This window comes from Aquibacillus saliphilus (assembly GCF_020404745.1).
GTDB lineage: Bacteria > Bacillota > Bacilli > Bacillales > Amphibacillaceae > Aquibacillus > Aquibacillus saliphilus.
In genome coordinates, this window is record NZ_JAIZAP010000012.1 from 57672 (window position 1) to 115342 (window position 57671).

The 57671-nt window shown below is 36.1% G+C and carries 58 protein-coding genes, 1 pseudogene and 3 riboswitches (2 of these 62 cut by a window edge); of the genes and pseudogenes, 49 read left to right on the forward strand and 10 right to left on the reverse strand.

Annotated elements, in window-relative coordinates; all coding sequences use genetic code 11:
• A protein-coding gene (locus LD272_RS13260; protein ID WP_226037088.1) for a carbohydrate ABC transporter permease crosses the window boundary here: on the forward strand, positions 1–431 show its end. 451 nt of this gene lie to the left of the window's left edge; the window shows 431 of its 882 coding nt (coding positions 452–882); its start codon lies beyond the left edge, outside the window; its stop codon occupies positions 429–431.
• Between the two features lie 353 nt (positions 432–784).
• Positions 785–1054: pseudogene (locus LD272_RS13265) on the forward strand (transposase); the annotation flags it as partial.
• On the opposite strand, the gene LD272_RS13270 reads toward LD272_RS13265, so the two are convergent.
• Positions 1044–1682 (reverse strand): YesL family protein, encoded by a 639-nt coding sequence (locus tag LD272_RS13270; protein WP_226037089.1) that lies wholly within the window; start codon positions 1680–1682, stop codon positions 1044–1046. The pseudogene LD272_RS13265 and the gene LD272_RS13270 overlap by 11 nt on opposite strands.
• Before the next feature lie 196 nt (positions 1683–1878).
• Here LD272_RS13270 and LD272_RS13275 point away from each other — a divergent pair, with 196 nt between their 5' ends.
• The 9 genes from LD272_RS13275 to LD272_RS13315 all read left to right on the forward strand — a co-directional run bounded on the left by LD272_RS13275 (position 1879) and on the right by LD272_RS13315 (position 10010).
• On the forward strand, positions 1879–2064 hold the full coding sequence (locus LD272_RS13275) for a cold-shock protein (RefSeq protein ID WP_226037090.1): 186 nt from the start codon (positions 1879–1881) through the stop codon (positions 2062–2064).
• A 518-nt stretch (positions 2065–2582) separates the two neighbouring features.
• Positions 2583–3911, forward strand: a complete 1329-nt coding sequence (locus tag LD272_RS13280) for an ABC transporter substrate-binding protein (RefSeq protein WP_226037091.1) — start codon at positions 2583–2585, stop codon at positions 3909–3911.
• A 101-nt stretch (positions 3912–4012) separates the two neighbouring features.
• Positions 4013–4915 carry a carbohydrate ABC transporter permease gene (locus LD272_RS13285; protein WP_226037162.1) on the forward strand — a complete coding sequence of 301 codons (903 nt, stop codon included), beginning with the start codon at positions 4013–4015 and terminating at the stop codon, positions 4913–4915.
• Between the two features lie 14 nt (positions 4916–4929).
• On the forward strand, positions 4930–5775 hold the full coding sequence (locus LD272_RS13290; RefSeq protein WP_226037092.1) for a carbohydrate ABC transporter permease: 846 nt from the start codon (positions 4930–4932) through the stop codon (positions 5773–5775).
• 29 nt (positions 5776–5804) lie between these two features.
• A complete protein-coding gene (locus LD272_RS13295; protein WP_226037093.1) occupies positions 5805–6851 on the forward strand; it encodes a LacI family DNA-binding transcriptional regulator in 1047 nt (348 codons plus the stop codon).
• Between the two features lie 4 nt (positions 6852–6855).
• Positions 6856–7467: a YesL family protein gene (locus LD272_RS13300; protein WP_226037094.1), complete on the forward strand. Its 612-nt coding sequence runs from the start codon at positions 6856–6858 to the stop codon at positions 7465–7467.
• A 555-nt stretch (positions 7468–8022) separates the two neighbouring features.
• Complete coding sequence (locus LD272_RS13305) at positions 8023–8598, forward strand: chromate transporter (RefSeq protein ID WP_226037095.1); 576 nt, start codon at positions 8023–8025, stop codon at positions 8596–8598.
• Complete coding sequence (locus tag LD272_RS13310) at positions 8598–9128, forward strand: chromate transporter (protein WP_226037096.1); 531 nt, start codon at positions 8598–8600, stop codon at positions 9126–9128. Before LD272_RS13305 ends, LD272_RS13310 begins: the two co-directional genes overlap by 1 nt.
• 132 nt (positions 9129–9260) lie before the next feature.
• Positions 9261–10010, forward strand: coding sequence for a SurA N-terminal domain-containing protein (locus LD272_RS13315; protein WP_226037097.1), 750 nt, complete (start codon positions 9261–9263; stop codon positions 10008–10010).
• A 156-nt stretch (positions 10011–10166) separates the two neighbouring features.
• On the opposite strand, the gene LD272_RS13320 is transcribed toward LD272_RS13315, so the two are convergent.
• The 4 genes from LD272_RS13320 to pxpB form a co-directional block, all read right to left on the reverse strand.
• A complete protein-coding gene (locus tag LD272_RS13320; RefSeq protein ID WP_226037098.1) occupies positions 10167–10817 on the reverse strand; it encodes a hypothetical protein in 651 nt (216 codons plus the stop codon).
• 307 nt (positions 10818–11124) lie between these two features.
• Positions 11125–11874: a LamB/YcsF family protein gene (locus LD272_RS13325; protein WP_226037099.1), complete on the reverse strand. Its 750-nt coding sequence runs from the start codon at positions 11872–11874 to the stop codon at positions 11125–11127.
• The gene (locus LD272_RS13330; RefSeq protein WP_226037100.1) at positions 11865–12839 is read right to left on the reverse strand and encodes a 5-oxoprolinase subunit C family protein; all 975 of its coding nucleotides are present in this window, start codon (positions 12837–12839) and stop codon (positions 11865–11867) included. Before LD272_RS13330 ends, LD272_RS13325 begins: the two co-directional genes overlap by 10 nt.
• 14 nt (positions 12840–12853) lie before the next feature.
• Positions 12854–13543, reverse strand: a complete 690-nt coding sequence (gene pxpB, locus LD272_RS13335) for a 5-oxoprolinase subunit PxpB (protein WP_226037101.1) — start codon at positions 13541–13543, stop codon at positions 12854–12856.
• 275 nt (positions 13544–13818) lie between these two features.
• Here pxpB and LD272_RS13340 point away from each other — a divergent pair, with 275 nt between their 5' ends.
• Positions 13819–14661 carry a hypothetical protein gene (locus LD272_RS13340; protein WP_226037102.1) on the forward strand — a complete coding sequence of 281 codons (843 nt, stop codon included), beginning with the start codon at positions 13819–13821 and terminating at the stop codon, positions 14659–14661.
• Positions 14662–15103: 442 nt separating this feature from the next.
• On the opposite strand, the gene LD272_RS13345 is transcribed toward LD272_RS13340, so the two are convergent.
• Positions 15104–16132: an aromatic acid exporter family protein gene (locus LD272_RS13345; protein WP_226037103.1), complete on the reverse strand. Its 1029-nt coding sequence runs from the start codon at positions 16130–16132 to the stop codon at positions 15104–15106.
• A 534-nt stretch (positions 16133–16666) separates the two neighbouring features.
• Here LD272_RS13345 and LD272_RS13350 point away from each other — a divergent pair.
• The 9 genes from LD272_RS13350 to LD272_RS13390 all read left to right on the forward strand — a co-directional run bounded on the left by LD272_RS13350 (position 16667) and on the right by LD272_RS13390 (position 26668).
• Positions 16667–17110 (forward strand): IDEAL domain-containing protein, encoded by a 444-nt coding sequence (locus LD272_RS13350; RefSeq protein WP_226037104.1) that lies wholly within the window; start codon positions 16667–16669, stop codon positions 17108–17110.
• A 152-nt stretch (positions 17111–17262) separates the two neighbouring features.
• A complete protein-coding gene (locus LD272_RS13355; protein WP_226037105.1) occupies positions 17263–18054 on the forward strand; it encodes an SDR family oxidoreductase in 792 nt (263 codons plus the stop codon).
• A gap of 159 nt (positions 18055–18213) precedes the next feature.
• Positions 18214–19200, forward strand: a complete 987-nt coding sequence (locus tag LD272_RS13360; RefSeq protein WP_226037106.1) for a sugar-binding protein — start codon at positions 18214–18216, stop codon at positions 19198–19200.
• Positions 19197–20687: a sensor histidine kinase gene (locus LD272_RS13365; RefSeq protein WP_226037107.1), complete on the forward strand. Its 1491-nt coding sequence runs from the start codon at positions 19197–19199 to the stop codon at positions 20685–20687. The genes LD272_RS13360 and LD272_RS13365 overlap by 4 nt, the downstream gene beginning before the upstream one ends.
• The gene (locus LD272_RS13370) at positions 20662–22086 is read left to right on the forward strand and encodes a response regulator (protein ID WP_226037108.1); all 1425 of its coding nucleotides are present in this window, start codon (positions 20662–20664) and stop codon (positions 22084–22086) included. Before LD272_RS13365 ends, LD272_RS13370 begins: the two co-directional genes overlap by 26 nt.
• Before the next feature lie 110 nt (positions 22087–22196).
• Positions 22197–23537 (forward strand): ABC transporter substrate-binding protein, encoded by a 1341-nt coding sequence (locus tag LD272_RS13375; RefSeq protein ID WP_439647401.1) that lies wholly within the window; start codon positions 22197–22199, stop codon positions 23535–23537.
• A gap of 216 nt (positions 23538–23753) precedes the next feature.
• Positions 23754–24722, forward strand: a complete 969-nt coding sequence (locus LD272_RS13380) for a carbohydrate ABC transporter permease (RefSeq protein ID WP_226037109.1) — start codon at positions 23754–23756, stop codon at positions 24720–24722.
• On the forward strand, positions 24722–25543 hold the full coding sequence (locus LD272_RS13385) for a carbohydrate ABC transporter permease (protein WP_226037110.1): 822 nt from the start codon (positions 24722–24724) through the stop codon (positions 25541–25543). Before LD272_RS13380 ends, LD272_RS13385 begins: the two co-directional genes overlap by 1 nt.
• Before the next feature lie 126 nt (positions 25544–25669).
• Positions 25670–26668, forward strand: coding sequence for a Gfo/Idh/MocA family protein (locus LD272_RS13390; RefSeq protein WP_226037111.1), 999 nt, complete (start codon positions 25670–25672; stop codon positions 26666–26668).
• Positions 26669–26721: 53 nt separating this feature from the next.
• Here the strand turns inward: LD272_RS13390 and LD272_RS13395 are convergent, their stop codons facing one another.
• The 3 genes from LD272_RS13395 to srtD form a co-directional block, all read right to left on the reverse strand.
• On the reverse strand, positions 26722–28737 hold the full coding sequence (locus LD272_RS13395) for a penicillin-binding transpeptidase domain-containing protein (RefSeq protein ID WP_226037112.1): 2016 nt from the start codon (positions 28735–28737) through the stop codon (positions 26722–26724).
• Between the two features lie 157 nt (positions 28738–28894).
• Positions 28895–29833, reverse strand: coding sequence for an LCP family glycopolymer transferase (locus LD272_RS13400; protein ID WP_226037113.1), 939 nt, complete (start codon positions 29831–29833; stop codon positions 28895–28897).
• A 170-nt stretch (positions 29834–30003) separates the two neighbouring features.
• Positions 30004–30582 (reverse strand): class D sortase, LPxTATN-specific, encoded by a 579-nt coding sequence (gene srtD, locus LD272_RS13405; RefSeq protein ID WP_226037114.1) that lies wholly within the window; start codon positions 30580–30582, stop codon positions 30004–30006.
• A gap of 325 nt (positions 30583–30907) precedes the next feature.
• Positions 30908–30993: riboswitch (cyclic di-GMP riboswitch) on the forward strand.
• Positions 30994–31016: 23 nt separating this feature from the next.
• On the opposite strand from srtD, the gene LD272_RS13410 reads away from it, so the two are divergent.
• The 4 genes from LD272_RS13410 (at position 31017) to LD272_RS21470 (ending at position 32553) form a co-directional block, all read left to right on the forward strand.
• Positions 31017–31157: an anti-repressor SinI family protein gene (locus LD272_RS13410; protein WP_226037115.1), complete on the forward strand. Its 141-nt coding sequence runs from the start codon at positions 31017–31019 to the stop codon at positions 31155–31157.
• A 73-nt stretch (positions 31158–31230) separates the two neighbouring features.
• Complete coding sequence (locus tag LD272_RS13415) at positions 31231–31566, forward strand: helix-turn-helix domain-containing protein (RefSeq protein ID WP_226037164.1); 336 nt, start codon at positions 31231–31233, stop codon at positions 31564–31566.
• Positions 31567–31849: 283 nt separating this feature from the next.
• Positions 31850–32338 (forward strand): VanZ family protein, encoded by a 489-nt coding sequence (locus tag LD272_RS13420; RefSeq protein ID WP_226037116.1) that lies wholly within the window; start codon positions 31850–31852, stop codon positions 32336–32338.
• Between the two features lie 83 nt (positions 32339–32421).
• Positions 32422–32553 (forward strand): hypothetical protein, encoded by a 132-nt coding sequence (locus tag LD272_RS21470; protein ID WP_255639753.1) that lies wholly within the window; start codon positions 32422–32424, stop codon positions 32551–32553.
• A gap of 96 nt (positions 32554–32649) precedes the next feature.
• Here the strand turns inward: LD272_RS21470 and LD272_RS13425 are convergent, their stop codons facing one another.
• Positions 32650–33282: a YigZ family protein gene (locus LD272_RS13425; RefSeq protein WP_226037117.1), complete on the reverse strand. Its 633-nt coding sequence runs from the start codon at positions 33280–33282 to the stop codon at positions 32650–32652.
• 206 nt (positions 33283–33488) lie between these two features.
• Between LD272_RS13425 and LD272_RS13430 the strand changes: the two genes are divergently transcribed.
• The 24 genes from LD272_RS13430 to LD272_RS13545 form a co-directional block, all read left to right on the forward strand.
• Positions 33489–34628 carry a sensor histidine kinase gene (locus tag LD272_RS13430; protein ID WP_226037118.1) on the forward strand — a complete coding sequence of 380 codons (1140 nt, stop codon included), beginning with the start codon at positions 33489–33491 and terminating at the stop codon, positions 34626–34628.
• 261 nt (positions 34629–34889) lie between these two features.
• Positions 34890–35570 carry a response regulator gene (locus LD272_RS13435; RefSeq protein ID WP_226037119.1) on the forward strand — a complete coding sequence of 227 codons (681 nt, stop codon included), beginning with the start codon at positions 34890–34892 and terminating at the stop codon, positions 35568–35570.
• A gap of 242 nt (positions 35571–35812) precedes the next feature.
• Positions 35813–36655, forward strand: a complete 843-nt coding sequence (locus LD272_RS13440) for a DegV family protein (RefSeq protein ID WP_226037120.1) — start codon at positions 35813–35815, stop codon at positions 36653–36655.
• 90 nt (positions 36656–36745) lie between these two features.
• Positions 36746–38209: an ATP-dependent helicase ComFA gene (locus LD272_RS13445; RefSeq protein ID WP_226037121.1), complete on the forward strand. Its 1464-nt coding sequence runs from the start codon at positions 36746–36748 to the stop codon at positions 38207–38209.
• Entirely contained in the window at positions 38209–38886 is a 678-nt protein-coding gene (locus LD272_RS13450) for a ComF family protein (RefSeq protein WP_226037122.1), read from the forward strand. The genes LD272_RS13445 and LD272_RS13450 overlap by 1 nt, the downstream gene beginning before the upstream one ends.
• 160 nt (positions 38887–39046) lie before the next feature.
• Positions 39047–39478, forward strand: coding sequence for a TIGR03826 family flagellar region protein (locus LD272_RS13455; protein WP_226037123.1), 432 nt, complete (start codon positions 39047–39049; stop codon positions 39476–39478).
• 71 nt (positions 39479–39549) lie between these two features.
• Positions 39550–39813: a flagellar biosynthesis anti-sigma factor FlgM gene (gene flgM / locus LD272_RS13460; RefSeq protein ID WP_226037124.1), complete on the forward strand. Its 264-nt coding sequence runs from the start codon at positions 39550–39552 to the stop codon at positions 39811–39813.
• A gap of 12 nt (positions 39814–39825) precedes the next feature.
• The gene (locus LD272_RS13465) at positions 39826–40323 is read left to right on the forward strand and encodes a flagellar protein FlgN (RefSeq protein WP_226037125.1); all 498 of its coding nucleotides are present in this window, start codon (positions 39826–39828) and stop codon (positions 40321–40323) included.
• A 20-nt stretch (positions 40324–40343) separates the two neighbouring features.
• Complete coding sequence (flgK, locus tag LD272_RS13470) at positions 40344–41891, forward strand: flagellar hook-associated protein FlgK (protein WP_226037126.1); 1548 nt, start codon at positions 40344–40346, stop codon at positions 41889–41891.
• A 10-nt stretch (positions 41892–41901) separates the two neighbouring features.
• Complete coding sequence (flgL, locus tag LD272_RS13475; RefSeq protein WP_226037127.1) at positions 41902–42789, forward strand: flagellar hook-associated protein FlgL; 888 nt, start codon at positions 41902–41904, stop codon at positions 42787–42789.
• Between the two features lie 73 nt (positions 42790–42862).
• On the forward strand, positions 42863–43453 hold the full coding sequence (locus LD272_RS13480) for a DUF6470 family protein (protein ID WP_226037128.1): 591 nt from the start codon (positions 42863–42865) through the stop codon (positions 43451–43453).
• A 14-nt stretch (positions 43454–43467) separates the two neighbouring features.
• On the forward strand, positions 43468–43920 hold the full coding sequence (gene fliW, locus LD272_RS13485; RefSeq protein ID WP_226037129.1) for a flagellar assembly protein FliW: 453 nt from the start codon (positions 43468–43470) through the stop codon (positions 43918–43920).
• Between the two features lie 2 nt (positions 43921–43922).
• Positions 43923–44153, forward strand: coding sequence for a carbon storage regulator CsrA (gene csrA / locus LD272_RS13490; RefSeq protein ID WP_226037130.1), 231 nt, complete (start codon positions 43923–43925; stop codon positions 44151–44153).
• Positions 44154–44280: 127 nt separating this feature from the next.
• Positions 44281–45534, forward strand: coding sequence for a flagellin N-terminal helical domain-containing protein (locus LD272_RS13495; protein ID WP_226037131.1), 1254 nt, complete (start codon positions 44281–44283; stop codon positions 45532–45534).
• A 990-nt stretch (positions 45535–46524) separates the two neighbouring features.
• Positions 46525–46622: riboswitch (cyclic di-GMP riboswitch) on the forward strand.
• Positions 46623–46809: 187 nt separating this feature from the next.
• Positions 46810–47607 (forward strand): flagellar motor stator protein MotA, encoded by a 798-nt coding sequence (motA, locus tag LD272_RS13500; RefSeq protein ID WP_226037132.1) that lies wholly within the window; start codon positions 46810–46812, stop codon positions 47605–47607.
• Positions 47600–48349 carry a flagellar motor protein MotB gene (gene motB / locus LD272_RS13505; protein WP_226037133.1) on the forward strand — a complete coding sequence of 250 codons (750 nt, stop codon included), beginning with the start codon at positions 47600–47602 and terminating at the stop codon, positions 48347–48349. The genes motA and motB overlap by 8 nt, the downstream gene beginning before the upstream one ends.
• A 122-nt stretch (positions 48350–48471) precedes the next feature.
• A riboswitch (cyclic di-GMP riboswitch) is annotated at positions 48472–48567 on the forward strand.
• A 140-nt stretch (positions 48568–48707) separates the two neighbouring features.
• The gene (locus tag LD272_RS13510; protein WP_369413982.1) at positions 48708–49175 is read left to right on the forward strand and encodes a chemotaxis protein CheX; all 468 of its coding nucleotides are present in this window, start codon (positions 48708–48710) and stop codon (positions 49173–49175) included.
• A gap of 26 nt (positions 49176–49201) precedes the next feature.
• A complete protein-coding gene (locus LD272_RS13515) occupies positions 49202–51184 on the forward strand; it encodes a chemotaxis protein CheA (protein ID WP_226037135.1) in 1983 nt (660 codons plus the stop codon).
• A gap of 14 nt (positions 51185–51198) precedes the next feature.
• Positions 51199–51660: a chemotaxis protein CheW gene (locus tag LD272_RS13520; protein WP_226037136.1), complete on the forward strand. Its 462-nt coding sequence runs from the start codon at positions 51199–51201 to the stop codon at positions 51658–51660.
• Between the two features lie 23 nt (positions 51661–51683).
• A complete protein-coding gene (locus tag LD272_RS13525; protein ID WP_226037137.1) occupies positions 51684–52040 on the forward strand; it encodes a response regulator in 357 nt (118 codons plus the stop codon).
• Between the two features lie 29 nt (positions 52041–52069).
• Complete coding sequence (locus LD272_RS13530) at positions 52070–53767, forward strand: methyl-accepting chemotaxis protein (RefSeq protein WP_226037138.1); 1698 nt, start codon at positions 52070–52072, stop codon at positions 53765–53767.
• A gap of 180 nt (positions 53768–53947) precedes the next feature.
• Positions 53948–54580, forward strand: a complete 633-nt coding sequence (locus tag LD272_RS13535; protein WP_226037139.1) for a response regulator transcription factor — start codon at positions 53948–53950, stop codon at positions 54578–54580.
• 93 nt (positions 54581–54673) lie between these two features.
• Complete coding sequence (locus LD272_RS13540) at positions 54674–57400, forward strand: bifunctional diguanylate cyclase/phosphodiesterase (protein WP_226037140.1); 2727 nt, start codon at positions 54674–54676, stop codon at positions 57398–57400.
• A gap of 63 nt (positions 57401–57463) precedes the next feature.
• Positions 57464–57671, forward strand: partial view of a CheR family methyltransferase gene (locus LD272_RS13545; protein ID WP_226037141.1) — the 5' portion only. The gene runs 566 nt beyond the window's last position; only the first 208 of its 774 coding nucleotides appear in the window; its start codon is at positions 57464–57466; the stop codon falls past the right edge of the window.

Sequence of the window (57671 nt, forward strand, 5' to 3'; positions counted from 1 at the left end):
TTATTGATCATCCGTTATCAATAATCCTTACGTACACAGCGTATAACTTACCGATAACGATTATGATTTTACTAGGTTTCTACTACACGTTACCACGTGAAGTAGAAGAGGCAGCAGTTATGGATGGTTGTTCTGTTCATCGAATCTTCTTCCAAATCACGTTGCCTATGACAATGCCTGTTATATCAACAACAGCAATTATTAACATGATTTACAACTGGAATGAGTTTGTATTTGTAAATACATTTATAAGTTCAGATAAATATAAAACATTAACTGTAGGTATTCAGAACTTTATCGGTCAGTACTTGACTGATTGGGGTGCTATTGGTGCAACTCTAATGATTAGTATTATTCCAGTCTTAATCGCATTCTTTATCTTAAGCAATCGTATTGTAGACGGAATTGCTGCAGGTTCTGTAAAAGGTTAATTAATATGACGAAATCAGTAGACTTACTTAATGATTCTATTAGAGTAAGTCTACTTTTTAAATGAAGAAAAAGAGGCTGGGACAAAACTCAGATAAAAAATAAAAGTTGCACCTTCCAACGCATTGTTGGGAGGTGCAACTTTTTTTATAAAATTGAAACAATTTAAGTAAGTAAAAAAGGATACCTTCTGATAAAATTAAAGTACCACACAATAACTATCGGAGGTATCCTTATGTTTAAAGATTATAACATAAATCAAGTAATTTTGCCGTTAGATTTAGAAATTAAATTGAAAGAAAATGATATCGCCTATGCTGTCCATGCTTTAGTGGAACAGATACCAGATGAAGCTTTAGATGTGGAACCAGTCTTCGGATTTTTGAAGGCTAATTTGCATTTCACTCGTATGTCTGTGAGAGGAAAAAAGAAAGTAGAAAATGAATTAGGGTTTGCATTCATGGCGGTGAATTTGAGAAAGTACACCGCTAAGCATGCGAATAGTGCAACAAATCCTGAAAATAATTTAACAAAAAAAGGTTCCGACCATCTTTCGATGATGATTGGAACCTTTTTTCGTTATTTTGGATGGTTATGTCCCAGCCTCTTTTGTTTTAACTATTAACCTCAGAAATCTGTTCCTTTTTTTGCTCAATTTTCTGGAATGCTTGGTAACATGGCCACATAATAATATAGGTCATAACACTACCCCCGAAGAAAAATATTAGGCCTGGAATAAATGTTAATGAAAAATAAGTAACAATAATACCGGCGATCATCATTAAGTTATAAAGTGGATTAACTAACATAATCAAAAACGCATTTTTAAACATCTGATAAATTTTAACATCGTAGTGAACATATACTGGAAATAGATAAAGTAATGTTAATACAAAAGTAAAGATAAAAAGGTACAACGGTATCTGTGTTATTATTAGCAAACTATCTGGATTTGATTCCATAAATCGAAGATCAGCATATACAATGCCAGCAAATAGGAATATAATCAGACCTATTAAGTTACTTTTAATAAATTCTTTTTTATAGGTCGTCCAAAATGTTTTAAATACTGGGATTTCCGAATTACCAATTAACCACTTTCTCATTAAGGTAAACATGGCTATTGTCGCAGGGAAAAAACCGAAGAAGACTAACCCAACAAAAGTAAATATAATCCATAAAAAATTAACATAAGCAAATTTTGTAATCCATTCAGTTATTGCAAATAACGGCCCAATCGAGCTTTTTGACATCTGTTATCCTCCTGATAGCTTTTAAAATAATGACGACTATGAAATTACATTCTTAAGAATGATTCATTAACCTTATTTTAACATAAGCGATTCCTTTTATTATTTTTAATCATTAAATTCCTGTTAAATACCCTGTTTTGTTTTTGTCAGAAAATAAGGTATAATAGAAAGCAGAACCCAGAAAGGGAGATGTGTTATGGCTTATTATAATAATAAAAGGGAACCAGTACCAGAAGTTGAAACAGTGGTATGGTCGTGTACTAGTGAATCTTGTGCTGGGTGGATGAGAGAAAGCTTCTCCTTTGATGAAGAGCCGAAATGTCCACTTTGCAAATCCGAGATGGTTAAAGAAACAAGAACTATTGCTAAAATTGATAAGTGATTATTCAAGATAAATGAAAGGCCGAAAGGCCTTTTTTTATTGTCTGGTGTGGACAATTAATTACTAAGTTAGCCACGTCTGGCTCTGATGCCTATCTTGCCTGAGGTCTTAAGTTAATCCTCTCTGCCTGCAAAGAACTCAGGCGACGAGGCTTGCCTTATTGCCTTAGGGTGAGCAAGGTGCCTGCGCTTTTCTTATTTTTGAATAATCATGGTGACAGATGGTTGTTAGGAAACAAGGAAAAAACTAATTGTTAACTTGCAACAATAAAGAAACCGATTTCTTTATAAAAATAATTTATTAATCATTTTTGGAATAAAAAGCTTGATTAAGTAATAATTTGGTAATATAATCTAGTTAGTAAGCGATTACAATTAACAGCAGGGGCATTATAGTCTTCTTTTTTTAAGTCGTAAAGAAACCGCTTTCCTATTTTTCTTATTCATTCAGAAAAAATAGGAAATCTGTAGTTGTAATTGTTTCTACTATGAAAATATGAAAACGGGGGTAAGGAAATCATGAGAAAATGGTTAATGTTAGTAGTTTTTTCTATGCTTGTAGTTGCTTTATTTGCCTGTAGTGATGACAGTAGTACAAGTGATGATGGTAGTAATGATAGTGACGAGAGTACAAGTGACAGCGGAAGTAATGATGACGAAGCGAGTAGCGAAGAAGCAGTAACCTTAGATTTCTCGGTATTTGGAAGTACGGGTTATGATGTGTTAATTGAAGAATATCAAGAACTGAATCCAAATGTGACAATTAACCTTAATGAAGGTGAAATGGCAGATGTTCATAATAATTTATTCACAGCCATTTCAGCCGGTAGTGGAGCGCCTGATATAGGAATGATTGAGGTTAGTGAAGTTGCGAAGTTCATGCAAGCATCTGATCGTTTCTATAATTTAAATGACTATGGTGCTGGTGATGTAGCTGGTAATTTCCTTGAGTGGAAGTGGCAACAGGCTCAAAGTGTAGATGGTGCGTTTCAGCTTGGATTGCCTACTGATATTGGTCCTACAACCATGTTTTATCGTACGGATGTAATAGAAGCGGCTGGTTTCCCAACCGATCCAGAGGAACTTGCTGCTGAAATTGATACTTGGGATGCCTATTATGAGGCAGCTAAGACGATTAAAGCTGAGACAGGAAAGCCGATTGCTGATGCTCCTGAACTAGTATTTAATGCACTTAGAGACCAAAATGATCAACAATATTTTAATGAAGAAGATGAACTAATTATAGAAGATACTGTAAAAGAAGCATACGATTATACTACTAAAATGATCGAAGAGGGTTTAATCGGAGAAAATCAACTTTGGACTCCTGAGTGGGGTAGTGCAATGGTTGATGGAAGCTATGCTACAATGCCTGGAGCACCAGGATGGATGGTAGCAAACGTTAAAGGTAATGCTCCTGATGCTGGAGGCAAATGGTCATTAACTACTATTCCTGAAGGTGCCGGTAACTGGGGTGGTTCGTTCTTAACTATACCAAAAGAATCCGAGCAACCACAAGAAGCATATGATTTCATTGCTTGGTTAACAGCTCCTGAACAACAATTAAAGTCATTCCATAACAATGGGTTATTCCCATCAGCACCAAGTGTTTATGAAGATGAAGAATTCCTAGCAACAACAGATGAATATTTCAGTGGAGCTCCAACTGCAAAAATATTTGCGGATGCAGCAAAATCTGTGAAACCAGTCTATATGGGTGTTAACTATTCAATTGTTAATACAGCCATTACAGAAGCACTTGCAAATGTTGCTTCCGGGGGAGCAGATCCACAAGAAGAATGGGAAACATTAGTTAAGAATATTGAAACACAATTAGAAAGACAGTAATGTTGATGATCGGGCGGTCCGTGGTTTATCCATAGACCGCTTGAAATCAATGGAAGGAGAGTTAGAAAGTGGCACAAGTCCAAACGCAGGAGCAAAGACAAATACCTCCATCTAAGAAAAAATCGTTTTTTAGTGAAAAGAAAAAAGAGGCTATTTCTGGATATTTATATATTTCACCATTCTTTATTTTGTTCGCAATTTTCGGGTTATTTCCAATTCTTTTCAGTTTTTACCTTGGATTTCAAAAGTGGAATGGCCTTGGTGCAATGGAGTATGTTGGATTTCAAAACTTTAAATGGATATTAACTGATCCACTTTTTTGGAAATCATTAACTAATACACTATATATGTGGGTATTAGGGACAATTCCGCAATTAATAATAGGTATAATTTTAGCATATGCACTTAATTCAACACTAATTAAAGCAAAAAGTTTTTTCCGAGTATCAATATTTATGCCATATGTTACTTCGACTGTAGCGGTTGCAATTGTTTTTGGTATTATGTTTAACAACCAAGATTTTGGATTGGTAAATATTATTGTGGGATTATTCGGTGTTGATACAATTAGTTGGGGAACAACAGAGTGGGGCGTAAAAGTAGCGATTTCTACCATGGTGTTCTGGCGTTGGGTTGGGTATAACACGATTATTTATCTAGCAGGCTTACAAGGTATTCCAAATGATTTATATGAAGCGGCTACGATTGATGGAGCAACAATCAGACAGAAAATCCAGTATATAACGATTCCAATGTTACGGCCGATTATTATTCTAACCGTGTTCACATCAACAATTGGTGCATTACAGTTATTCACAGAGCCACTAATTTTTATTGGCAGAACTTATCGAGAAGAAGGTATCACAGTTGTTCTTTATCTATATCGTGAAGCATTTACAAACTTGGCATTTGGTCCAGCTTCTGCTGCAGCGATTATCTTATTTTTTATCATCATTATCATTTCGTCAATTAACGTATTTATTGCAAATCGGATTGGGCGATAAGGAGGGCTTAGCAGATGACTAAAAAAAATAAACCTAAAAAAATTTCACCAGCTAAAATGTTTGTTTATATACTTCTGACCATCGCTTCGATCCTGTCGATTTTTCCGTTATATTGGATGTTTGTGATGGCAACAAATGAGAATAGCGCAATTAATAGTGTTCCACCAGCGTTCATCCCAGGTGCAGAGTTAGTAACAAACTTTACAAATGTAATCAATACAATTGATTTTTTCGGAGCTGTTTGGAACTCACTGATCGTTTCTTCCGTTATAACAATTGGTGTGTTATTCTTATGTTCATTAGCGGGTTTTGCATTCGCTAAGTTTAATTTCAAAGGAAAAAATATTTTATTTATTGCTATCTTAGTTACGATGATGATTCCGCCACAGCTTGGACTTATTCCGCAATATATTATCATCACAAAACTAGATTGGTTAAATGATTTGAAAGCAATTATCGTTCCAGGAATGATTGATGCATTCGGTATCTTCTGGATGAGGCAATACATTAGTAGTAATGTGCCGGATGAACTAGTAGATGCTGCTAAAATGGACGGGTGCACAAACTTTAGAGTTTACTGGAACATTGCAGTTCCAGTTATAATTCCAGCTTTCGCAACGCTAGCGATTATTAAATTTATGTATGTGTGGAACGATTTCTTATGGCCGTTAGTCGTATTACGTGATCAATCTTCTTATACGATTCAGGTTGCATTACGTGGCTTAATTGATAACTATGTTCGTGATAACGGAATGATTTTATCAGGAACATTTTGGGCAACAGTACCACTGATTATCGTATTCCTTCTTCTAAATCGATTATTCATATCCAGTTTGACTGAAGGGGCGGTAAAAAGCTAAAATAGAACATTAAAAGCAGAGGGATTCCTATGAAGCTTACGATAAAAGACATTGCAAGGATGGCTGGGGTATCACCAGGAACAGTATCCAAGGTAATTAATAATACCGGAAGCATAAGTCCAAAAACAATAAGTAGAGTAATGAAAATAATTGAAGACACGGGTTATAAACCAAGCTTTTCTGCTAAATCATTAGCAACAAAGAGGTCTAATCTGATTGGATTAATTTATGCCGGTGAAGTGAATGTGGAATTCAATCACCCTTTTTTCAATCAGGTCATAAATGCATTTAAGACGGCAATTGGCAAGTTGGGATATGATATTTTAATCTTTTCAAACAATCAGTTTAGTAATGATAAAGAAGATTATCTCAGAAGATGCAAACATTACCAGTTGGATGGCTGCTTAGTGATTGCTGGGGAACACCTTGAAGAAGCTGTCTATGAACTAGATCAAAGTAATGTTCCGTGTGTTGGAGTTGATATTGAGCTTAAGGGTCCAAAATCTAGCTTTGTCACAACCGATAATAATAAGGCTTCAGCGAAAGTAATTGAATATTTTTACTTGAATTCAATCAAAGAAGTAGCCTTTATAGGTGGTCCCGAGGATTCAATTATATCTAACATTCGTAAAGAAGGATTTATTAATTATATGAACCAATTTGGTATGACATTTAGGGACGATTGGCTACAGTATGGTGATTATTTTGAGGATAGCGGATACAATGCGATGAAACGAATCCTTCATATACATCCATATCCAGAAGCAGTCTTTGCAGCCTCTGATATGATGGCTCTTGGGGCTGTTAGGGCAATAAAAGAAGCGGATTTAAAAATCCCTGATGAGATAAAAATAATTGGTTGTGACGATATAGAGGCGTGTAGGTACAGTGATCCACCCCTTGCAACTGTAAAACAAGACAAGGATAAAATGGGTAGGCTTGCTGCTCACATGTTACATGATTTGATCAATAGTAATACGGATCCTAGTTCTGTTTTAGTTGATCCAGAATTAATTATTCGAAAATCATGTTTAGCTGGAACTAATAGTTTCGTGCAGCTGAAAACTAGAGGATGATTATATGGATAAGTCAGAGAATATATTTTTACGCATATTAGATATTTTTACCCATTTTTTATTGATAAACATTCTCTGGATAATTTTTTGTTTGCCTATTATAACGATATTTCCAAGCACAACCGCCTTACTTGGAGTAGTCCGAAAGTGGACATCAGAAGGTATAGAGGCAGGACTTCTTTCCCTGTTTATTAAAGAATTTAAAGCTAACTTTAAGAAGAGTTTTTTAATCGGTATTTTGTGGGGGATTGCAGCAATAATTTTGTATGTGGACTATACAATTCTTTTACAATATGAATTTACTGGAAGAATGATTCTATTAACTCTGCTGATCTTTGTAACAATACTTTATTCATTTACTTCAGTCTATATATTTTTTGTGCTAGCTAACTATGAACTTAGCATTTTGCATTCTATTAAAAATGCGTTGTTTATTTCAATTAGTTACATTTTTCATACACTATTATGCATTTTTGTAATTGGTATTGCCGTTGTGATAACTTATTTTGTACCGATATTTATTTTGATTTTCGGTAGTGTATTAGCTTTCACGCTATATCAAATATTTGACAGGTTGTCATACAAAATTCAACGTGCAAAACAGCAGATTAATTAGTTACTGTAACACTTATTTTTAATAGGTGTTACAGTTTTTTTGTGAGTGCCAAGTAGTGGAAGGGTAGAGAGGAATTATACATAATTTCACACCTCTGTATTATTGACTTGAATTTTCTTATATAATTCAAGTAAAAGTTATTATTTAATAAAGAATAGTGTAAATGAAACTATTTCTAATCAATTAAACATATGTCTTCGTGGAGCAAAGTACACGGATGACAATTTCTACATCCGTAACTTTGATTACCCAAGCCTTTCTCTGGTGAATGTTAAGTTTAGTAAACTAAGGGATGGTAGTTGCATCAAGGTGGCAACGGATGAAAGGTAAAAGAGTAATAGTTGAAACAGATTTTTCTGTCCAATTACTCTGAAATTGGAGCGAATGGGACATGTCGTCAAGGTTATACTAGATATACATACATTCGGTTAGGAAATTATTTGGCGAAATAACAATACAGGTACACTTTATAGCGGTACGGAGGCAACGAAAAATGAAAAAATGGTATCCTATTAGTTTTCATAAAAGAAGAGCCAAGTTAAAGGATTTGATTAGATGAAGCAATGGCATATTTTTATTGCTTTTTTTCGAGTGGGTATGCTCGGCTACGGTGGAGGTCCGTCGTCAATCCCTCTTGTTCATAAGGAAGTTGTCGATAAATATCAGTGGATGGATAATGAAGAGTTTGCTAATGTGCTAGCACTTGGGAATTCATTGCCAGGACCAATAGCAACAAAAATGGCGGGCTATATTGGGTATAGAGTTTCTGGAATTGTCGGAATGATTAACGCCGTACTGGCAACAATTGTACCTACCATTTTACTATTAATCGCACTTTTGACATTTTTATCGTCGATGAGTGACCAACCTTGGGTTAGCGGTATGACACAAGCTGTTGTACCTGTTGTTGGTGTTATGTTAGCAGTATTAACCTATAGCTTTTTAAAAAATGCAAAGGGTGGACTCGGTTGGATAAAAACGATTTTTTTAGCGATTGCGTCCTTACTGTTCATTGAATGGGCAGGTTTACACCCAGGAATTTTAATTGCGATTCTTCTGCTATATGCCTTAGTAAAACCAATTGAAAAAGAGGAAACTGATAAGTCTGAGGTAGAGAAAGGACAATTATAATGATTTATTGGGAAATATTTCTGGCGTTTTTTATACCAGGGATTGTCGGTTATGGTGGTGGTCCAGCTTCAATACCGTTAGTTGAAAATGAAGTAGTCGATCGTTTCGGTTGGTTATCTGTTCATGAATTTAGTGAGATGCTAGCAATGGCAAATGCCTTGCCAGGACCAATAGCAACAAAAATGGCCGGTTATATTGGTTATGAACAGGGCGGCGTTTTGGGATCATTCATTGGAGTATTTGCTATTGTCGCTCCCTCACTCATTTTAATGATTGTCCTATTAACAATCCTAATGAAATTTAAGGATTCGCCAAAGGTAAAAAAAATGACAATGATAATCAGGCCAACAATTGCTATCTTGTTAGGTGTCATGGCATTTAACTTTTTCCAGACATCTTACCAAGACTCAGGACTCGGGCAAATGCTACTAATTGCGGTAATCAGTTTTGTACTAATGGAAAAATTAAAAGTGCATCCAGCTTTTGTAATCTTAGCGGCATTAGGATATGGTGCAATCTTCTTAGGTTAATTACACTATTTTGACATGTTTAAATGATTGATAGTGTTTCGTTAGGCCTCTCTGAGAAGGGCATTGGTTGCAAATGCATAGCAATGCGTGTTTAAATAGTAGGACATGATAAAAAGGGAATGAGGTTTTTATATGAAGAAACTATTGTTAATGATTTTCGCTATTGCCGGTTTAAGTGTACTTCTAGTGGCATGCAGTGACGACGAAGAAAATGCAGAAGATAAAACAGCAGAAAATACGGAAGAAGGTACAACCGAAGAGGATACTTCAAAAGATGAAGCTTCTAAAGAGGCAGAGGCTCCAGAAGTAGAAACTATAGATGAAGATAAAGTTGTTGCAACAGTTAATGGTGAAGAAATTATTGGAAAAAAATACAACCAAATGTATAGTCAAACGTTATTAATGTTTCAACAGTATGGTCAGGACACTAGTAATACTGAGCAGGTGAAGGAACAAACGATAACTAGTCTTATCGAACAAGAACTATTATTGCAAGAGACAGATTCAAAAGGAATCGAAGTATCTGACTCTGAGGTTGAAGACAGTTTAGAGCAGATTAAATCACAGTTTGAGAGTGATGAACAGTTTAAAGAACAACTTACAACGCTTAATTTAACTGAGGATTCGTTAAAAGAGCAACTAGCTTATGAGATTAGATTAAATCAATATATGGCAGAAGAAGTACCAGATATTGAAGTTAGTCAAGAAGAAGTTGATGCATACTATGAACAACTAAAAAGCCAACAAGGCGAAGAAACTCCACCACTTGAAGATGTTCAAGATCAAATTGAAAATGAGTTAGTTAAACAACAAAGATCAAATGCACTTGGTACAATTATTGAAGATTTGAAAGAAGAAAGTGAAATTGAAACACTTATCTAAATAGACGAACTAAACCGGAGCAAATTTCACATCTGTGAGATTTGCTCCGGTTTTATTTGTAAGAAAATAGATAAGCTTTCCTATTTTAATAATAGGAAAGTAAATTGACGAGATGTGTGGTTAAAAGTGAATGAATACATTAACCTTGATTGTTCCTTAATAGACAATTCGGTATGAGGCATATGGATGGGCATAGATTCCGTAGAAGCTTAGATTATAATAGCTAGTTGTTAAATACAGTTTGAGATGAGTTAGTTCTTCAGCGATGGCTAAGTCGAAGAAGTCTTGTTTACGGTCGTCTGGTATCGCTGGATGTCGTTGAACTTCGTTTATCAGATCTGTTTTATTCGAGTTTATAGCTTTTTGTTTATAGCTATTTGGTACTTCTTCTTCGACCATATAATTAGTAACATAGGAAATTTCCTTGTTAATAAAGGTAGCAATTTCAGAAGGTAAGATACTACTATACTTGGTTAATTTTACTATCATTTCATATTTGAACTTCCAGCTTGTAGATTCGCGGTTAATTCCTTGGTTAAGGATTTTTAAGATTCTGGTTGATTCATTGTTGCAATTTTCATTAATTACTCTACATGGAATTGGTTGTGTTTGATTTAATTTATACAATGCATCAAAAAATTTAAATCCGCTCATAAGAAAATAGACACCGTTGTGTTCCTCAATTGTTAAAATGGCAGTAGAGTACTGCTTTAAAGCTATCATTCTTTTTTTTGCAATATCTTTATCAATATCTTCAATATAATAAGCATTAATTTTAGTTGCGGGAATGAATTTGTAGGTTATCATATATAACTCATTCCTTTCTTTAATCTAGGATAAGGAATGTTTCGAGGAAGGTGTCTAATTAATAGTTTTTTAATTTTATGTAGCTACTAGTTTGTCCTATTCTAGATTTTTAAAGGAATAAAAGCGAACCATCAGAATGAACTGATGGTTCGAAGAAAGTTTTAAACTAGGAGATCAGCTTGCCCGAAGTGATCAACACTTTATATTATGTTGCTAAAAAAAGTCTAAAACCGTCAATTGTCATGACTATTAAGAAAATGATTGGTAAGTCTAATAAGTTTACCTATTATCGAATCCAAAAAAGGTGTTACTTTAGTTGAATCCGTTCGGATATGAGCTGTTGGTATAGATAATGAGCAAATTCCAGTGCATTTGGTCCATCTCCATGAATGCATATGGAATCAACCTTAATCGGAATTTTAACTCCATTAACCGAGTTTACTTGTTGTTTTTTGATCATAGTAATCGATTGTTCAATCGCTCGTTCTTTATTAGTTATTAAAGCATTTGGCTCTGTTCTAGGAGTAAGTGTCCCGTCATCTTGATAGGTGCGGTCTAAGAATACTTCATGATAGACGGGTAAACCAATTTTCTCGCCAGCTTTTGTTAGGTGACTGTTAGACAGACCGTATAGAATAAGCCTAGGATCAATTTGATAGACAGCTTCAGCAATCGCCTCGGCAATCGAAGCATCGGTTGCTGCTATGTTATATAAAGCCCCGTGAGGTTTAACGTGATGGAGCTGCTCATTATTGACTTGAACAAAGCCATTTAATGCGCCCACTTGATAGGTAACCCACCTGAAAGCTTCTGTCGGTGTTATCTTCATTATTCTTCGACCGAATCCGTTTAAGTCTGGAAGACCAGGGTGTGCACCGATGTTTACCTGGTTTTTTTTAGCAAGTTTGACCGTTTGATCCATTATTGCGGGATCGCCGGCATGAAGGCCACAGGCAATGTTAGCAGACGATATATAGTTAATAATTTCCTGATCATTACCAATTACATATTCTCCAAACCCTTCACCCATATCACAATTCACATCGATCATTTGCATCGATCCCATTCCTTCCATTTTAAAGTACAGAAAGTTTGTAAGCTTGAAAGTTGTTGTTGTCTAGTATTCATTAAGGTTTGTGCTTCTTTTAATGTAGACTTCAAAAATGTAAAAGATTGACTCGGTCGAACTTGACTAAGTGTTGCAAGGTCAACATTAATCACTTGACCAATCTTTGGATAGCCACCTGTTGGCTGACGATCAGCCATTAGAATAATTGGTTGTCCGCTAGCTGGGACTTGGATTGTTCCGAACGTTGTAGCTTCTGTTAACAGCTCTTTGGAATGAATAAAATGAATTGGCATCCCTTTTAACCGATATCCCATTCGATCGGATTGAGTTGTCGTTTGATAGGCTTCAGTTTCAAAATGTTGTTTGGATTGATTAGTGAACCAGTCATATTGTCGACCTTCTAAAAATCGAATCGTTAAATCATTGCTACTAATATAATCAAAAAGAAAGGGACTGAGGCTCCAATTGAAACTTGCAGCTTGGATAGGTGTCAAAATAGGAATGATGTCTCCAACGACTAATTTTCTTCCGTGGAAACCACCAACTTGAGCTCGTAACGATGTACTTTTACTATTTAAGAAGTTAGGTAAATCAAGCCCACCCTTAATTGCTAGATAACAGTGAATACCACTTTTGGCTGTTCGAAGCGTTAACGTATCCCCATTTTTTACTGAAAGTGGTTTCCCGTTCTTCACTACTTTTTCATTGATTTTTGGTGACATGTCAGCCCCTGTAAGTGAAATAATCATGTCCGCTTCAAATGTAATACTTGGGCCGATAAAACTCATTTCAAGTACTGCCTCACCTTTGTCATTGTCTAAGATGATGTTAGCAAGCTGCATTGCCCAGGAATCCATTGCCCCGCTAACTGAGAATCCGGATGATTGATAACCAAATCTGCCTAAGTCCTGAACTGTCGTTAGTAAGCCTTCTTCAATAATTCGAATTCCCATTGTTTAACCCCCTTTTAGCTTGAAGTAAAGTTTAGAAACGCTTGTTTTGAAATTGATTGAAACTTTATTTTATCTCCAGGTTTGAGCATAGTAGGTGGTTGTTGCTTTATTTGTAGTAAAGACATTGGTGTTCTACCGATGATTTGCCATCCTCCAGGGGAGGCAATTGGATAGATTCCAGTCTGCTGTCCAGCAATACCAACAGAACCTGCAGGAATGTTGGTTCGTGGTATTTTCTTTCTTGGCGCTGCAATTCTAGCATCCATACCACCTAAAAAAGGGAATCCAGGTGTAAATCCTAAAAAAAAGACATGATATTCATTGGTTTGGTGTAAGTTAATTACTTGTTCAGTTGAAAGGTTATTATGTGAAGCTACTTCTTCTAAGTCGAAACCAAATGATTCATCATAACATACTGGAATGGTTACAATTCTTGATTGATAATTATTTTCTTCCATTTCAGTAAGATAAGTATCAAGCAATAAACAAACCTGTTTGAAAGAGTCTTGGTGAAAATTAATTGGATTATAATAGACTGTTAGTGTCGTATAAGATGGAACGGATTCCACAAACCCTAGGAATGGATTGTTTGCAATCTGCTCAGCTAATGTAAGAATACGTGCGTTTTTTTCTATTGATAATTGTTTGCCAAAATCAATCATAATTGCGTTCTCACTAAGGGCATGATAATGTTGTCGATTCATTTATTCACCTTCTTTATTTCAAAAACTTAGATTAATCATCTTTGTCTCATTTTACCGTAACCTTAGACATAGATTAAAGAGATACAATTTACTTGAATCAATTTCATAATTTCCTTATGGAGTAATTGTCATCTTGGATGAAAACTTTCAAAAAATCAGTATTATGACATTGACTAACTTAACGTATAATTGTAAATCTTATCATAAAATGGAATCACTTGTGCATGCAAATGGATGGTAGGTACTAGATTAGTAATTCTTTTGGGGGAGAGTTGATGAAAAGGAGGATTTTTCAACAGGTTATTTTAGTTGTTGTCATCATACTTTTAACCGCTTGTAAAAATGATGCAGTAAATGAACAAGAACTTATAGGTGAAGACCTTGAGCAATCAATGGTTGTAGCTGAAGCTAAGAAAACAAGGGATAAACGAATGGAAATTATTAAAGAGCAAAATACTGCAACTAACGAAGCTGAACTTATTGATGTGAATTTAGCGGAGATTGTTGTATTAATGGAAGAAATTGAAACAGTTCAACGACAGGTAATAGCTACAATTGAGGACAATGGCTGGTACGAATCAATTGATAAAATTGAACCATTAAAAATGGAATTTGAAGCAGCTATCGCCCCGGTAGTTTCAAGACATTTTACAAAGACATTTATAAATGAAGTAATTATCTCCCAAATGGAACGGTTCTTCTGTTATTGTGATGCAGCTAGTCCATTAGAGGGTGGAATGAAGTTAGATGTGACAGAAGGAGTTAAACAAATAAATGATGACTTGAGCTTTTTTGCATACCGTCCGGCGAATGAAATTAATACTGGGGTTAAATTTAAGGTTGAACTCGTGTTAGTAGATGGTAAATGGAAGATTGATCAATGGAATCCTGTGTTGAACTCTCATGAACATTCATTCGCTATTATGCCTGAGGAGATAATCGAATACTATGCAATCAAGGGTATTACCTTGAAGCTTATTGAAAAGGTTGAGGGAGGTGCTTATAAAGAAGAGGTATATATTTTTGAGACAGACGAAGATAATCAATTGCTAGCTATCGGGGCTAGAGACTGGCATATCCTAGAGGGAACTGAGCAGATCGAGTCAATTTATCAATAACAGTGATCGCTATGGTCAAGCTGACTGATTTCGTAATTGTCGTAATTGATAGAAAATGCGACGTAACTTTTAGCTCCACTAAATTGAATCGAACGCCATACGTTCGCTTCGGCAGAATACTTCGCTTTCCGTGGGCACGGCCTAAAGCCTCAGAATCAAAGAACGATTCTTCCGGGGTCTTCGGCTCGTGGGACTGCGATTACTCGTCCCATCGAAAACCTTTTGCTGTTCCCACAGGACCAGAGATACTTCGAAGGCTTTGCCTCGCACGAAGAAAATCGATTTTAATTTTCGAGGAGTCTCCGTATTCTGCCTACGCTGAGTAGTGGTGTTCTGATTAAATGTGCACCTATATGTCGTGAAATCAACTCAGCAGTTACGTCGGAGTCTATAGGTTTTGTGTCAAAAGCAACACCCCCAATAGATGAGGTTGCTTGTATTATCAACTCTTATTCTCGGACAACAAATCCTCTACCAATCTATAAATAGATAGAAGTTCATATAAGATAATAATCTCTGCTGAAAAAAAATTAGGATTAGAAGTATCTTTTCCGAGCGCTGCGTTATCTTTACTTTTCCAAAACTGATCTAATAATTGATGGATCTGTGCTTGGTGTCTTTTTTTATCAAAATGATTAGGGTATGTCATTGCATCAGCAAGTGTTTCCACCGTTGCTAAGATTGTCCTTTTTTCCTCTTTTGTCCAAGTTAAGTCAACTAATGGTGTGTTAATTAAATTTCCGATATGGTAATGGATTAAGCGGAGTGCGGATATTTTTACTTGCTCCTCCTCGAAAATTTTCTTTTCTTTCTCGTTTAAGCGGTGATACTTTGCTTCTTCTTTTTGGAACTGGACAAGCGTATCTGTTCTATCTAGACTTTTCTTCACTTGCAGGAACTTTCTTTTAATAGCGAGGTCGTTTCCAATATCAGTTGTTCCAGGCATGATTTCTTTGGAAACATTTAATAATTCCTCACCGGTCGATTTAAGCAGCGAATCAATGTTCATGAGAATGCTACTCGAGTATTTAGGTGGTAAAATAAACATATTGACTGCAGTTGAAACTAATAATCCAATTGATGTAGTGCCAAGTCTAATGAAAAATGAAAATAAAAAATTGCTATGAATAACCTCAATCATTGCAACAGAGGTTAATGTTGCAACTAATAGTCCTGAATGTAGCTTTAATTTAAAGCATGTTATAATTGTGAAAACGGCAGCTGCTGTATATGTAATTGGTGAATTTCCAAATAGAAATATAAAGAAAACTGCGTAAGCGGATCCGATAGCAGAGGCTGGTAAACGAATGATACCTTTTTTTATCGAGTCTGATACGGTAGGTTCAATCGTAACAATTGCAGTGATTACAGCGAAAACAGCAGGCCATCCTAACCAGTGACAAATTAGTGAGGTTAAGAACACAGCAACGCCGGTTTTCACGATTCTGTTGCCAAATTTAAGTTTTTTCATTGATCTCACCTTCGTTAGTATTCCTAGTTTAAGTATAACGAAAGCTAGCGTTTTATAACACTGAAATCATAAATTATCTCAGTCTCTTGCGAAAAATGTCATTATTTGATTTAATATAAATAATGTAACCGCTCTCATTTTTTGGTATGATAAAACCACTACAAAAGGTGAAATATATTCATTAAAAGATTGATTTCAAGGCCATTAGGGGTAGCCATCATCTCAGTTACTTACTTTAATGCGTTGATAAGGACCTAGGTAATGCTTCAACCACGATGAGGCGAATGTCTAAATTTTTTAAATTATTGTGGAAAGTATTAACTTATCACAAAGTCCTATCATATAATACATTAATATCAAAAGACGTTGACGTGAATGATTAAGATGGATTACTTATACTATCAGAATTACAAACTGACGATAGTACGAACGAAATTTCTTGGATTCAGCTTAGCAATAAGAAGAAAAGCTAATTTACAGATTGTAAAAAGACTTGGTGACAAGTCTTGTGTTTCTAACGAAGGGGGTGATTGAATGCTATCTGTTAAAATGTTGAAGCCATATTATGTAAAAGAAGAATCAGATTGCATTCGAGTCGTGTTAGCTTATCAGTACTTTTCACTATCATTAGATGACAAGGTATATCAATTTGTCCCATTAGAAGCTAGAGAAATTCGCATAAATCGAAAAACACAAAAAGTTGAAAATGAAGAAGATGTCTTTGTATTTCAAAAAGGTAAAGAATATAGTCGAGTAGCCCTAACTGAGCTATTGAAACTGTCGGATTTTTTAACCCATTTAAATTCGATTGTGCAACCTTATCTAAATGGTGATAAAACCCCGATTAAAACAGAAGAAATAGACCAAGTGATTATCGCCTTAGAAAAAGAAAACTTGAAGCGATTGATTGATACTTCTTTAGAAGATAAGAATTATCAAGATTTTAAAAAGTACACAAAGAAATTAAAGGAAATGTAGCTTTGTTTTTAACTGTAAATGAATGCCTGTGCAAAAGAGCAGAAGCCAGTTGGCTTCTGCTCTTTTGCACATTCTAGTACTTTTGGGCAGGTAAAGTTAGCAGAACTTTAGTACAATAGTCATATAACTTAGTTGAAGGAGCGAGACAGAAAATGGAATTACACCTAGATGGAAAGTCAGTGATAGTTACAGCGGCTAGTAAGGGGCTAGGAAAAGCTACTGCGATTGAGTATGCCAAAGAAGGTGCGCATGTGCTCATTTCAAGTCGGGACGAACAAGAATTGATTAAAACAGTTGAGGAGATCAAAAGTAAAACAGGTAACACTAAAATAGATTTCGCTGTTTGTGATGTAACAAGTTCAGAACAAATTAAAGAAATGGTGAAAAAGTGTGTGGACATCAACGGTACTGTTGATGTATTGGTAAATAACGCTGGTGGTCCACCTGCAGGCACGTTTGATCAGTTTAGTGATCAAGATTGGCAGCGTGCATTTGAATTGAACTTACTAAGTTTCATCCGAATCATCCGTGAAGTATTGCCATATATGAAAAAACAAAAAAGAGGGCATATCGTCAACATTGCATCCTCATCGATTAAACAATCATTGGATAATTTATTGTTATCCAATACATTCCGACCTGGTATTGTAGGACTTGCTAAGAGTTTATCGCAAGAACTATCAGTGGATAACATTCTAATAAATACAGTTGGCCCAGGTACAATTGAAACAGATCGAATTATTGATCTCAATAGGATTCAGTCAGAGAAATCAAATCAAACGTTTGAACAACTACATTCGAAAATTGAGCAATCAATCCCGATGGGTAGATTAGGACAACCTGAGGAGTTTGCCAAAGCAATCGTATTTTTTGGTTCAGGTGCAAATACATATATAACGGGACAGTCATTAATTGTCGATGGTGGACTAGTGAAAGCACTATAATAGTTAGACCTTAAAAAGCTCTTTTTTCTAGGAACTTTAGCTTTTTAAGGTTTAATAGTAAAATTTAGCAAGTTTAAATGATAGAAAATCTTATACTTCTAAGAATTTATTTTGATAAATAATAAAGCGCTTACTTTTGAATGATTGGTGGTGACTAGGGTGAAACGTTTCTTCTATATGGTTGGAATGTTAATTTTTGTTTTAAGTTTTTGTTTGATGGTCTATTACGGGAAGGAAACGTTTTATGTTGAAAACAAAGCAACTACAGAGAATGTCTATGATCATCACATTGTGCTTATTACCGAGGAAGTGGGCAATGATTACTGGCACCTAATTGAGAATGGTGCGCGTGATGAAGCTCTTAATCACAATATCTATCTGGAATATATCGGCCCAAAACGTTCAGATAATGACGAAAATTTGCAGACTTTTGATCGAATGATATCTGCTAAAGTCGACGGAATTATCATTCAAGGACTCCCTGGAGAAAGGTTTAAGAATTTAATGGATAAAGCAGATGAAAATTCAATTCCTGTTGTCAATGTCGACACAGATGTACCTGATAGTCAAAGAAAGGCGTATGTCGGTACCGATAATTACCAGGCAGGATTTCTTGCTGGGCAGACTTTAATAGGTGATACCTCTGGTGATCAGTTTGTAGGTGTTGTGGTAGGTATGTTTGATGCTTTAAACCAACAGGATAGGCTAAAGGGTTTTAAGGATGCAATAGCAACTGTTAATCGAATTAAGCTAGTGGCTATAGAGGAATCTAACATAACTGAGATTGGCGCTGCACAAGCGACCTATTCGCTACTGAAACAATATCCAAATATTAATGCATTGTTTGGAACTAGTGCACTAGACGGGATAGGTATTGCACAGGGTGTAGAAGAAATGAATCCAACAACATATCCATATATATTAGCATTCGATACTTTACCAGAAACGCTTGAGTTAATTGAACAAGAAAAAATTGCGGCAACAATTGTTCAATATCCTTATGAAATGGGACGGTTAGCTGTTTTGAAAATGGTTGAGTTACAACAAAAACGGACAGTGGAACCTCTAAATTATACAAATACTGGTGTAGTAAGAAAAGAGACCATTAAAAACGGAGAAATTCTCCAAAGTGGTGATGGATTTTGAAATCAATCAGAAGTAAATTAATCATCTACTTTTTTGTGTTTGTTGGACTTTTTAACATCGTCGCCGTTTCTATTTATTTGAGTTCAAACCAATTGATGAATGAATATCATACAAGTTTTGAACAGTTTCTTACCTTAAATTCAATCTCACAGACTTCTAATAAGCTATATGAAGACACCAAATCCTATGTAATCGAGCAAGATACTGAAAAGTTAGATATGTACTATCAAACATTGAAACAAGTAAAAAGCGAAAAACATCAACTCCAAGCAAGTAATAATAACGAAGAGAGAATTCAGACTAAAAATTACATAAATCTAATTGATGCACTGATTCAGCGGAGTGAATTAACGGTTGGGTTCGTCTTGCGAGATGATATTGAGCGGTACACCGCACATCTGAAGGAATTACAGAGCACATCCTCCTATCTTCAAGAGACAACTCTAGATTTAATTGATATCGAACTGACCGAATATCAGTCCCTATATATCGACTTACAAGCCAGAAATGAAACATTTCGTTTATTCATATTGTTCTTATTCATGACAACAGTAATGCTTGCTATTTTTATCGCAATCAGGTTCTCTAATGGTATTAATAAACCAATTCAAATCTTGTCTACTGCTGCTAAAGAAGTTTCGTCAGGAAAGTTTGATGGTGAATCAGTTTCAATTAAATCAAATGATGAGCTAAAACTATTAGGTGATTCGTTTGACACGATGAGATCTAATATTCGTAGTTTGATTGATGAGATGAAAGACCAGTCCAAACAGGATCAATTGATGAAGGAACTTGAACTAAAACACTTGCAAAATCAAATCAACCCTCACTTTTTATTTAATACATTAAATACAGTATCGAGAATGGCTTATTTGGAGGATGCAAGATCAACTTCGAATTTAATTGATTCTGTCGCAACCTTATTGCGTCACAGTCTTGGTGATATTAAAAAATTTGTTACGTTAAACGATGAAGTCAAAGTTGTCGGTGAATACTTGACGATACAAAAAACACGTTTTATGGAGCGGATTGATTTTTCCATGGATGTACAAGAACAGCTTCTTGACACACTAATTCCAAGATTAACCCTTCAACCCTTAATAGAGAATGCATTTATACATGGGGTGGAGGCTAAAGAAGATGGCGGGACAATTCGCTTACTTGTTTACGAGGAACAAGAACATGTAATTGTTGAAGTGAATGATAACGGTGTGGGAATATCAAAAGAACAGATTGATAACATACTAGCTTTATCAAAAATTGATGATGCGGATCATGTTGGCCACTCGACAGGAATAGGCATGGTTAATGTGATTCGAAGATTGCAGCTCTTCTACCGCAAAGATCATGTGATGGAGATTAAATCTGAGTTAGGAAAAGGAACGATAATTCGTTTGTTACTACCTAAAGAATTTGAAATTGTCGAAAATGAACAAAATAATGAAGTAGGGGGTGGTATGAGTGAAGGTGATTATAGCGGAGGATGAAATGCTTGAAAGGAAGGCAATGCGTAAATTTTTAGAAGAAAATTTTCAAGATATAACTGTAGTTGGAGAGGCTATTAATGGTAGGAAGGCTATTGAAATGGCGCTAGATTTAAAGCCTGACTTAATGCTAATGGACATAAAGATGCCCGGTTTAAATGGGATTGAAGCAATAGAAAAGATTTGTAAGCAACACCCGGCAATTAAATTTATTCTTGTATCTGCTTATGATTCTTTTGATTATGCTAAACAAGCAATGAAACTAGGGGTAAAGGAATACATATTAAAGCCTAGTAAAAAAGAAGAAACAATCAGAGCGATTCTCCGCGTTAAGAAAGAGGTGGATGAAGAAAACAAACTACGTGAGCACACGAGGCATTCCAAGGTAATAGCGAGGGAATTATTAATCTCAAAGTTGATGCAATACGAATTAAGTGAGGAGACAATTGAGCTCCAACAATCAATCTTTCCATCGATGCAATCAGGCTTTTTCCTGGTAGTAAAAGGTGTTGAAAAGAGTAAACTGAACAAGCTTGAAACGTATTTATCTACTGCTACTAAAGATGAATGTATCATTGACAGTGAGGATAATCATGTTCTCTTGTTATTCATTAGTCAGAAAAAAATAACTAAGGCCGAAGTACTTACACTAGCTCGGATGATTCATATTGAACTCGGTAATCACGTGTTTATTGGTGCTGGATATCCATACACGAATCTACTTGATTTGTCTAAATCGTACCATGAAGCAATCAAAGCGGTAAAATATTTAACAGATAGGAAGAACAGTAATTATGGGTTTGCAGCATCAAGGCAAATTAGGAGCAAGGATTTGGTTGACCATTTAATTATGGAAATCCATGCTGGAAATGAAAAAGTAGCAGCATCATTGATTGTTAATTTTATAGAGGAGAAACAAGACAATGATTTAATGGAAGTATTTTATAAAATTAAGCAGGGGTTAATTGACAAAGGAATGGTTGAACCTGATATGTCTTACCAAAATTTACTCTCTAATCAAGATTGGATTGATTATGTTAAGCTAGCTTGTTTTAATGTTCAGTATCATTATCAATCACAAGACAAGATAGAGCGTGCGAAAAGGTATATTCATGACAATTTTGATCAACCAGTCAGTCTAGAGGAAATTGCTAATTTAGTAGAATTAAGTACAAACTACTTTTCTAACTTATTTAGAGAAACCACGGGTGAAACATTTATTGATTACATGACACGGATCAGACTTGATAAAGCAAAGGATTATCTAAGAGAGAATAACTATAGCTTAAAAGAGATTAGCTTTATGTTAGGTTACAAAGATCCGAATTATTTTAGCCGAGTATTTAAGAAGTATTTCGCTATGTCTCCTAAACAGTATCAACAAGCTATCTTAAAAAAGTGAAGAAAATAGTAAGATAGTACAGAAATTAAGCAATCAATTATATTAAAAAGGAATGTACAATTAATCTGTAAGCGTTAACAACGCTAAAAATAAACAAGGGGGCGCTTCAAGTGAAAAAACTGTTTAGTATTTTTTTACTAATGGTACTGGCACTTGTAATTGCAGCTTGTAGTTCTGATTCATCTAGTGATGGAGAGGATAATACAAGTGATTCAAATGATACTGAGGAGCCAACTGAATCTGAAGAAACAACGGAGGGTTCAGATGAAGAAGCTAGTGGTGGCACAGTTGAAATTTTTAGTTGGTGGACTGGTGCTGGTGAGGAAGATGGTTTATTAGCACTTATTGATTTATTCGAACAAAAACATCCAGGCATTGCAATCGACAATGCTGCTGTATCAGGTGGAGCTGGTACGAATGCGAAAGCTGTTCTTGCAACTCGTATGCAAGGGGACGATCCACCCTCAACATTCCAAGTCCATGGTGGTGCTGAATTAAATGAAGGTTGGGTTGCTGCTGATAAAATGGAGCCACTCAATGACTTTTATGAAGAACAAGGTTTGATGGATAAATTTCCACAAGATTTAATTGATATGGTAAGTAAAGATGGCAATATTTATTCTGTACCAGTCAACATTCACCGTGGGAATGTGATTTTCTACAACATGCAAGTATTTGAAGAAAATAATATTGAAGTTCCAACAACGATGGATGAGTTTTTTGCAGTAGCTGATAAGCTTCAAGAAGCTGGTATAACACCACTCGCTCTTGGGGATAAAGAATCTTGGACTTCTACACAAATCTTTGAAAACATTTTATTAGGTGTATTAGGAACTGATGACTATCAAGCATTATTCGACGGAGATATACCTTTTGATGATGAAAGAGTTGTGGAAGCAGCTGAGTTATTCAAGAAAACACTCAGCTATGTAAACGAAGATCATGCTTCACGTAACTGGCAGGATGCTTCTCAGCTAGTAGGTGAAGGAGAAGCAGCAATGACCAATATGGGAGACTGGGCAAAAGGCTATTTCTCTAATGATTTAGATTTAGCAACAAATGAAGATTTTGGTTACTTCCCATATCCTGACACTGTTGGTGACTTTATGGTTATTACCGATACGTTTGGATTACCAAAGGGTGTCGAAAATCCAGAATCCGTTAAAGAGTTTTTATCTGTATTAGGATCAGTGGAAGGGCAAGATGCATTTAATCCACTTAAAGGTTCTATTCCAGCTCGTGTAGATGCTGATCCTGAGAAGTATGATCAGTATGGAAAAGACACAATGGACGATTTTAATAATGGTAAATTAGCGGCAAGCTTAGCACACGGGTCTGCAGCTGCTGAAGGCTTTGTAACTAAGATGAATCAAGCAGTAAATATTTTTGTTACACAACTAGATGTGGATAATTTTATTGACACATTGAAAAATGCTTCAGGTGAACTATAAGGTAAAAATCCACTGAATGTGGAGGTCATTGATGTTCGCTTATAAATCTATCAAGTAACCGGGGTAGATTAATTTAAAACCCCGTATCACACAGTGATACGGGGTTTATATATTTAACTATTAGCTATTGAAAATAAGGGCTTTTGCCGTAAGAACTTGATAAATATAAAATCAAGTGATAAATACACAAAACCTCTTTGATAGGAGGAACATACGATGGAACAGAAAATAGAAAAGAGTACAAGAGTAGAACCTAGTACGCCTATAAAAAAAAGAAGAAAAATATCTAAAGACCAAATGGTTGCGGTAGGATTTATATCTCCTTCAATCATTTTAATTTTAATTTTTGTCTATGGATTTATTGGTTGGACCGGATGGGTATCAGTTAGTAATTGGAACACATTGGTACCTGATTTTTCATTCGCTGGATTAAAGAATTATATCTATTTATTTAATGATTACAGATTCCAAGCAGATTTACGTAATACAGTATTTTTTACTATTTTATTTATTGGTCTAGTAATCATTATGGGACTTGGCCTTTCCATTCTCATTGATCAAAAACTAAAAGGCGAATCGATATTTAGAAATATCTTTTTATTCCCAATGGCACTCTCTTTTGTTGTAACTGGGGTAGTTTGGCAATGGTTGCTGAATCCATCAACAGGTTTTAACCAATTCTTAAGTGTGTTTGGAATTCAGCCGAAATGGTACACCGACACAAATATAATCGGAGGATTTGAGTGGGGTAGTATTGAATTTGGATTACCAGTAGCAATTATTGCTGTTGTTATTGCAGCGGTTTGGCAAATGACTGGATTTTCCTTAGCGATGTATTTAGCAGGGCTAAGAGGGATTCCGGAAGAACTGCGAGAGGCTGCAAGAATGGATGGGGGATCTGAGTTTCAAATCTATCGAAGAATTGTTCTGCCAATGTTAATGCCAATCACGGTAAGTGTTGTCATTATTATGGCTCATATTTCCCTTAAAATATTTGATCTAATCTATGCGATGACTGGTTCTGGTGCAAACTTTGTAACAGATGTTCCAGGTGTATATATGTTTGAGACAACGTTCCGAGGTAACTATTATGCAAATGGCTCGGCAATTGCAATCATCATGTTACTCCTTGTCGCAGTTTTTATTGTTCCTTATTTAATAACGAATAGAAGGGGTGATAAGTGATGAGGAAAAAAAACATTTCGAATTTGTTTAAATATTTTATATTAATCGTTATGGCGATCATCTTTTTAACACCTGTGTACGTTATCATTGTAACTAGTTTAAAACCTTTGGACGAAGTATCCTTATCACAAATGTGGGCGCTGCCAACATCCATTGATTTTAGCAGCTATGTTCATGCTGTTAAGGAACTAGCACCGAACTTTATGAATAGCGTTTATTTAGTAATTCCAGCTACACTGTTGTCAGCGATACTTGGGGCAATGAATGGATATGTGCTATCCAAATGGAAATTTAAAGGATCAGAAATACTTTTCACTGTACTTTTATTTGGGATGTTCATTCCATATCAAAGCATTTTAATTCCGTTAATACAGTTTCTACGCACAATTGGTTTATACAACACGATTGCGGGTTTGATATTAACTCATGTTGTGTATGGTTTGCCGATTACAACGTTAATGTTTAGAAACTTTTATGCTAATATTCCAGATTCAATGATTGAATCTGCTAAAATCGATGGAGCAAACTTCCTCGGTATTTTCCGTCGAATTATTATCCCTTTATCAATTTCAGGTTTTGTCGTTGTTGCTATTTGGCAGTTTACGAACATTTGGAATGAATTCTTATTCGCAGTAACAATAACTAACTCCGACAGCCAACCAGTCATGGTTGCCCTGCAAAATCTATCAGGTAGTCAAATTGTCCAGTGGAACGTGCAAATGGCTGGGGCATTAGTCGCTGCATTACCGACGTTGCTGGTTTATATGATTTTAGGGAAGTACTTTGTCCGTGGTTTATTAGCTGGTTCTGTGAAAGGTTAGCTAAATAGTGTAAGATAGGGATGAATGCGGTAACATTTATTTACTTACTACAAAGTACCCTTTATCTCTTAGATGAATTAGGTATTAAAAGATCTTTATCTTACACAAAAAAAGGTGGCTGAATCTATGAAAAAAGTTAAATGGGGAGTTTTAAGTACAGCAGGAATAGCCCAACAACAACTAATTCCTGCAATTTTGCGTTCGGAAAATGCGGAACTGATAGCAATTGCTAGTCGAGGGGAAAAGTCGAAGGAAGTCGCAAACGCGTTTGATATCCCAAAGGCATATACAAGTTACCAGCAGCTAATCGAAGACCCTGAAATTGAAGCTGTTTACATTCCACTACCAAATAAATTGCACAAGGAATGGGTAATAAAAGCAGCCGAGCACAAAAAGCATATTCTCTGTGAAAAGCCAGCAGCTTTAAATGGTTCAGAATTAAAAGAAATGATTGATGTAACAGAAGAACATGACGTCAAATTTATGGAAGGTTTTATGTATCAATTCCATCCACAGCATGAAAAGGTTAAGCAGTTAATTAAATCTGGAATGATAGGTGACGTTGCCTTCATGCGAGCTAGCTTTTCCTTTTTGCTAAATGATGCTGAGACGAATATTCGTATGTCTGCTGAATTAGGTGGCGGTTCATTAAATGATATCGGGTGTTATGCACTACATTCAATCCGGAATATTTTAGATGAAGAACCAGTGAAAGTGTATGCGAGTGCTAAAAAGGATTCCAAGTATAAAGTCGATACAAATGTAGCTGGAGTGTTAACTTTTGATAGTGGAGTAGAAGCGTCGTTTGATTGTAGTTTCAATGCAATTGGTCGAAACGCATATGAAGTTATTGGTTCAAAGGGATCGATTGAAGTAACCTCAGCTTATCGTCCAGATGTGAATGAAAATGGTCAAGGAGTTATCCGTTTGAAAAAGGATAATGGAGAAGTTGAAGAATTCACTATTGCAGGAGATCAATATAAACTTGAGGTAGAACATTTTTCAGAAGCTATTTCCAAACAGATAGATCCGCTCTATACAAAAGAAAAAATCATTAACAATATGAAAGTGCTTGAGTCTTGTTTCCAATCAATTGATTCAGGACATAGTGTCTTGATTAAATAAAGAAGAGCGAATTCCAGACAATGGAATTCGCTCTATTTAGTTTAGATAAACTCTTACCTTATCTCACGAAATATGTCAGCTACTTTATTTACAGCATATCCACTACTATTTCCTTCAACCATCATAGTAATTAATACATCGTGTTCAGCAGGATAAGCAACAAACCATCCATTTTCTTGTCCGTCTTCATCGTCTTGAGAGGTTTTTAGCTCTGCTGTTCCTGTTTTACCTGATAATTGTACATTATCTATGTTAGCATCACGGGCAGTGCCGTTGGACGCTGAAACCACTTTTCGCAAAACATCTTGGATTAGCTGAGCGTGGTCACTTGATACGAGATTTGTTTTCCATGCTTCGCCAGTTGATTCACTAGTTTCTAATGTTGGCTTTAGCAATGTTCCATCGTTCAAAAATGGCGTGAAACTAAGTGCTAAATGGAGCGCGCTCATTTGCATTTCGCCTTGGCCATAGCTTGTGTCAGCTAACAAGATCTCTCGGTCAATTTCCCCTGAATTTGAAACTGTGCTTTTTGTTATCGGATAAGCAAATGGTATGTCTTCTCCAAATCCGAAGTTATTCAACCCTTCAACTAGTGTACCTGAACCCATGTCAATTGCTTTTCTGGCAAAGTAAATGTTATCTGACCGAACTAAGGCGTCGGTTAAATCAACTGGTCCATTTGATTCAGACACTCTTCTTACTTCATTATTTCCCCATGAATCATCTTTACTCCATGTTAAGCCGTTGATCTCGATACCCTCACCTGGAATTATCGCACCTGATTTAAGTCCAATTGCACTTGTAATCGGCTTAATCGTTGAGCCCGGGGCATAGGTTGAACTGAAACGGTTTTGTAAAGGTAACTTTGGATCATCTTGTAATTCTTCCCAGTTTGATGTACTAATCCCATATGCTAATTCGTTCGGATCATAGGAAGGGCTACTAACTAATGCTAATGTTTCACCAGTTTTCGGGTGAATAGCTGCAGCAGTTCCTGCATCGTCTTGATAACTTGTATAAATCTCCCTTTGTAGCTCTGCATCAATCGTTAGATTAATCATATCCCCATTTTTGACTGGTTTTTCAGCTAGTACTGTATTCTCTTTAGCGTCGTGTTTAACAAAGATTTTCACGCCTTTTTCCCCTTTAAGTCGCTTCTCAAAAACAGATTCTAAGCCACTCTTACCAATTAAATCATTTGGGGAATAAACTGTTGAGTCTCTGGCCTCCAATTCTTCGGCTGTGATACCTCCAATATATCCAGTTAAATGTGCTGTTGCTTCTCCATAAGGGTATATTCGACCTGTTGTTGTTTGATATGTCAGTGGCTCGACTTTCGCAATAAGTTCTTCAGCTTGTTCTGTGTTCAACGTCGGCATCACTTTTAAGGGAACAAAGAGGTGAGGTTCTACCCAACCTGCTTCTAAAGCTGAATTAATCGTCTCGACATCTAATTCCAAAAGTTCAGCAATTTCTTCTTTTTGTTGATCAGAATTGTCACCAAACCTTTCTGGGACAACACCAAGCTCGTAAATCCCTGCATTAACAGCAAGGCCATTTTGATTTCGATCAAAAATTTGACCTCTTACAGGTAATTCACTATCAATACCAATTTCTCCACCTTCTTTAAGGTCAGGGAAAATAAAGCCAGGATCCCATGAGACGAACCAGGACATTTCATCTTCGGTAATTTCCTGTTGGACCATTGTAGCTTGATAATCAAAAGTAATTGGCCCTGCTAACGTTTCCATTTCAACTTGAATTGGAAATGATTGTATTGTCTCATCTTCATTTTCTGTTTCCTCATTATCAGGAATATCAAATGTTACATTTAAGTTTTCAACTTCTAGGTCAGTGTATATTTTTTCGTATCTGTCAACAAATTGTTCTGTTGGATATTGGTCCTGTGAGTCAGTGGAAATCATATCGTACATGGATGAATAATTTTGATCATTCCAATTTTGTATGTAGTCTTCTAATCTATCTTCTGGCTTTACTTCCTCTTCAGAACAAGCGATAAGAACAGTGAAAATTAGTGCGATAGGTAACAAGACTAAGTACTTCCGCATTGATTAAACCCCCTAGTGATAAAAATTTTATTTATAAGAGATGGTTTTCTCTAATTGAATTATACCACCCTACTATTATATATATAAAGGAAAGAGTCTATGACAAAATAAAAGCCACGCGTGTTTATACGAGTGACTTAGAAGTTTAAAAAATGATTTAATTTGCTGCCATATGATCTTTGATTTCTGTTTGTATCCGTGTTATTTCTTGATCAGGAACAACGTAGTACCAAATTCCACCCATTGTACTGCCGTTTCCATTTATTTGAATTGTTGAAACGTTACTTGGCGTATTTCGATAGTTGGAGAAGATTGATTGCATATTGTCCATGTTTAAATTCATTCGTACGTTTTCACCAAGAATATCAAATATCTCTCCAACCTTAGTGAAACTAGAGAAACTTGCAGCTTCCCCCATCGCGGCTTGAATGACCTGACGTTGACGATCATTTCGACCGAAGTCACCACGAGGGTCTTGTTTTCTCATTCTGGTGAATGAAAGTGCTTCTTCTCCACTTAAGTGGATTTGGCCTTCAGGAAAATTAGTTCCACCTTCTGTGAAAGTTAAACTATTGTTGACTGTTACCCCACCTAATGCATCAATTCCTTGAACAAAGCCTTCCATGTTTATTTTTGAATAATAATGAATTGGCACATCTAAGAATTCTTCCACTGTACTTAATGATAATTCAGTCCCACCAAACGCATAAGCGTGATTTATTTTATCCATGCCGTGTCCTGGAATGTTGGTATAGGTATCGCGTGGAATACTCATCATAATCATCGAGTCTGTATTAGGATTTAACGACATAAAAATCATTGTATCAGAACGGCCAGCATCATTAGATCGTTCATCGACTCCTAAAAGCAACATATTAAAGGCTTCTTTATTTTTGAAAATACCATCCATTTCTTTTTGGCGTTGTTCATCACGTTCCAATGGTTGGTGCATTGTTTCTACTGCATTATCTAATTGGGAATATATATAAATGCCATAGCCAAGAACGGATAAAATTAATGCTAATATAATACCGCCAACCCAGTATAGCCATCGACGCCTTTTTTTGGTCTGTTTTTTATCTAATCTACTTGCCATTTAATCACCTTTTCTATTTGGATGTAAAAAGCGAATTTCAAACAATCAAGTTATTATAGCCTACTCTTAATAGATTCGTCTATATAATCTTTATGTAACTAAATTTGAAAGATAAGATTAGTAGTAGGGGATTGAACTAATCAAAAATCTGTTCATCGATAAATTCACCTTTAGTCCACTGGTAATGCTTTAATAATATAACGATTAGGTGCATTGCCTACATATGAAAATGGATAACAAGTAGTTAGAAGTAGTTCCTCATTTGGAGATGTTGACTTAATTACCGTACGGTCATCTGCATCAACAATTTTCGAATCAACCATTTGATAGACAAACTTACCATGGGGAAGTGTAACAATTAACTTGTCACCAAGTTTGACTTCGCCAAGTCCACGAAAAACGGTATCACGATGTCCAGATAATACAATTTGGTCATTTTGCAACGGGAATGCCGTTCCACTATAATGTCCAACACCTTTTTTTAGTTCATCAGGATCTGTTCCTTCTACAATAGGTAACTCTGCATCAATACTTGGAATTGACAAGATTCCTATAGTTTCACCTTGTTGGGGTTGGTAGGTTGTTGCATAATTAATAGAAGTTTCTTTTTTAGTAGTACTTTTTTCTAACATTGATTTTGCTTTATTTAGACTCTGTTTCTCTGCTGCATGTGTTTGGATATATTGATAACCACCAACGCCTGCTAAAGCTAAACCTAGAACCATAAAGATAATAGCAATACTTCTCATCGCTAATGAGCCCCATTCAAATTGAATTAAAAGTTTAAGTTTACCGATTTTCCTACTTATGAAAACCTTACCATTGGTAGGGATAAAACTCAACTAGAAAAATACGCGTGAAATTAGGATATTAAACGCTAGAATTTGCCGAATTGTTAGTGTACACATCTAAATTTATCAAAATAAAGACATTACGATAAAAGTTGAACAGTATATCTTAGAAAACACAAGAATAAAGTATTCTGAAAATTACAAAACTAGTTAAGATATGACAAATTATCCCATCCAATTACTGTTGATTGTATAGTATATTGAATATAATACAAACTACTTTCTCAGTAAAAGGCAAACTTATTGAAAAATAAGGACGCAAAGTTAACAGATCTAAAGCTTAAATGCCAAGATGGCTGTGCTACCTGAAAGGGATATGGGGAGGAAGTCTCATGATGACCATGATACATAAAAGCCTTTTAGACAGAGAATGGGTAGAGATGATGAACGAAGCAAGAGAAATTGGTTTATCAATTGAGGAAGTAAGACTATTTTTAGTGGAAAAGCAAAAAAAGCAAATGAAACGTAATTGAAACGTAATGTGCTTTATATAGAACCATTTGCCCGAATTATGATATAATTACGAAGGAAAGAGGGTGAATGGCCTTGATCGGTGAAAAAATAAAACAGTTACGAACGCAAAAAAGAATGTCATTAACTGAATTGGCAGAACAAGCAGGTGTAGCTAAGTCATATTTAAGCTCAATTGAACGAAATCTTCAATCAAACCCATCCATACAGTTTATTGAAAAAGTGGGCAAAGTATTAGGGGTATCTGTCAACGAACTTCTTATAAGTGACAGTAATGAAGAATTAAAAAGACAATTAGATGATGAATGGTTAACACTCGCTCAAGATGCCATGGAATCTGGTGTATCTAAACAACAGTTTAAAGAATTTCTAGAATTTAATCGTTGGAGAAAAAATCAAGATGAAAAGTAAGATGGATAAGAAATTATAGATAGACCCTTAGATTTTTAGGTTCTTTATAAAAAGCCAAAAGAAGTAGTAAAGCTTCTTTGGCTTTTTAATAGTCTGGAGATTATGAAGTTTAGCGCTTCGGTGTCTAGCTACAGCGCCTAGCTCCCTCGAGGCTTTACTTAAGCTTGTCGGGGCTGACAAGGCGCCCTGCGCTTTTCTAATTGTAAATAAAATCCTATTAATAGACAATAAATTAATTAACGATACGAACTATATTAGTGTTAGGTCAAGAGGTGGTACAGGCATGGGTAAGTGGATCTATTGGGTTTTACCTTTAAGTTGGATGGGAGTTATTTATTATTCTTCCTCGCAGCCATATCAAGAACAAGATATAAAACCTATGTTATCAAATTTTGTTGATTTATCTTTTTTAGACAACTACGTGAGCTGGATCAAATTTACGTATCATCAATCAGAGGTTAGTGCTGCAGCTCTTGGTGTCAATGGTTTAGTAGAGTTCTTCATTCGTAAAGGTGCGCATGTAACAGTATTTCTGGTATTAATGTTGCTAGTGTATGTTGCATTAGTAAAAACAATATCAAAATCTAGAAATTTGTTGATTTTAATCGCCTTACTTTCTACCATTTGCTATGCGGCACTTGATGAGATTCATCAAGGGTTTACTCCAAATAGAACACCTTTTTTGGGTGATGTTGTATTAGACTCTGTTGGAGCATTGCTGGGAGTTGGGATTATTCTAGTGGTTCGAAGTAGCTTAAGTAGCAAAGAGTAAGATTTGAAGAAGAACCTAATTCAAGATGTTCCATAGTATGATACTAGGGCATCTTGTTTAAAGTTTATTAACGGGGTGATACTTTGAAGGAACAGGAAATATATAAGAATGTATTAAAAAAGTTGATCGATCAGTCCGAATCTATTGATAACGCGGAAGACTTTATTCAACGTTTAATACAGGAACTGAACTATTACCATACACCTAAAGTATAGTGCATTAAATAATCGAGATATGGCGAAGCGCGGAACTTTCATTCTGTGCTTCGCTTTTTTTGCGTTTAAATTAAGCAATAAATTTCCTGGGAAATATTAGACATCTTGGTCAATATATTTTGTTGTACCTGCTTTAATACTAACCTGATCACTAGTTAAATCAATTAGCCAATTTACGAAGGTATCCTCCTGTTCATTTTCGACAGCTATCGTCAAGACAACATTTTCAAGATAGTCAATGTTTTCAAGAATATATGGTGAGTTTCTAAGTGTGTTTTCCAATTTCCCTAGTAATGTGTAATCAGAAGTAACAATCATTTCTTTCATTAATTTTCTAACAACAATGCCGGTTGAATTAATTGCTTGTGATGTAGTGCTTGAATAGGCACGAATCAATCCCCCAGCTCCAAGCTTGATACCACCGAAATAACGTGTAATCACAACAACAGTGTCCTTTAGTTCTTTTTTCTTAAGAACCTCTAAGATGGGAACCCCGGCAGTCCCACTTGGTTCTCCGTCATCGTTAGCTTTTTGAATAGTATCATGTTCCCCGATCATATAGGCAGAACAATTATGATTTGCATCATGGTGTTTTTTCTTTATTTCCTTAATAAAATCTTGGGCTGCTTCTTCAGTTTCAACACGTTTCACATAACCAATGAAACGGGACTTTTGAATTGTGATTTCATCTGAGCCTATAGGCTTAACTGTATAGTATTTATTTATCATCGTCCGACCTACCCCCTAAAACTTTATTATATAGAGTAACAACTAGTGTCGCAAATCTAATGAAGGTGGATGCTTTTGGATAACTATTTATCCGTTTTATCCTTTTTAATGATAAACTAGAGTTATAATTTACGGATATTCACCCCCATAAACTACTGGAAGAATTCGAATCCTTATTAAAGGATTAAGACAGGTGGAGATTAACTATGGTGAAGAAAGCGGATGAAAAAACTCTAGATTTAATCATAAACGAAATGGTAGAAGCTGTCGAAAATAGCAAGGATGAAATATTTCACATAGGTGAAGAATCCCGTAAAGAATACGAAAAGCTTCAAAACGAATTAAAGGAAATAAAGGATAGAGTTGTTGTAGTTATTGAAGATGGCGACGATCTCGATAAGAGAGTCCGTTCATCTCGGATTCGTTTATCTGAAGTTAGTAAGCATTTTAAAGATTATTCAGAAGAGGATATACGCAAAATTTATAATCAAACACACGAAATGCAAACAGAATTAACAATGAAACAAGAACAGGAAAAGAATTTACGGGAAAAAAGAGATGAAATAGAGCGAAGGCTACAAGCGCTTGAACAAACAGTCGATCGTGCCGAAGGTTTAGCAGGGAAAATTTCAGTGGTATTAAACTATTTAAATGAAGATTTCAAAAATGTAAGTGAGATGATTCAAGATGCTCAACAAAAACAAGAATTTGGTTTAAAAATCATTGAAGCTCAAGAAGAAGAACGTAGAAGACTATCAAGGGAAATGCATGACGGTCCTGCTCAAATGTTAGCAAATATATTGCTGCGCTCTGAGCTTGTTGATCGGACATTCCGAGAACGAAGTCCCGAGGAAGCAATAAAAGAAATGAAGAGTGTTCGAACGATGGTTCGTTCTTCACTCTATGACGTTCGTCGGATAATTTACGATCTTCGGCCAATGGCTCTTGATGATTTAGGTTTAATCCCAACTATAAAGAAGTACCTAACTAATATTGAAGAACATGAAGAAATAAAAATAAACTTCAAACATATCGGTATGGACAAACGGCTACATAGCAAGTATGAAGTTGCCTTATTTCGGTTAGCTCAAGAATCAGTGCAAAATGCAGTCAAGCATGCGGCTGCGTCAAAAATTGATGTGAAGTTAGAAATAAAAAACAATCTTGTCTTAATTGTAATTAAAGATAATGGAAAAGGTTTTGATATAAACATAAAAAAAGAAAACTCTTTTGGCCTTTTGGGAATGAAAGAACGGGTTGAAATGCTTGATGGAAAGTTAACCATTCGTTCTGAGCCAAGTGAAGGAACGAGTATATTAATTCAAATTCCGTTAAATGAAAATTAGAAGGAATAATACAAATCATCGCGAATCATGTATACTAGTACTAAAGAACGTGGTGATTTTTTCTTAATAAGGCTTAGAAAGCTTTATTACCCGAAGATTTGTAGTGTTGAAGCAGAACGTTAAGATAGCCCTAATTCACCTGTAATAACATAGCAAAAACTGTTCCGTACACAGTTATTGTTTTTAGAATTAAATGTAGATGCAACTATTTTTTTGCATTTTGCCAAATAGAAACGCTTTATAGTAGGAGGAGCAGAGAACATGACAACAAAATTAGTTTTAATCGATGATCATAAGTTGTTTCGTGAAGGGGTTAAAAGAATCTTAGAATTTGAGCCAAGCTTTGATGTTTTGGCAGAAGGTGACGACGGTTCGTCCGCACTTAGTTTGGTAGAGGAGTTTAACCCTGATGTCGTATTAATGGATATTAATATGCCTAATACCAATGGTGTTGAAGCAACTAGAGAGCTTATTCAACACCATCCGAACGTCAATGTAATTATTTTATCCATTCATGATGATGAGAACTACGTTACCCACGCATTGAAATCTGGTGCGCAAGGATATTTGTTAAAAGAAATGGATTCCAACTCTTTAATTGAAGCAATTAAGGTTGTAAGTGAAGGCGGTTCCTATCTTCACCCTAAGGTTACCCATAATCTAGTTCAGGAATATCGACGACTAGCAGATGAAACTTCTAATCGATTATCTGAAAAGAAGATTGAGTACCGAAAGCCCCTTCATTTGTTAACGAGACGCGAGTGTGAAGTATTACAGTTATTAGCTGAAGGAAAAAGTAATCGTGGCGTATCTGAATCGTTATATATTAGTGAGAAAACAGTTAAAAACCACGTTAGCAACATTCTACAGAAAATGAGCGTCAATGATCGAACTCAGGCTGTAGTTTCGGCAATACGTAATGGTTGGGTAGAAGTATTGTAGAAAGCAAGCTAGTTTAATCCCTCAGATAAACCTTTAATCCGGTGCTAACAGTGCCGGATTTCTATTTAAATTTTATTCCTTCAATTAGTCGATAAAGATAGGTACTATCAATTTCTCTGTTTTAAATGTAAAATATATAAGAACGTTAAAGTATGATTGTTGGTATGTTGGACAAACCATACTAGACGACCAAATACCAGGAAAAGAACAGAAACAATTTGGATAGGAGTGGTTTAGGTAGTATGAAAGTAGCTGTAATGACAGATAGTACGGCTTACATTCCTTCTGACATTCGACAAAAGTGGGATATACATATGGTTCCACTAAATGTAGTGATTGGAAATGAATCATACCGTGAAGAGGTTGATATATCATCAGATGACTTTTACCCAATGGTAAAAAACGCAGAAGATTTCCCCAAAACTTCTCAACCGTCCATTGGTTTAATTACCGAAAAATTACAGCAACTTTCCGTGACTCATGATGCTGTGATTGCTATCCATTTATCAAGTGGTATTAGTGGTGCGTACCAAGCATCAATTACTGCTGGAAATATGGTTGATGGTATTGACGTTTTTCCTTTCGATTCAGAAATAAGCTGTTATCCGCAAGCATTTTATGTTTTAGAAGCAGCTGCTATGGCGCAGCGTGGTGCATCACCAGCACAAATAGTGGAACGATTAAATGAAATGAAACAATCAATGCGTGCTTATTTCATGGCAGATGACTTAAGTCATTTGCAGCGTGGTGGTCGATTGAACGGGGCCCAAGCACTTGTAGGCAGCATGTTACAAATAAAGCCAGTTCTTCACTTTGTTGATAAAAAAATCGTTCCTTTTGAAAAAATACGGACACGAAAAAAAGCACTTAAACGAATGGTAGAGCTGTTTGAAGAAGACGCAGAAACCGGAAAACAGATTAAAGCGGTTGTTATTCATGCCAATAGACCAACAGCTGCCGAAGAGTTCAAAAGTGAGCTTGAATCAAGATTTGATAATATTGAAGTAGATTTAAGTTATTTTGGTCCAGTCATTGGTACCCATCTCGGTGAAGGTGCACTCGGACTTGGTTGGTATTTCAACTAATCCCGCAATAATAGTTTTTCTTTATACTGGGTGTCAGCAGAGACTGACACCTTAATTCTCTCAATTCTCTCTAGGAGATGATAACTTAATATGACTAATTTATTTACCTCGATTCATTCTTTTTTTAATCCTACTTATGACTGGATCCCTCAGGTTGTTAATAACTCCAAGCATGAACTAGAAGAATCCTACCCAAACAGGTATGCTGGTAAATTACTACTACAAACGGAAATCTCACTAGAACAATCCACTTTTACTCATTTACTATCCGCAAATTACTTTACTGCAGTAACCGCAATTGAAAAGCATTTGTTTGGTCATCGTTGTCGACGGTGTGGCAACCAAACGAAACGAATGTTTGCCAGTTTCCCTTGTGCTAGATGTGGCACGACCCATGTTTATTGTCGGAGATGCATTGAAATGGGCCAAATCACCAGTTGTCAGCCGTTATATTATTGGACTGGTCCGACACCTGTCTGGAAAGCGCAGGAAAAAGCGTGTCAATGGGTAGGCGAATTGTCACGTTATCAAAAAAAAGCTTCAGAACGAATTGCTATGACGATGAAGCGCGGCAATGACGAGCTCCTAGTTTGGGCCGTTTGTGGAGCTGGAAAAACGGAAATGTTGTTTGACGGAATTGGTAAGTCTCTTAAGCAAGGAAAAAGAGTATGTCTAGCAACCCCAAGAACAGACGTAGTTAGGGAGCTTCTCCCCCGTTTTCATACTGCATTTCCTAGTACGATTATATCCGGTCTCTACGGGGGGAGTGAAGACAAGGATGGAAATGGCCAGTTAGTTCTGTCAACTACACACCAATTATTTAGGTTTGCTCATGCATTTGATGTTGTAATTATTGATGAAATAGATGCTTTTCCCTTCCACGCTGAGCCAACGCTTTCCTTCGCGGCTAATCGAGCTGCTAAACAGGATGCTGCCAGGATTTACTTAACGGCTACCCCGAGAAAAATGCAACGACAAAAAGTTGAAGCGAAAAAGTTAAAGGCTGTTTTTGTTCCCGTTCGTTTCCACGGCTATCCTCTACCTGTTCCAAAACTTCAAATGGATTTTGATTTGAAAAGCGCACTGAAAAATTATTCCCCGCCCAAGTCATTTTTCTCTTGGTATCACAAGCGAGTCAATAGACAGCGACAGCTACTAATTTTTGTCCCGACAATTAAATTAGCAGAAGAAATGGTTGCTAAGTTAGCGAATACACTGAATCTGGACAAAGGCGATGCAATTCACCATGTTCATGCATCTGATCCAGACCGTGCAGAAAGGGTTCAACAGTATCGTGATAAAAAATTTTCGATTCTAATTACGACAACAATCTTAGAACGCGGTGTTACGTTTCCATCGGTTGATGTCGTTGTCATTGATGCAGGTCACGTTGTCTTTGACGAAGCAGCTTTAGTGCAAATAGCAGGACGAGCTGGCAGGAGTCCAAACGACCCAACTGGGGAAGTGATTTTTCATCATGACGGGAAAACAACTGCAATCGTACAGGCAATTAAATCAATTAAAAAAATGAATCAGCGAGGGAGGAAGCTGTAATGCATTGCTTGTGGTGTGATCAGGAAATAATTCCGGAGGTAACGTGGCAATATTTATTGTTCCCGGAGCCACCACGTAAAATTTGCTCCAACTGTGAGCGTGGGCTTGTATTATTAGCAGGCAAAAGGTGTTCTTCGTGTAGTAGAGTAACTGACCAGGGAATTTGTAACGACTGCAGACGCTTTGAAAATGATTCCGCATGGAAGAATGTCCTCACTTTTAACAAGTCGATCTATTCGTATAATGGCTTACTGCAAGAAATGATTACTAAGTGGAAGTACCGAGGTGATTATCAACTACGAGAAGTATTTAGCTATCATTTTCGGGATCTGTTTAACCAATCGTTTGGCAAGAAACAAGTTGTGGTGGTGCCAATTCCGTTAAGTGAGCAACGTCTGTTAGAACGTGGGTTTAACCAAGCAGAATCATTAGCACAGTTACTGGAAACTCCTTATCAACATCTGTTAACCCGAATCCATGGGGAAAAGCAGTCCAAGAAAACAAGACGTGAGAGAATTGAGTCAGAAAATCCTTTTCAAGTATTGGCACAAGTGTCCAATCCAGTAGTTTTAATTGACGATATTTATACAACTGGAACAACATTACGCCATGCGGCTAGATTATTAAAAGATACGGGTTGTCCTGAGGTCTATTCGTTTACACTTGCGAGGGGATAGTACTTTTTTGTTCCTATTTAGGAAACTATTAATTGGTTGCCATCTGAATAACTAATGATAGGATTGTGCCACGTCCTGCTCCGACGCCTGTACTTTTGTTTCTCCTCACTAGAATATGATTATGCTATAATAAACGAAAAAAGGGTTAGGAGGGCTAATTATGGGTGAACTTGCGAATTGTCCAAACTGTAATGCTTTATTTGTGCAAGGGATACGCGATATTTGTCAGGATTGTTATAAAATAGAGGAGCAGGCATTTCGAACAGTTTATGACTTTATTAAGCAACGGAAGAACAGACAAGCGACAATTGCTCAAATCGTTGAAGCGACAGAAGTTGATGAGGAACTAATTATGAAATTCGTCAAAGAAAAACGACTCCGAGCGTCGCAGTTTCCAAATTTAACCTATCCATGTGAAAAGTGTGGTAAAGGAATTAATGATGGAATTTTATGTGGAAGTTGTTCATCTGAGTTAGTTAACGACTTACAAACTCAGGAGAAAATTGATCAGGTGTCAGCGAGAAATAAGCAACAGGAACAAAGTGAATCACATACATATGTTTCCTATCACAAAAATAGAAATAATTATTAAACATTAAGAGCTTTTGTCCGATATAAATAGTAGAGTATAACGTGAATTTTCTACGAAAGAGGTGATCGACCTTGAAAATCCAAGGTCCGAACCATTCTAATTTTAATCCATATCAAAAACAATTACAAAAACAAGCAGAGATAAAAAAGCTAACAACAAATGAGGATCAGCTACAAATATCTGATCAAGCGAAAAAGTTACAAGATGGAGATAAGCCGAACGCTTTACGACAAAAACATGTGGATGAAATTAAGCAATCTGTCCAATCTGGTGACTATACCATTGATCCGAAGAAAACATCTCAGAAAATGTTAGAGTTTTGGAACAACCAATAAGGAGGGCATCCAATGTCCGTTCAAGCAATTGTCGAAGCATTAACAAAAATGACACAGTTGCACGCGAGTCTTTTAACGATATCAACTAGTAAAACAGAATCGTTGAAAACAGGGGATATTAACCAACTTCAGGAGTTATTATCCCAAGAACGTAAACATGTTCAAGCTATTAATCAATTAGAAAAAAAACGAATGGATATGATTAATAGCTGGTCAGAAGCTCGTCAACTAGATCCAACAGCAATGACTGTTTCTGTCATGTTGGAAAATCATCTAGATGGTTCGGAGAAAGAATCATTAGAACAAATTACAACGACACTTGCAGAAACAATCGTGCAGTTAAAGCAACAAGAACAGTTAAATAAAGAATTAACACAGCAATCCCTTCAGTTTATCCAACTATCAATGGATATGATCGCCCCAACAATAAAAAGTATAAACTACGGAAATAAACAGGATAAACAAGCAGATCAACTAACGAAGCGGTCGGTTTTTGATTCGAAGGCTTAAGGTAAGAAGGAGGTAACGATGTGTCATCAACATTTCATGGCTTAGAGGTTGCAAAAAGAGCACTTAGTACCCAACAGGCTGCCCTTTATACAACATCACATAATATTTCTAATGCAAATACAGAAGGCTATTCAAGACAACGAGTTAATTTTGAACAGATTTCGACGTTAACAGGTTCGAGGAATACAGAGAGAATTGCTTCGCAAATTGGTAGTGGTGTCCAGGCCGGCTCAATTGAACGGATCCGGGACAAATTTCTTGATGTCCAATTTCGAAACGAAAACAGTAAAGTTGGCTATTATGAATCAAAGGCTAATGCGATGGATCAAATGGAATCAATCATGAATGAACCATCAGAATCCGGATTAGCGAACTCGATGGACCAATTTTGGCAAGCGCTACAGGACCTATCGGTAAACCCAGAGGATTCTGGTGCACGTTCAGTTGTAAGTCAACGGGGGATGGCAGTAGCTGAAACATTTAACTACTTATCAAAATCTCTTAACGGAGTCCGTGGCGATTTGAAAAATCAAACAGATGTCACCACTAAAGAGCTAAATTCAATTACCAATCAAATCAATAATTTAAACAATCAAATTGGTGAGATAGAACCGCATGGTCATGTGCCAAACGATTTATATGATGAACGTGATCGGTTAGTAGATAGACTGTCAACGATTGCCGATGTCAGTGTTACTTATGAAAAAAGTAGCGGTCAACCAAGTGAGATTGCGATGGGAAAAGCAACGATTACCCTAAATGGTAGTGGTGATGAAAATGGCATTACCTTAGTCGATGGTGCGGAAGGCTCTGTTAACCATCTGCATGTTAGCTATGATGATGATAATAATGTCGACAACCTTACTTTTTACAATCCAAGTGAATTAAATGAAGGGCAAGACCCTGCCACTGTTGCTGATGCGCAAACAGTTACCGGGAATTCATTTGGTTCTAACGGGGAATTAAAAGGATTAATTGAAATGAATGGGTACGTTGTTAGTGATACCGAGGTTGGCGGGTTTTATAATCAAATGCTAGATGGTTTAGATGAAATGGCTTCAGCATTTGTAAGTGAGTTTAATGAGATTCATCGCAGTGGTGCAAATTTAGTCGATGAAGAGAGTTATGACTTTTTTGAAATTAATCCAGATGGACGAGCAGCCGCAACAATCGGAGTTACTGACGACATTAAAAATGATAAAGATAAAATCGCAGCAAGTGCTAATGGCGACAGTGGGGATGGCTCAAACGCTGTACTGCTAGCAGAAGCGATGAACAATAAAGATGTAGACTTAGGGAATAAAACATCGGTCAAAAGCTATTACGAATCAATGATTGGTGAAATCGGAGTTATTTCTCAAGAAGCATCACGGATGGCTAACAATGCTGGAGTTCTCCGCCAGCAGGTCGAAGAAAACAGATCATCGGTTAGTGCTGTATCACTCGATGAGGAAATGACTAACATGATTAAATTCCAACATGCCTATAATGCGTCAGCGCGTAATATGACGACGGTAGACGAAATGCTCGATCGAATCATTAATAACATGGGATTAGTAGGAAGGTAGGTGACTAGCAATGCGTGTAACACAAAGTATGTTATCAAACAATATGTTGCGTAATCTAAGTAATAGTTACAATAACCTAGATAAATACATGGACCAGCTTTCAACAGGAAAAAAAATCAATAAACCATCCGATGATCCAGTTGTTGCAATGAAAGGTATGAACTACCGCTCGCAAGTAGGAAACGTAGAACAGTATCAACGAAATATTAATGAAGTGCATACCTGGATGGATAACTCGGATGCTTCTTTAGATGAAGCAACACAAGCCCTGCAACGTCTTCGTGAGTTGTCAGTTCAAGCAAGTAACGGCACATATGAAGATGGCCAACGAAAAAATATCGCCGAAGAAGTTGATCAACTGAAAGATCATTTAGTTGAGATTGCAAATACAAAAGTCAATGATAAGTATATTTTTAATGGTACCAGCACGACTGAGAAACCAGTCACTGTTGACGGTGACGGTATCGTTACAAATGTATCTGAAAATGAACAAGCTGTGAATATTGAAGTAACTAGTGGAACCAAACTTCAAACGAATATCAATCCGACCAATGTGTTTGGAGAACAACTGTTTAACGATATTGAGGCTTTTTCAGCAGCACTAAAATCAGGTACTGCCGATGAAGAGTTAAATTCTTTTATAACTGATATTGATGCAAATATTGATAATGTTGTTAACGAACGGGCGGACTTAGGTGCAAGAATGAACAGATTAGAGTTAATCGAAGACCGACTTGAAACTCAGGGCATCTCGGCGACTAGGATGATGTCTAATAATGAAGATGCTAATTTGGAAGAGGTTATCATTAAGTTGACCTCACAAGAAAGTGTTCATCGTGCAGCTCTAAGTTCTGGTTCAAGAGTAATTCAACCAACATTGCTAGATTTCTTAAGATAATAATTTTAGCGCTTGTCACGATTGTTTGTGGCAAGCTTTTTGCTAGGTAAGAAAATGATGAGGAGGAATATCGATGCAGCTGCCGCAAATAAGAATTCAATCACAAAATGCACAAATCCAAATCAATCAAACTGCTGGAACCCAAACAATCCAGCAGCCTCAAGCGACTCAGTTAATTCAACAGCCAAAAGCAGAGCTTTCAATAAATCGCCTCCCATCAAAATTATCGATTGACCAAACACAAGCATGGGCAGACATGGACCTGAAATCTGTTTCTAGGCGGATAGCCGAAGCTGCTCAAAATGGTAAACAGGCAGCTTACCAAGGAACGGCGCGTAGAGTCAGGCAAGGCGCTGAGCTAATGAAAATTGAAAACGGCGGCAATCCTATCTCTAGACAAGCACAACAAAATAGCCAGGGTGCGCCTAAACAATTCAACATTGGTTGGATTCCGTCCGCTGGTTCGGTGAAAATTGATTACCAGCCATCACAAGTTGATATACGAGTAACACCAAGAAAACCAATCATTAATACGCAAGCACAAAAACCAATAACAAACTATCAACCTGGTGCAGTCGACGTGAGTTTGCAACAGAAGAATCAATTGGAGATAGATTTTGTAAATCTAAAGCATCATGGAATAAATTTTGAAATGACACTATAGAAAGGGTTGAACCTATGCAAATAGATACGAAATATTTTGGTGAGATTAACATGAATGATCAAGATGTAATCAAGTTCCCACAAGGAGTGCCAGGTTTTATCGATGAGAAAGAGTTTGTTTTGTTACCTCTAGAAGACAATCCTGTCTTTCAAGTCCTGCAATCAACAGTAGAATCAGAACTAGCTTTTATCGTGGTTAATCCATTCTTATTTGTCACTGACTATGAGTTTGATATAGATGATAACACGATGGAATTACTGGATATTCAATCCGAAAAAGACGTACAGATATTATCAATAGTTTCGCTAAGAGATCCGTTTGAAACTAGTACAGTTAATTTACAAGCGCCAGTTGTTATTAATCAGAAAGAAATGATTGGAAAACAATACATTACCAATAACAAGAAATATGCTACTAAAGAAGCTATTTTTTCTCCACAAGTCATCTCGCAGGCGAAGGAGGACTAAACATGTTAGTACTTACTAGACGGATAAATGAAGCAATTAAAATAGGCGATGATGTAGAAGTGAAAGTGCTAGGGATAGATGGCGACCAAATTAAATTAGGCATCACCGCTCCAAACAATATCGACATCCACCGGATGGAAGTGTACATAGATATCCAGGAGCAAAACAGCGAAGCAGCAGGGGTTTCGACAGATTTATTACATTTATTAAAAAATAATACAAAAAAAGATTAAACAATTCCAAAATTCCTCCGATATTATAATTGTAAAGCTAAATGGTACTAAAGGCGGCCGACTTTAGTACATCTAGTGAAAAACCACAAGGATGTGGGAAAACGAAAATTCAAGGAGGAAATATTAAATGAGAATTAATCACAATATTGCAGCGTTAAACACGCATCGACAGTTAGGTGCAGCACAAAATGCACAACAAAGTTCAATGGAGAAATTATCTTCAGGTCTTCGTATTAATGGAGCGAAAGATGATGCAGCTGGTCTTGCAATTTCAGAAAAAATGCGCGGTCAAATTCGTGGTCTGGATCAAGCAACAAGTAATGCTCAAGATGCGAATTCATTAATTCAAACTGCTGAGGGTGCACTTAATGAAACACATGATATCCTTCAACGTATGCGTGAACTTGCAACTCAATCTGCCAACGATACCAATACTACAAGTGATCGTGGCGAAATTCAAAAAGAAGTTGATCAGTTATCTCAAGAACTTTCTCGTATCGGTAACACTACTGAATTCAATACACAAAACCTTTTAAGTGGTAATTTTGAAGGTACATTCCAAATCGGAGCTAACGAAGGTCAAAACATCTCTTTAAATATTAGTGATATGAGAGGCTCTGAACTAGGTATGGCTGGTGATATTACACTTGATCAAACAACAGCTCTAGCAAATATAACAGATGGATCTGCTGATGGAACTTACACCGTTGATGGAGCTAATTTATTAGATGAATCTGGCACTATTGTAGCAGCTACAGCTGATAGTGGTGTTACTTGGACTGGTAATGGTGCGGGTTCATTTCCTGATACAGTAGATGAGATTGTGTTTGATGAAGCAATCACTGAAGGAAATATCACAATTAAGGATAATACAGCAACTGCAGAAACACAATTCTCAAATACAGGTCTAGAAGCAGGCACATATACCTATGATAGTGCTAATAGTCAATTAAAAGATGGTAATGGTAATGTAGTAGCTAATGACGCAGATACTGCAGGTACATTTGTAGGCAATGATGGCGCTGCACTTTTCACCCTAAATACAGCGCTGACTGCAGATGCAGAATTTGAAGTAGGCGGGGTTGACGTTTCTAGTCAAAAAGCAGCTGACTCTGCAATGACTACAATCAATAATGCAATTGAAACAGTTTCTGCTGAACGTTCTAAATTAGGTGCTGTTCAAAATCGATTAGATCACACTGTTAACAACCTAGGTACATCTTCTGAAAACCTAACTGCTGCGGAATCTCGAATCCGTGATGTAGACATGGCTAAAGAAATGATGGAACAAACTAAGAATTCAATTCTTGGACAAGCATCACAAGCAATGTTGGCTCAAGCGAACCAATTACCGCAAGGCGTGCTTCAATTACTACAATAATATAATCATTAGAAGAGACTCTGGTTTTTTCCTGGGGTCTCTTTCTTTGATTAGGAGACATTTTATTTTGAGAGAGTTTACATTTTATATACGAAATGAGCAAAAAATAAAGGTTGAATTATAGAACCATTACGGTGATTCTAGTGAAGAGCATTTAGCAGGGGGCACAATTGCAACTATTAATAGAGCCAAAGAATATATAGAAAGAACATTAGATCAATATAATGAAGAAATTCATTAAAAATTAAGGGATGAAAAATATTCATGCTCAAGTAAAAATACAATTTCTGAAATATTAATAGATTAAATGAGCTCTGTACATACATATTGGTTAAATTTGAAGAAACTAGGGTGAAGAAATAATCTAGTCATTTATGAAAGAAATATTCGCATGATGACGAAAGAAATGATGGAACAAGCTAATAATTGAATTTTGAGTCAAGTATTATACGCAATGTTTGACTCAAGCCCAACAGCTTCCACAAGGAGCATTACAACTTCTGCAGTAACTGTAGGCCGGGCGTCCTATGTATTAATGGATATGAGCATAACTGGGTGAATTGCTGGAGCTTTCTAAAACTCCTTTAACCACAACGTAGCTGGAAACGGCAAGCGTGATGGTTCAAAATGAGAAAGATAGATGGATAATCAGCAGCTAACTCATATGAGGAAACTTTGAAGAAGTTTCAACGACCAGAGAACTACTGTCTAACGGGAATTGTATGACTATGAATCTTATAGGATGTTAGTTTGTTATTATTCGAAGTACCCAGGTCCTTTGAAAGCGCCTATCACTTCCCAAATTATTTCCCGAATTAAATAGAATATTAATAGATTATTTTCTTATAAAACTTAGTAATTACATACTAATTTGTCGAAATTTGTTGTAAATAGGTACAAACTACGATACTATATAATAGCTAAAGGTGCCAAAAGACTCATTAATTATTTAATGAAACATCATAAAACATCATAAAACATCATAATAATATATGAAAAAGGCAAACTGTTCGAAAGAATAGGACGCAAAGCCCAAGGGTCTAAGGTGAAATCGTTATCTTTTTACTATTGATCGCCTGGCTACCAATTTTGGATTTATATTTACTTTAATCTAGTTGGCTATCCCCATTATGTGAGGATGGTTTTTTTGTGTTCTTTTTTAATCTTGAATTAAGTTATACGATCAACCGAAATTAAGTTTATTAAGTAAAATCTACAAACTTATCATGTTGATTGAACGAAACAGCCAGAAAATAAAAAAGATGAGGTGTAAACATGGATAAAACATCAGTTATTGGATTGCTTTTAGGTTTTATTGCAATCGGTGCAGGAATGGTTATGAAAGGGGTAAGCTTAGCTGCTTTATTCAACCCTGCAGCAATGCTTATTATTTTCTTTGGAACAGCAGCTACTGTGCTGATAGCTTTTCCTATCAGCACAGTAAAAAAAATCCCGACATTATTTAAAATCATATTTACAGAAGAGAAAAACCAAGATTTGAAAGCAGTTATTGATCTATTTACTAATTGGTCAGAACTCGTTCGAAAAGAGGGTATTTTGGCATTAGAAACAAAATTAAATGATATTGATGATACATTTCTAAAGTCTGGTATCGAATTGGCTGTTGATGGACAAACGTCTGATTTTATCCGAGATGTTTTGATTGAAAAAGTCGATGCAATGGAACAAAGACACCAAAGAGGCGCTAGAGTATTTACCCAAGCAGGTACATATGCTCCAACGTTAGGCGTACTAGGTGCCGTGGTTGGGCTGGTTGCTGCGCTTGGAAATATGGAAGATATAGACGCTTTAGGGCATTCCATTTCGGCTGCCTTTATCGCTACTTTATTTGGTATTTTTACTGGTTATGTGTTGTGGCACCCTTTTGCTAATAAGTTAAAAGAAAAATCTAAAATGGAGGTCCAAATAAAATACGTTATGATTGAAGGTATTTTGTCTGTGGCCAATGGTGAATCACCTATGGTTGTTAAAGATAAATTGAGTTCTTACCTTTCTCCTTCTGAACTGCATAAATTAAATCAGCAGCAACAAGAGGTGGGAGATAATGGTTAGAAAAAGAAAAAAACATGAAGATGACCATATCGATGAATCCTGGTTAATTCCATACGCCGATATATTAACGCTTCTATTAGCTTTATTTATCGTGTTATTTGCTATGAGTGAGATTGACGCTACTAAGTATCAAGAGCTTTCTCGAGTTTTTAATAGTGAGTTTAGTGGTGGAGACGGAATCATGGAACAGAGTAATAGTCCTGTAGAGGAAGCTGAACAGTCAACCGAAGAAGAAAGTGTAGATAAAAGTAAAGAAGAACTTAATCAGTTGGAGGATCTTCAACAAGATATTAATACATATATTCAAAAAAACAAACTGACTGAAGAATTAGGAACAAAGTTAACAGATGAGGGACTATTAATTTCTATTGAGAATAATGTGTTTTTTGATTCAAGTAGTGCAAAGGTAAAAGGGGAAGGAAGAGAAATTGCAAATGAAGTTTCAAAGTTTCTATATACTGACCCACCCCATCAGATTGTCGTAAGTGGACATACAGATAATATTCCTATTCACACTAGTGAGTTTTCCTCTAATTGGGATTTAAGTGTGATGCGAGCAGTAAATTTCATGCGTTTATTATTAAATAACGATAAATTAGAGCCCCAACGATTCAGCGCAAAAGGATTCGGAGAACATAACCCCATTGCACCAAATAACAATGAGAAGAATAGAGCTAAAAATAGACGCGTAGAAGTGCTTATTCTTCCAAACTATGATATCAAGACGAGTGAAACTAACTAGGTGTATTTGTGTCTAAAATTGGAATATTTTTAATTATTTGTCGAAAACTATTGAAACTAGGTATATATTGGGATATTATATAAAATATGAACTGAGACTATAGACTCAGATAACTTAAAATTAAATGAAAAAGGCAAACTATTCTAAAGAGTAGGACGCAAAGCGTTGGGTCTAAAGTAAGGTGTTTTATTCCTTATCATGATTGCCATGCTACCAAACCTAGATTTATTATTAATTTATTTAATCTAAATGGCTATCCCTGTAAATTTGAGGATAGCCATTTTTACTGGGATTTTTTAAATCTTTATCAAATTAATATAAATAAAATGCTTATATTGATCTTTAATAAAAAGGAGTAGTGAATTATTTGTTAACAACAGAAGAGAGAAGTCAAAATGTCACCAACTTGTTAAATGGGACAATTACATCGATAAAGAATGTTATTCCATTAGAACTAAACTTAGATAAGCCTCAAATATCGGAACAGTCATTAAAAATTGAATTTGGGGTATTGATCGGGATCACCGGAGATATTAAAGGGAAAATGATTTTGAATGGAGATCCTGCTGTCTTTGGATATATTGGCCACAAAATGTTTGGTATGCCTTTAGAAGGTGAGATGCTCTCCTCTTTTAGCGGAGAATTAGGCAATATGATCGCTGGTGGAATGTCTACGAATATAATTGAACAAGGACTTGGCACGGACATCACTTCCCCAACTATCCTAGAAGGAAAAACAACGCTAAGAGGTTACAAAAAAGCACTTCTTTTGCCGGTATCTTTTGAGAGTGCTGGAACAATGAATATTTATCTGTTGTTAGATTGATAGTGATTTAGGGAGGAGGTTTTTACATGGACACAGATCAGTACAAGGAGATATTCCTTGATGAAAGTCGAGAACATTTACAAGCAGTCAATGACAATATATTGAAATTAGAAAAAAATCCAAATCAGTTGGATTTGGTAAATGAAATTTTTCGTTCCGCCCATACCTTAAAAGGAATGGCTGCAACGATGGGATTCGAGGATATTGCATCGTTAACACACCAAATGGAGAATGTGCTTGATTTAATTCGTAGGAATGAATTAGCTGTTACAACAGCAGTTATTGATATCACTTTTGAAGCGATTGAATCCTTGGAAGAGATGGTTAGCGAAATTAGTGAAGGTGGAGAAGGGAAAAAGGATGTTTCCCATCTTGTATCTCAGCTAGAACGAATCGAGAAAGGAACTGCCTCACAAAAAGTAGATAACATCGACAAGGAAGTTTCGGTAGATATGAATTTAGATCAATATCAGTCGACTATTATTTCCCAATCAAAAGACCAAGGGTATCAGGCATTTCAACTAACGATTCAATTAAATGAAGACTGTATGTTAAAAGCAGCCCGTGTCTATATGATTTTTGAGGCTTTGGAAGAATTGGGGGAAGTAATCAAAGCCGTTCCTTCTGTGGAAGAACTGGAAGAGGAAAAATTCGAACAGTCGTTTTCACTGATTCTTCTATCTAAAGAAAATGAATTTATTATCGAAAAACGGGTTAAACAAGTTTCTGAGGTATATAGTGTCAAAGTATTTAGCTTAGATCAGATCCAAAAAGAAGAAGTGACGGTCATTGAAGCTAGTACCGAAGATTCTAAGGTTCATGAGGAAAAACCTCAATCGAAAAGTAAAAGTGCAGCTTCGAAAACGATTCGTGTCAACATTGAACGAATTGATCACCTGATGAATTTGTTCGAAGAGATGGTCATCGACCGTGGAAGGTTAGAAGACCTTTCGAAAAAGGTCGGGGACCAGGAATTAATCGAGACCGTTGAACATATGTCGAGAGTATCACAGGATATGCAAGGCATGATGTTAACGATGCGGATGGTACCAGTCGAACAAGTATTCAATCGATTTCCACGTATGGTACGAGGTCTTGCCAAGGACCTTAACAAAGAAATTGAACTGAAAATTAGTGGTGCGGATACCGAATTAGATCGAACAGTTGTCGATGAAATTGGCGACCCACTTGTCCACTTAATTCGTAATTCGATGGACCACGGGATAGAATCGCCTGAGAAACGGGTGCAACAAGGCAAAGAAAAGACCGGAACACTAGAATTACGCGCATTTCATAGTGGGAATCATGTGATAATCGAAATAGAAGATAATGGTGCCGGCATTAATCGTGAAAAAGTAATTGAAAAGGCCATTGCCAATGAACTGGTTACCGAAGAATGTTCGGAGAAGTTAACGAATGAAGAAATTAACGATTTGATATTTGCTTCAGGCTTTAGTACCGCTGATCAAGTTTCTGATGTCTCCGGAAGAGGAGTGGGATTAGATGTAGTAAGAAGTAAAATTGAATCGCTAGGTGGACATATTTTTGTTGAATCGGAAAAAGGACGAGGAAGTAAATTTTCAATTCAGTTGCCGTTAACCTTGTCCATTCTTGCAACTTTACTTGTCAAAGTAGTCGATGAAACCTATGCAATTCCCCTTTCTTCTATCGAGGAAACTGTACTTTTAAAGCCAGAACAAATCATGAATATGCAACAGCAGCCAGTCATGGATTTTAGAGGAAAAGTAATACCGATTCTTTCTTTAGCCGAAGTGTTTCAGGTTCCAAGTTATCAAAAAAGTACGGAACAAGGAAATACAGCGGTAGTGATTGTAAAAAAAGGAGAAAAAATGACTGGATTAATAGTCGATTCCTTTATTGGGCAAAAAGAAGTCGTCTTAAAGTCATTAGGAGAATTGTTGCAAGATGTAAAGGGCATATCCGGTGCAACGATATTAGGCGACGGACGCGTTTCATTAATCATTGATTCCAATGCATTAGTTAAGTAAAGGAGGTTATATCCATGGAAACTTTAGTAAAAGTGATTGTTTTTCAACTAAAGAATAATCAATATGGTGTCAACATTCAACAAGTACGATCAATCGAACGCTTGCAGAACGTGACGGAGGTTCCTCAAACGGTTGATTTTATTAAAGGAGTCATTAATCTCCGCGGTGAGATTACACCGATTATAGATTTAAAGGAACGACTACATATTGGCGAAACAGAGTACACAGATGACACCCGTGTTCTGATAATAAACATAAATACCATTCAAGTAGGACTAATTGTCGATGCCGCAACAGATGTGATAGATATTGACTCTTCTATTATTGATGCGCCACCTGAAATGATTGGTGGGGTTACGGAAGACTATATAACAGGTGTTGCTAAATTAGAAGATAAACTATTGATTTTATTAAACCTAGAATGTGTCTTAAATATGGATGAAATCAAAAAGATTGAGGAAGTCGTTGAGGACTAACGTGAAAGAAGGAGAGTACAACAATGGCAAAAATTTTAATAACGGATGATGCAGCATTTATGCGCATGCAGTTAAAAGATATATTGACAAAACTTGGCCATGAGGTAGTTGGAGAGGCAGAAAATGGACAAGTGTCCGTAGCAAAATACCAGGAATTACAACCGGACCTTGTCACAATGGATATAACGATGCCGGAGTTAGATGGTGTTGGTGCATTGAAGGAAATTAAAAAGTTCGATGCACATGCGAAAGTAATCATGTGTTCGGCAATGGGCCAACAAGGCATGGTGGTAGAAGCGATACAAGCAGGTGCGAAAGATTTTATTGTCAAACCATTTACGTCTGAGAGGATTGACGAAGCACTTAAAAAAGCACTTTAAGAAATACAACTATAAAAGGGGCGTTATTAATGAAAAATCTACTTAATTTTAAAAGTATTCGAATAAAAATACTGTTTGGTTTTAGTCTAGTTATTTTAATGGTACTGATTTTAGGAGTACTAAACTTTTTGTCAATCAATAATATCAATAAAGATACGGGAGATATTATTGATGAACAACTTCCGTTATTAGTTGCAAATGAAAAGTTAGCGTTCAACATGTCACAACGAATTGCATTGACACGAGGATATGCTTTGTTCGGTGATGAAGAATTCAGGGAAGGGTTTGATGAATACACAAAAAGTAGTATTCAATATGAAGAGGATATCTTAGCAACAAGTTATTCAGAAGAAGTTAAGGTGCTTATCGACAAGAGTGTCCAATGGCAAAAAACTGTAGAAAATAGTGTATTTGCTGAGTTGGACCGTGGAAACGAAGAAGCTGCTTTAGAGAATTTAGCATTAGTTGTTAAACCAATGGCTAATGAAATTATGGATGGGTTTGAAGAGTTGGCAATCCAACGTGAACAATTAGTTAAAGAAGAAGGTCAAAATATAGTGGAAAATGGTCAAGTTAGTCTAGTTGCAAGTATAGTGATTTCGATTCTAGTAATAATTATTGGCATTGTTGCTGCACTAATAACTGCTCGTGTAATTTCCAATCCAATTAAAACAATAATGGAACGTTTGAAGTTAATTGCTGATGGAGACCTAAGTCTTGAGCCACTTAAATCGAACTCTAAAGATGAAACTGGACAATTAGTGGTTGCGACGAATCAAATGAACGATAAAATGCGTGAAGTTTTACAACAAATTAATACTGTATCTGAAACAGTAAGTAGTTCAAGTGAGGAATTAACACAATCAGCTGGTGAAGTGAAGGAAGGTTCAATTCAAGTTGCGACTACTATGCAAGAATTGGCATCTGGATCGGAATCACAAGCAAATAATGCAACAGATCTTTCTGCTGTAATGGAGACATTTGTGGCTAGAATGCAAGAAGCGAATGCAAATGGAGACGACATCTATCGATCTTCCAACGATGTGCTTGGTATGACAGCAGAAGGCGGTAAATTGATGGATGCGTCAGTTAAACAAATGGCAACTATAGACCAAATTGTACAAGAAGCAGTACAGAAGGTTAAAGGTTTAGATACACAATCTCAAGAAATATCGAAGTTAGTATCTGTCATTAAAGATATTGCTGATCAAACGAACCTTTTAGCATTAAACGCGGCAATTGAGGCGGCACGTGCAGGAGAACACGGTAAAGGATTTGCTGTTGTAGCTGATGAAGTACGAAAACTTGCTGAACAAGTTAGCGTATCGGTTACGGATATCACAGGAATTGTAGAAAGTATTCAAACTGAGTCGACAGGGGTTGCGAAATCCTTACAAGGTGGCTATCAAGAAGTAGAAAAAGGAACGGGTCAAATTAAGACTACCGGAGAAACCTTTAAAGGAATTAATAATGCCGTGAAGGAAATGGTAGAGAAAATAAAATCCGTTACAACTAATTTGTCTACGATGTCTGCAAGTAGTCAAGAAATGAGTGCTTCTGTTGAAGAAATCGCCTCTGTTTCTGAAGAATCTGCAGCAGGTATCGAACAAACTTCAGCTTCTGCTCAACAAACTAGTAGCTCGATGGAAGAAGTTTCCGATAGTTCAGACGAACTTGCTAAATTAGCCGAGGAATTGAATGGACTGGTTCAAAAGTTTAAGTTGTAAGCACGAATTGTTATAAGATGTTGTCGATATAGATTTAAACGTAAGGGTAGTCAGTCAAGGATTGTTACGCTGACTACTCCTTTCTTTTTGGAAAAACGGCTGTTTCTCTAGAAAACGTAAAACCAATTCCACATAGATATTGTTAACATCGAAAGAAAGACTAAAAAAAGGTGAAGAAAAATGAAGATGATGATTATTAAGGAACCTTCTCTTCTAAGAGAAGGAATGTTAAATGTATTACGTGAAAGTTTTGGTGAGGAAAAAATTGTAGTCTATGGGTCAGATGATTTGCCGGATTTCTCTAAAATGGAATGCAAATCTGATTTAATTATTATTGATTGTGATACAGATATCGACATTTTGTCGTCTATTACTTATTTTAGAAACCAAAATAAGAAAATCATTGTATGGACATCTAGTTTAGATAACCATATTTTAATGGACTTATTTAAATTAGATTTAGATGGATATTTTTACAATGGAATGGAAAAGGAAGAATTACTTTCCTCCATTATGTCAGTATTTAATGGAAAGCAATTTGTCCACCCATCCCTGTCAACTATTCTCCTAGGAGATTACGTACGAATCAATAAAAAGATCGCAAACAAACCAGTTGGCATTTTATCTAATCGAGAATGGGAAGTACTAGAACTTCTTACTAAAGGGTGTAAAAACGAACAGATTGGAACGTTTTTGTTTATTTCTGAAAAGACCGTTAAAGGTCATGTCAGTAATATTATGAAGAAAATGGATGTCCCTGACCGAACAAATGTCGTATTGACCGCGCTTCGAAACAAATGGGTTGTCATTTAGGAGGTGAACAGCATAAAAGGATTATCCTTTTGGAAGTCTAAAACATTTTGGAAAATCATTTGTATTAATGTAGTTATTGTTGGAGGATTGTTTTTGCTTTTAACGTTAACATCACGACAGGTTCTATCCGATTACTCAGAGGAACACTATAAAACACTTTCAGAAAATACAACGTCTCGAATAAAGAATAAAGTAAACAATACCGTATTGGATTTAAAACAGCTAGGCACCCTTGTTCAGGAGAATTCATCCTTATTAGTAGATAACACCAGCCAGTTAAACGACTATTTAAGAAATGTAATCGGATATTCTCAGTATATAGATGGGGGTACAATCATTAACCGAGAAGGATCTGTTATTGGTTATTATCCCGAAGACCTGCAATCTGTAGACAACTTAATGGACCGGGATTATGTACAACAATCAATTCGTTCGAAAATGATAGTGTTTAGTAATATAGTCAGCACACATAATCGGGATATTGTCGTAATGTCGATACCGCTACTGAAAAATCATGAAGTAGAACGTGTTGTTAATTTGTCTATTCATTTAAAAAGTAATACATTTTTTCATTCTCTTGTGGAGGAATTAGAAATCACAGAGGAAAGTTATGCGTATATCATTGACGATAACGGAAGAATATTATTTCATTCTAACACCAATAAAATAGGAAAAATCGATTTTTCGCCAAATATAATCGAGACAGTAATGAGTGAAAATTACGGATATGAAAAGGTAACAAATGAAGAAGATGATGCCTTTTACGCTTCTTATAATTATATTGGAGGTCTAGGATGGAAGATTGTTGCACTAGTTCCTGTGAAATCCACGTTCGTATCTTCAGTTGAATTTCAAAACATCCTAATTCCAATTTTTGTTACCTTATCTATAGTGTTATTTCTAATTATTACCTTCATGATGCACCAAAACCATAAACCATTCACAAGATTGTTTGAAGCGATCGAATCAATTAGTAAAGGGGAATATACTACTTTGATAGAAGGGGTAGATGAGAAAACAGAAATAGGAACCATTATCGCTAAATTTAATGTTATGGTCGATGAACTTGAACAATATAAAGAGGAAAATCGTCAAAAGACTAAAGAGTTGAAGAAGCACCGAAATTTCTTGAACCGAGTGATTGACTATAATCCAAACGGAATTTATGCGATGAATTGGTCTGGGGAATACACATTAGCAAACAAAGAGTATGCCAGCATGTTCGATTTAACTCCTGATGATATTATAGGTAAAAAAGAACAAGAATTTAATCCGGATATAGAATCCGTACAAAAGTATTTAAAAATTAATCGTGATGTCATCACTAGTGGAGTAGAAAGGGAAATTGAAGATTATTTCCTAGACGACGATGGGAATAAACGATGGTTTCATATTGGGAAAGTCGCTATAACTAATGATAATGGTGAGGCAGAGGTACTCACTGTTGCAACAGATATAACCGATCGCAAACAACAGGAAGAAGTAATTACACATCAAGCCTATCATGATGATTTGACGGGGATACCGAATCGAAAACTGTTTAAAAAAAGACTAAAACAAGAAGTAGAGGCTGCAAACGAAAATGATTATGCATTCTCCTTACTTTTTTTAGACTTGGACCGTTTCAAGTATATTAATGATACCTTTGGTCACGATGCAGGAGATGCTTTATTACAAATGGTAAGCAATCGTTTTGATAGCTGTCTTTCGAATCAACATATCATCTTTCGATTAGGCGGAGATGAGTTTACCGTTATCATTCCAGGAGTGAATCAACGTCAAGAAGTTGCGGATTTATCCAAAAAAATATTAACTGCCTTATCGGAACCGTATGAGATTGATGGAAATCGGTTCATTATTACCGCTAGTATCGGGATTAGCATCTTCCCGAATGATGGTCAAAGCGCGGATTTCTTAACGAAAAATGCTGATATTGCCATGTATCAAGCTAAAGATCAAGGGAAAAATACTTTCCGCTTTTATACACCGGATATGGAAACTGAACTAGCAATGAAGTTAAAATTAGAAATGGATCTTTATCTAGCATTACAAAGAGATGAGCTATTTATTCACTATCAGCCCATTACGGATACAAAAACGGAGAGTATAGCTGGAATGGAAGCCTTGCTTCGGTGGGAACATCCACAATTGGGACTAATTTCACCAGCTCAATTTGTACCGATTGCAGAAGAAACCGGCCTAATTCACTCGATAGGTGAATGGGTGTTAAGAACCGCGTGTATCCAAACGAAAATGTGGCAAGAAGAAGGAAATTATCCGATTAAAGTATCGGTTAATTTATCTCCCGTTCAATTAAGAGATGCTACGATAGTCGATAAGGTTGAAGGGATTTTACAAGAGACTGGACTTGATCCAGTATGGCTAGAATTAGAAATTACAGAATCAACGATTATGGAGAATAAACGAGAAGTAGTGAAAATTCTTAAACGATTACGAAGTTTCGGGGTTCGTATTGCAATTGATGATTTTGGCACGGGATATTCTTCATTGAATGTGTTAAAACGATTGCCAATCGATACCATAAAAGTAGACCGTTCCATCGTACAACATTTATTGGAAAAAGAAGTGGATGATGTGATTCTAACTGCGGTATTTGATATCGCTAAAAAAATGAATTTAACGGTTATCGCAGAGGGTATTGAAACAGAGGAACAGTATAATTACCTAAAAGAAAAATACTGTCAATATGTACAAGGATTCTTGTTCAGTCAACCGTTAACAAATGAACAATTCATCCAATTTTTAAAGAAGAAATCGCATAACGATTATCACTTGAGAAGAGTCAATGGTGTTAAATGAAAAGTAAAGCCTTAAACACTACGGTAACCCTCGTGGGTATGAAAAGAAGGGAATAAGTCGTCTATGCAAAACGATTATCAATATTTTATTGAAAAAGTCAAAAAGAAAACAGGAATTGATCTTTCTTTATACAAAGAACAACAGATGAAGCGCCGAATAACGTCTTTGAGTAACAAGCACGGCTATTCTAGCTTGCAAAGTTTTTACAAAGGTATAGAGAAGGATAAAGAATTATTGGAAATATTTTTGAATTATTTAACGATTAATGTTA

Excerpts from the sequence above, each read along its gene's own strand:
- LD272_RS13270 (WP_226037089.1), bottom strand. The coding sequence starts at position 1,682 with ATGTCAAAAAGCTCGATTGGGCCGTTATTTGCAATAACTGAATGGATT.
- LD272_RS13275 (WP_226037090.1), top strand. The coding sequence starts at position 1,879 with ATGGCTTATTATAATAATAAAAGGGAACCAGTACCAGAAGTTGAAACA.
- LD272_RS13280 (WP_226037091.1), top strand. The coding sequence starts at position 2,583 with ATGAGAAAATGGTTAATGTTAGTAGTTTTTTCTATGCTTGTAGTTGCT.
- LD272_RS13290 (WP_226037092.1), top strand. The coding sequence starts at position 4,930 with ATGACTAAAAAAAATAAACCTAAAAAAATTTCACCAGCTAAAATGTTT.
- LD272_RS13295 (WP_226037093.1), top strand. The coding sequence starts at position 5,805 with ATGAAGCTTACGATAAAAGACATTGCAAGGATGGCTGGGGTATCACCA.
- LD272_RS13300 (WP_226037094.1), top strand. The coding sequence starts at position 6,856 with ATGGATAAGTCAGAGAATATATTTTTACGCATATTAGATATTTTTACC.
- LD272_RS13305 (WP_226037095.1), top strand. The coding sequence starts at position 8,023 with ATGAAGCAATGGCATATTTTTATTGCTTTTTTTCGAGTGGGTATGCTC.
- LD272_RS13310 (WP_226037096.1), top strand. The coding sequence starts at position 8,598 with ATGATTTATTGGGAAATATTTCTGGCGTTTTTTATACCAGGGATTGTC.
- LD272_RS13315 (WP_226037097.1), top strand. The coding sequence starts at position 9,261 with ATGAAGAAACTATTGTTAATGATTTTCGCTATTGCCGGTTTAAGTGTA.
- LD272_RS13320 (WP_226037098.1), bottom strand. The coding sequence starts at position 10,817 with ATGATAACCTACAAATTCATTCCCGCAACTAAAATTAATGCTTATTAT.
- LD272_RS13325 (WP_226037099.1), bottom strand. The coding sequence starts at position 11,874 with ATGCAAATGATCGATGTGAATTGTGATATGGGTGAAGGGTTTGGAGAA.
- LD272_RS13330 (WP_226037100.1), bottom strand. The coding sequence starts at position 12,839 with ATGGGAATTCGAATTATTGAAGAAGGCTTACTAACGACAGTTCAGGAC.
- pxpB (WP_226037101.1), bottom strand. The coding sequence starts at position 13,543 with ATGAATCGACAACATTATCATGCCCTTAGTGAGAACGCAATTATGATT.
- LD272_RS13340 (WP_226037102.1), top strand. The coding sequence starts at position 13,819 with ATGAAAAGGAGGATTTTTCAACAGGTTATTTTAGTTGTTGTCATCATA.
- LD272_RS13345 (WP_226037103.1), bottom strand. The coding sequence starts at position 16,132 with ATGAAAAAACTTAAATTTGGCAACAGAATCGTGAAAACCGGCGTTGCT.
- LD272_RS13350 (WP_226037104.1), top strand. The coding sequence starts at position 16,667 with ATGCTATCTGTTAAAATGTTGAAGCCATATTATGTAAAAGAAGAATCA.
- LD272_RS13355 (WP_226037105.1), top strand. The coding sequence starts at position 17,263 with ATGGAATTACACCTAGATGGAAAGTCAGTGATAGTTACAGCGGCTAGT.
- LD272_RS13380 (WP_226037109.1), top strand. The coding sequence starts at position 23,754 with ATGGAACAGAAAATAGAAAAGAGTACAAGAGTAGAACCTAGTACGCCT.
- LD272_RS13385 (WP_226037110.1), top strand. The coding sequence starts at position 24,722 with ATGAGGAAAAAAAACATTTCGAATTTGTTTAAATATTTTATATTAATC.
- LD272_RS13390 (WP_226037111.1), top strand. The coding sequence starts at position 25,670 with ATGAAAAAAGTTAAATGGGGAGTTTTAAGTACAGCAGGAATAGCCCAA.
- LD272_RS13395 (WP_226037112.1), bottom strand. The coding sequence starts at position 28,737 with ATGCGGAAGTACTTAGTCTTGTTACCTATCGCACTAATTTTCACTGTT.
- LD272_RS13400 (WP_226037113.1), bottom strand. The coding sequence starts at position 29,833 with ATGGCAAGTAGATTAGATAAAAAACAGACCAAAAAAAGGCGTCGATGG.
- srtD (WP_226037114.1), bottom strand. The coding sequence starts at position 30,582 with ATGAGAAGTATTGCTATTATCTTTATGGTTCTAGGTTTAGCTTTAGCA.
- LD272_RS13410 (WP_226037115.1), top strand. The coding sequence starts at position 31,017 with ATGATGACCATGATACATAAAAGCCTTTTAGACAGAGAATGGGTAGAG.
- LD272_RS13420 (WP_226037116.1), top strand. The coding sequence starts at position 31,850 with ATGGGTAAGTGGATCTATTGGGTTTTACCTTTAAGTTGGATGGGAGTT.
- LD272_RS13425 (WP_226037117.1), bottom strand. The coding sequence starts at position 33,282 with ATGATAAATAAATACTATACAGTTAAGCCTATAGGCTCAGATGAAATC.
- LD272_RS13430 (WP_226037118.1), top strand. The coding sequence starts at position 33,489 with ATGGTGAAGAAAGCGGATGAAAAAACTCTAGATTTAATCATAAACGAA.
- LD272_RS13435 (WP_226037119.1), top strand. The coding sequence starts at position 34,890 with ATGACAACAAAATTAGTTTTAATCGATGATCATAAGTTGTTTCGTGAA.
- LD272_RS13440 (WP_226037120.1), top strand. The coding sequence starts at position 35,813 with ATGAAAGTAGCTGTAATGACAGATAGTACGGCTTACATTCCTTCTGAC.
- LD272_RS13445 (WP_226037121.1), top strand. The coding sequence starts at position 36,746 with ATGACTAATTTATTTACCTCGATTCATTCTTTTTTTAATCCTACTTAT.
- LD272_RS13450 (WP_226037122.1), top strand. The coding sequence starts at position 38,209 with ATGCATTGCTTGTGGTGTGATCAGGAAATAATTCCGGAGGTAACGTGG.
- LD272_RS13455 (WP_226037123.1), top strand. The coding sequence starts at position 39,047 with ATGGGTGAACTTGCGAATTGTCCAAACTGTAATGCTTTATTTGTGCAA.
- LD272_RS13465 (WP_226037125.1), top strand. The coding sequence starts at position 39,826 with ATGTCCGTTCAAGCAATTGTCGAAGCATTAACAAAAATGACACAGTTG.
- flgL (WP_226037127.1), top strand. The coding sequence starts at position 41,902 with ATGCGTGTAACACAAAGTATGTTATCAAACAATATGTTGCGTAATCTA.
- LD272_RS13480 (WP_226037128.1), top strand. The coding sequence starts at position 42,863 with ATGCAGCTGCCGCAAATAAGAATTCAATCACAAAATGCACAAATCCAA.
- fliW (WP_226037129.1), top strand. The coding sequence starts at position 43,468 with ATGCAAATAGATACGAAATATTTTGGTGAGATTAACATGAATGATCAA.
- csrA (WP_226037130.1), top strand. The coding sequence starts at position 43,923 with ATGTTAGTACTTACTAGACGGATAAATGAAGCAATTAAAATAGGCGAT.
- LD272_RS13495 (WP_226037131.1), top strand. The coding sequence starts at position 44,281 with ATGAGAATTAATCACAATATTGCAGCGTTAAACACGCATCGACAGTTA.
- motA (WP_226037132.1), top strand. The coding sequence starts at position 46,810 with ATGGATAAAACATCAGTTATTGGATTGCTTTTAGGTTTTATTGCAATC.
- motB (WP_226037133.1), top strand. The coding sequence starts at position 47,600 with ATGGTTAGAAAAAGAAAAAAACATGAAGATGACCATATCGATGAATCC.
- LD272_RS13515 (WP_226037135.1), top strand. The coding sequence starts at position 49,202 with ATGGACACAGATCAGTACAAGGAGATATTCCTTGATGAAAGTCGAGAA.
- LD272_RS13520 (WP_226037136.1), top strand. The coding sequence starts at position 51,199 with ATGGAAACTTTAGTAAAAGTGATTGTTTTTCAACTAAAGAATAATCAA.
- LD272_RS13525 (WP_226037137.1), top strand. The coding sequence starts at position 51,684 with ATGGCAAAAATTTTAATAACGGATGATGCAGCATTTATGCGCATGCAG.
- LD272_RS13530 (WP_226037138.1), top strand. The coding sequence starts at position 52,070 with ATGAAAAATCTACTTAATTTTAAAAGTATTCGAATAAAAATACTGTTT.
- LD272_RS13535 (WP_226037139.1), top strand. The coding sequence starts at position 53,948 with ATGAAGATGATGATTATTAAGGAACCTTCTCTTCTAAGAGAAGGAATG.